Origin of the sequence: Hyphomicrobium sp. ghe19, from assembly GCF_902712875.1 — a bacterium.
Lineage (GTDB): Bacteria > Pseudomonadota > Alphaproteobacteria > Rhizobiales > Hyphomicrobiaceae > Hyphomicrobium_B.
Genome location: NZ_LR743509.1, coordinates 3583116 through 3640085, shown reverse-complemented (window position 1 = coordinate 3640085; position 56970 = coordinate 3583116). Strand labels below are relative to the sequence as shown.

The following is a 56970-nucleotide window of genomic DNA, read 5'->3' as shown; positions in this document are numbered from 1 at the left end:
GGACGAATATATTAAGGACGGCGTCACCTATGACGGTATCGCCAAGCTGCGTCCGGCCTTCGATCCGAAAGAGGGTACCGTTACGGCTGCAAACGCGTCGGGCATCAACGATGGCGCAGCCGTCGTCGTGCTGATGACGGCGGAAGAAGCCAAGAAGCGCGGCATCACTCCGCTCGCGCGCATCGTCTCGTGGGCGACCACGGGCGTCGATCCCTCGATCATGGGCACCGGTCCGATCTCGGCTTCGAAAAAGGCACTCGAGAAAGCGGGCTGGACGATCAACGATCTTGATCTGATCGAAGCCAACGAAGCTTTCGCGGCTCAGGCACTTGCAGTGAACAAGGGCCTCGGTTGGGATGCCGACAAGGTCAACGTCAACGGTGGGGCGATCGCGATCGGCCATCCGATTGGCGCATCCGGCGCACGTATCTTGAATACGCTTCTTTTCGAAATGCAGCGCCGCGACGCCAAGAAGGGGCTCGCGACATTGTGCATTGGCGGCGGTATGGGCGTCGCCATGTGCGTCGCGCGAGACTAAGCACCGTCGACTTCTAACGCAGCCGTTCCGAGTTGGACGGCTGCGTCTCTATATCCAACCAAAAGCCGCAACAAAAAAATTCAGGAGAGAATGATATGGCACGGGTTGCCCTCGTCACGGGAGGCACGCGCGGCATTGGCCACGCAATTTCGATCGCTCTTAAGAGCAACGGCTACCGTGTAGCTGCTAGCTACGCCGGCAACGACGCCGCCGCACAGGCATTCCAGATCGAGACGGGAATCCCCGTCTACAAGTTCGACGTCGGCAACTACGACGCGACCGAGAAGGCCGTCGCCCAGATCACCAAGGAAGTTGGCCCCATCGACGTACTGGTGAACAACGCCGGCATCACGCGGGACGTCATGTTCCATAAGATGACGAAGCAGCAGTGGGATGAAGTGATCGGAACGAACCTCAACGGCTTGTTCAACGTCACCCGCCAGGTTTGGGAAGGTATGCGCGCAAGGAAGTTCGGGCGCGTCATCAACATCTCTTCCATCAACGGCCAGAAAGGCCAGATGGGCCAAGTGAACTACTCGGCATCGAAAGCCGGCGACATCGGCTTCACGAAGGCGCTCGCACAGGAAGGCGCCCGCGCCGGTATCACGGTCAACGTCATCTGCCCGGGCTACATCGCAACGGAAATGGTCAAGGCTGTTCCCCAGGACGTTCTCGAGAAGAGCATTCTTCCGCAAATCCCGGTTGGCCGCCTCGGCGAACCGAACGAGATCGCACGCGCCGTCGTGTTTCTCGCATCCGACGATTCGGGCTTCATCACCGGTTCGACGCTGACAGCCAACGGCGGACAATACCTCGCGTAGGTCCAGCCCGCGAGATCGCCACAACGAATTGCGCAATTGAAAAAGGCTCTGCCGGAAATCTCCGGTAGAGCCTTTTACGTTTGACGGCGATGAAGCGATGGCCTCAGCCGCGGAAGCGCGATCTCACGATGCGGGGAAACTCATCCTCGCTCTCGCTTTGGTTCTGCGCATAGGCATTTGCCGTCCGCTGCTCGGCTTCCCGCTGCTGCTCCGCCATGTGCTGGCGTCCCTCTTCGATGCTCCACCAGCGCTCACCTGCGGGCGGCGCCACCGCTGGCATCGATCCCGGAGCCTGCTGCTGGGGCGCCGAGAACCAAGCTTCGATCAGATCGAGCTCATCCGCCGACAGGCTGAGGCCCTGGCTCCGGCAGCGCGCAACGACGAAATTGCGGAAGCGACCCGCGAAAAGGCTCGCCGACGTTCCCTGCTCGAACCACGGATCGCTCTCGCTCACCACGTCGTAGATGAAACGAAGATCGTCGCGCTTGATGTCGAGGCCGAATTCGCGCGCGCGCTGGGTGATGTTGACGAGCGTCTGCGCGCCCTGCAGCCCGTTCGCGGTGATTTCCTGCGACATCACATCGAACAGAACGCGATATTCAGCCGGTGCCAATGCAGGAGCCTGGCAGGCATCGTGAATCCGCGCGATCGATTGCTGGATCTGCGTCGCCTGATCGGCGCCCCGGGGCGCGGCGGCCATCGCCGTCCCGCCGCTCATGGGAGCACTCATCGGAGGAGGGGGCGTCTGCTGGCTTTGCGGCCGTGCCAGTTCGCGGCGCGGTTCGGGTTGATAGCTCGCCTGAGGCGGCGGAGCCACGGGTTGCCGTCGCGGCGGCAATGCCGCTGCCCCAGGAGCCTGAGCGCCGACTGACCGTGTGAGTGCCTGCGGAGCCGCAGGAGCGACTGCCGTCAGTTCCGGCATGCGCGACGTCGGCATTGGCGGCGCAGGAGGCGCTGCCGGCGTCACCCGGTCGATGTAGCGCGACTGGGGAACCGGGGACTGGTACGAGCTCTGAGGGACAGCAGCGGAAGCGGTCGGTTGTGCGACCCGCGCCGGAGCCGACAAAGGTGCCGACAAGGCAGCCTGCTGCGGTTCGACGCGAGCGGGTTCAGGCCGGCGCTGTTCGGTGATCGGCGGTGCCAGCTGCTGCGGGGCGATCAGCCCGGCTGCCGAGATGTGCCGGTTGCCGTCGAACACCGTATAAGGCGCCGTGTCGCTCAAGTGGATATCTTCCGGAAGATCGGCAAGCAGCAGATCCCGGAAAGATCCGTATCCGCCCCAATTCGTGCCGACCGTCTTATCGCGGCCGACGACGCGCACCGCGCGGTCAGCCAACGTCTCGAGAGGAACAGCCTGCGGAGCGACGCGGACGAATTCCACGACCTCGGAGAGAATGGCCTTGCGGGCCGCCTCGACGTCGATCGCCGGAGGTGGTGCCGCGATCTCGCGCGGGCTTTCACCCGAAATCGCCCGGTTGCCGCTGGTCAACAGCGTGATGAGGTTCGACTCGCGGATTTCGCCGTCGCTGATCGCCGTATAGGGCTGTGCGGTGTGGTCGTTCGCAAACACGACCGTGCGCCGTGCATGCGCGCGTAGCCGGTGAAGCAGCGGCGTGAAATCGGCATCGCCCGACAGAATGATGAATTCGTCGAAATACGTGTCGTGATTGAGGATATCGCGAACGTCCATCACAATACGGATGTCGGCGGAATTCTTCAGCTGCGCCGTCAAGGGCGGGCAATCGATCACTTCGAAGCCTGCACGCAAGAAATGGTGCCGAATGAACGGGAACGAGTTCATGTCCGTCGAATTGTCGTGCGCATTACGTCGAGGAACGGGATTGCCGTAGCACCGGTTCATCGCAATCCGGCGTTCGCCAGGCAATGAGTACGAGTTCGTAGACGTGATGAGTTCGCCGGACGCAATTCCTTGCAGCCACACAGCACTGTCTTTGGCGAAACGCTTCGCAGCGTCTTCGTTCTTACGCTTCAAAGATAGGTAGATGTTGTCGTAATCGACAAACACCGTAGATAGGACGGGTCCTGAGGACTCGCGTTTCATGGACTGCAACCCCCGTGAATCGGAACATGATTCGCAGTCACTGTTGACGAGTCGAACGCCTCCAGCAAGAAGCGCCACCATGCTGTTGAGCGAAAAAGGCAATTAACCCGTGGATGGAAGGCCAACACGCCACGCCGATAAAAAACGCAGTTGGGGACGGCGTGTGGATCACTGCCGAAAGGCTTTGATCTGTTGCAGCTTCGCCGCTTAGTCGACTTCCGGACGCGCGTCCGGCACGAAGTCCGGAGCGGTCAGCGTGAAGCCCTCGAACGTGAACCCCGGCGCGACCGTGCAGCCGACGAGGGTCCATTTTCCGAGGCTGCGCGCCTGTTGCCAATGCCCGGAGGGAACGACGGCCTGCGGCCGCTCCCCTGCCGCGAGATCGGAGCCGAGCCGAATGCGTTGAACCGGACCGCCTGTGGGTGAAACCTCCAGAAGGATCGGGTCGCCCGCATAGAAGTGCCACGCTTCGGCCGCGTCCACCGCATGCCAGTGCGAGCGCTCTCCGGCTTTCAGAAGAAAGTAGATCGCCGTCGATGCTGCGCGCTCGCCGGGTTTCGCTGCATCCCGGAAGGTCTCGCGGAAGTGCCCGCCCTCGGGATGAGGCGAAAGCCCGAGCATCTCGATCACGTCGTCGCCGGAGAGATCGCCTTTCATGGTGGACCCTCCGCCGGTGATCAGGCCTTGTTCTTCAATTGACGGAGGCGCGCGAACACTTCCCAGTCGGGCGCGCCAAGCATCCCGAGGCGCGCCTGGATCGCGCGGGACCGCGGCCGGAGAAACGGGTTCGTTGCGCGTTCGACGTCGAGTGTCGTCGGCAGCGTCGGCCGTCCTGCCGCGCGCAAACCTTCGACCTCGGCCACCCGCTTTTTCAGGGCATCGTTCTCCGGCTCGACGGACACCGCAAAACGGGCGTTGTTCAGCGTGTACTCATGACCGCAATAAATTTTCGTCGCGCCCGGCAAAGCTGCGATCTTCGAAACGGACTCCCACATCATCTGCGGATCGCCTTCGAAAACTTTTCCGCAGCCGAGCGAAAACAGCGTGTCTCCCGTGAAGGCCACGCCATCGTCCGGGAAGTAATACGTGATGTGCCCGAGCGTATGCCCGGGGGTTTCGAGAACCTCGATCGGGTGGCCCGCAAATTCGAGCTGGCTCCCGGCATTGACCACACGTGTCAAGCCGGCAATGCGGTCGGCCTCCGCTTCCGGACCCGTCACGCTCGCGCCGTAGTGCGCTTTAAGCTCGTTGATGCCACCCGTGTGATCGGTGTGGTGATGCGTGATGAAAATATGGTTCAGCCGCCAGCCGCGTTCGGCGAGCGCCGCCTTGATCGCAGAAGCGCATGGCGCGTCGATGACCGCCGTTTCGCCGGTTTCCGGCTCGTGCAGAAGAACGCAGTAATTGTCTGCCAGGCACGGCAGAAGAACGATATCGAGAACTCCCATGGCCGGGACTTTGGTTGGACGCGTCTGCCGTGTCAAACGGAACGAAACGACGCAGCGATAAGAGGGTTACCGCCAGCCGAGACTGTCTCTGGCGGTCCGGATCGTTTAGAGACAATGCCGGTAGAACAGTTTTTATCACGGCTGGTAAGCGCGAACGATGCCTCTCGACGCCAAGACATTGAGAGATTTCTACAGAACCCCGCTCGGCCGGGTCGTTCGGCGGCAACTCACGACTGCCATCCGGGAGCGCTGGAGCCGGGTTAGCGGGCTGACGGTCGCGGGCGCCGGGTTCGCGACACCGTTCCTCGGCACGTTCCGCACCGAAGCTCAGCGCCTCGCGTGCCTGATGCCCGCACGCCAGGGCGCAATCGTATGGCCGCACTCAGGGCATTGCCACTCGGTTCTCGTCACGGAAAACCAATGGCCCCTGCCTGACAACTCTGTTGATCGACTTCTGGTGGTCCACTGCCTCGAGCAGGCGGAGCGCCCGGGGCCATTGCTCCGGGAGGTATGGCGCGTCCTGAAGCCGGACGGCCGGGCGTTGTTCGTCGTGCCGAATCGCCGGGGGCTCTGGTCGCGCATGGACCGCACGCCATTCGGTCACGGACTGCCCTTCAGCCGCGGGCAGCTCGAAACGCAGCTTATCGATGCGCTCTTTACGCCCGTCGACTGGGGCGAAGCACTCTACTTTCCCCCGATCAACCAACGCCTGCTGTTGCGCGTCGCGACGCCAATCGAACGCTTCGGATCGAGCATGTCGATCGGCGTCGCCGGCGTCATACTGGTCGAGGCAAAGAAAGAAGTGATGGCGCCGGTCGGCAGCGGCAAGCGCGTCGCTCAACCCGCAATCCTGAAACCGGCCGACACACGAAGCACGTCCGGGGTCCGCCGCTTCTAGCGGCTGGCTTCTGGCCGCCCAGGGCCGCTTCTAGCGGCCGGCTGCTGGCCGCGCAGGAGAAACACCGCTTTTTCCCCGAACATGTTCTGCATCGACAGCGACCATTTGATCGGCAGACGCGCGCCGTAAGCGTTGAACGCCACCGCTTGCTCGACATCCGCATGAACGAGCTCGCACAAGTCTGCGAAATCACGGATCGTGCACAAGTGCGCGTTGGGCGTCAGATACCACTCATCCGGCAGATTATCGTTGATCGGCATGCGGCCTGAGAAAAGCAGCCTCGTACGCACCTGCCAGTGGCCGAAGTTCGGGAACGAGACGATGGCGCGCCGTCCGATCCTGAGCAAATTCTCGAGCACGGTTTTGGGCTGCCGCGTCGCCTGGATCGTCAGCGATAGAATGGCGTAGTCGAACGCCTGATCGGGGTAATTGTCGAGATCGCGGTCGGCGTCGCCCTGGATAACGGAAAGGCCGTGCGCCACACAGGCGTTGACCTTTTCACGCTGCAGTTCAACTCCGCGCCCGTCGACGCCCTTGCGCTCGGACAGAAGCTGCAAAAGCTCGCCATCCCCGCAGCCGACGTCGAGAACCCGCGAGCCCGCTTCCACCATCTCGGCGATGAGCTCATGGTCGACACGCGGGACTTTCGGCTGCCCGGCGATTTTTCCGATATCGGGAGCGTTCATTTTCGCGCCTCCGGTGAGCCGAGCCCGCGCTTCATCGCGGCGGCATTGAGAAAGCCGCGGATCGTCGCGAAAAACGTCGGCTCTTCGAGAAGAAACGCATCGTGGCCCTTGTCGCTCTCGATCTCGACGAACGAAACGTTGGCGGCAACCGCGTTGAGCGCCTGGACGATTTCGCGGCTCTCGCGCGTCGGATAAAGCCAATCGGAGGTAAACGACACCACGCAGAAGCGCGTCTTCGTGCCACGAAAAGCATTCGCGAGTACACCGCCGGCGCCGTCGCGCATGTCGAAATAATCGAGAGCCCGCGTGATGTAGAGATAGCTGTTGGCATCGAAGCGATCGACGAACGTCGACCCCTGATGCCGCAGATAACTCTCGACCTGGAATTCGGCGTTGAACGTGAACGACAATGACGATCGGTCCTGCAAGTTGCGGCCGAATTTCCGGTGCAGGGCTTCTTCCGAAAGATACGTGATGTGGGCCGCCATGCGCGCGACGGCGAGGCCGTTCTTCGGCACCGTGCCGGCCGCATAATAATTGCCGCCCGACCATTCGGGATCGGCCATGACGGCCTGACGGCCGACTTCGTGAAACGCGATGTTCTGCGAGGAATGCCAGGCAGCCGTCGCGATCGGCACGGCCGCGAACACGCGATCCTTGTAGCGCGACGACCACTCGAGAACCTGCATGCCGCCCATCGAGCCGCCGATCACCGCGAACAGCTGATCGATACCGAGATAATCGATGAGGCGCGCCTGCGCTTCGACCATGTCGCCAACGGTGATGACCGGAAAGGTAAGGCCGTAGGGAGCGCCGGTCTTCGGATCGATCGATGCCGGACCCGTGGATCCCATGCAGCCGCCCACGACGTTCGAGCAGATGACGAAGAACCGGCTCGTGTCGATCGGTTTGCCGGGTCCCACCATATTATCCCACCAACCCGGTTTGCCGGTGATGGGGTGACGGCTCGCGACGTACTGATCGGCGGTCAGCGCGTGACAGATCAGGATTGCGTTGGACTTCGCTGCGTTGAGTTCGCCATAGGTCTCGTAAGCTATGGAAAACGGCGCCAGATCCTGCTGGCAGGCAAGGTGCAGCGGCGTGCCGGCGTCGAAATGCACGACCGGGCTCGACGGCGTATCCACCTCGGGATGCCGCCGTGAAACCGAGGCAACAAGATTGGGCGATACGCCAGTCATCGTATTTGTTCGATATCCCAAAGGCTAAGCGGTAGGGCGGGCTTGCTAGGCTTGCCGCAGACAAAGTCAACTTTAAACTTTGATTTCAAGTGATGATGCCCCTATCAATGCGCGCGAAATCGGCAATACCGTTCAAGAATTCGAGACAATATATGGTGATTACTGCACCAATTGCACGTCCTGGCATCCTGGACATTGCGGCCTATGTGCCGGGCGAAAGCAAGGCTGGCGGCGGCTTGCCCCCTGTTAAGCTATCGTCGAACGAAACCCCGCTTGGACCGAGCCCTGCGGCAATCGCGGCATTCAAGGCGGCAGCGGGCGAACTAGAGCGCTACCCGGACGGCCAGGCGACACAGCTTCGCGAAGCCATCGCCCGACGTTACGGGCTTGATGCGCGCCGCATCGTCTGCGGATCGGGCTCCGACGAATTGCTGGGCCTCTTGGCCCGCGGCTACCTGGGCCCCGGAGACGAGGCGATCTACACCGCCCACGGCTTTCTCGTTTACCGGATCGCAATCCTGACGAACGGCGCGACGCCGGTCATCGCGCCGGAGCACGATCTGAAAACCGATGTCGATGCGATCCTCGCAGCCGTGACGCCGCGGACGCGCGTGGTTTTTATCGCCAACCCGAACAACCCGACAGGCACATACATCTCGATAGAGGAAGTGCGCCGCCTGCGCGCCGGTCTGCGCGGCGATATCCTGCTCGTGCTCGACGCCGCCTATTCGGAATACGTGAGCAAGAACGATTACGAAGCCGGGCTCGAACTCGTCGCCACGACCTCGAACACGGTCATGACGCGAACGTTCTCGAAAATTTACGGACTTGCCGCACTGCGCATCGGCTGGGCCTATTGCCCGCCGGAGATCGCCGATGTGCTCAATCGCATTCGCGGGCCCTTCAATCTGTCGGCGCCCGCAATCGCCAGCGGCGCCGCCGCGATCGAGGATATCGCGCACCTGGAGCGCGCCAAGCTTCACAACGACAAATGGCTGCCGTGGGTCGAGAGCGAGCTGAAGAAGCTCGGGCTCACCGTCACGCCGAGCGTCGCGAATTTCGTCCTCTTTCACTTCGACGGCCTCAAAGGCAAGACAGCGTCGGAAGCGGATGAATTCTTGAAATCGCAGGGCATCATTGTGCGCAAGGTCGGCGCATACGGATTTCCGAACGCGCTGCGCATGACGATCGGGTCCGAGACCGACAACAAGCGAGTCATCGATGCGCTCGCTCGTTACTTGAAGGGTACGGCCTGATGGCCCCAGCCGAAACCGCAACAAAGCCGATGTTCAAGCGCCTGTCTCTTATCGGAATTGGCCTCATCGGCTCTTCCATCAGCCACGCCGCGCGCCGCGCTGGGCTCGTCGGCGACATCGTCGGTTGCGCGGTCGCGCCCGAGACGCGGAGCCGGGCCGAAGAACTCGGATTGGTGAGGAAGGCCTATGCCGATCCCGCCGACGCCGTGAAAGGCGCCGATCTCGTCATCCTCTGCACGCCGGTGGGCGCATACAAGAAAATCGCCGAAGCCATCGGACCGCATCTCGAGCCGGGCGCCATCGTCTCTGACGTCGGCTCGGTGAAGGCCGCACCCGTCCAAGACATCGCACCGCATATGCCCGAGGGCGTCCACTTCATTGCCGGGCATCCGATCGCCGGAACCGAACAGTCGGGCCCCGACGCAGGCTTCGCCGAACTCTTCGATGGACGCTGGTGCATCCTGACGCCTGGCGATGGCGCAGATCCGTCAGCGCTTGCGAAACTGGAAGAATTTTGGCGCAAGCTCGGCTCCAACGTCGAGATCATGTCGCCCGAGCATCACGACATGGTGCTCGCGATCACGAGCCACGTCCCGCACTTGATCGCCTACAACATCGTCAACACGGCAGCCCATCTCGAGCGCGTGACCGATAGCGAAGTCATCAAGTTTTCGGCCGGCGGCTTCCGCGATTTCACGCGCATCGCGGCATCCGATCCGGTGATGTGGCGCGACGTCTTTCTGAACAACAAAGACGCCGTTCTCGAGATGCTCGGCCGTTTCTCGGAAGACCTCATCACGCTTCAACGCGCCATCCGCTTTGGAGACGGCGCGACGCTGGAGCGTCTCTTCACGGAAGCGCGCGCGATCCGCCGCGGCATCATCCAGGCTGGCCAGGATACGGCGCAGCCCGATTTCGGCCGAAGCCCGGCACGCGCAAAAGACGGCTCGAATTAATCCCGATGCGCTGCGCGTTTTAAGCCGAGTGCGGCTCCATCAGAAACTGCGCGGTGATGAGATCGGCTTCGACGGCTTCCGCTTCCTGCGATGACGATGCGAGCAAATGCACGTGAACTTCATCTGCTCCGAGCACCGCCGAGTGCTGGCGGATCTCCGCGAGATTCTGGGTCGGGCAGCGGTTGGCGAGCCGGCCGATGGCGAGCACCGTGCGTCGTGAACGATCAGCGCGGCGGACCAGAATGTAATTGGCGTCTTCCAGTGTCGGGCAGTCGAAGAGGCCGTAGACCGTGTGCACGTAGCGCTTGCCCGAAGCTCCGGTCCAGAAATGAAATCTCGGCGGCGCTTCCGGAACCATCGTCCCGACGCTTGCCTGCGGCGCAGCTTCGACTGTCTGCCGGCGATCCCGGAACGCGGAAAGCTGGATAATTTCGGCACTCATAACGCACACCCCTTATCGGCAAATACACACCGAATTCTTCGTTGAAACCGTGATACCCGCCGGACTGTGAGGAATGGTGAACTTTGGTTCGAAAATTTGACGCGATTGCCTCATCCGCGCCTCGATGGTCAACGAAGTGTTGAAAACGGCTTGGATTGAAAACACTCCGCGCGAGCCCGCGGGCGAAATTCCCGCAAACGTCAACGCGCGTTAGCATTCGAGGTCCGAAAGCCCCGCGCAGAGCCGCGAGGCGCGGCAACCGACATGGAGTAGTGTTAATCGCGGGGGCTTATCCGCAACGCGAATAATCGCAATTCGCGCATGTCCAGCAGCCTTCGATATGCCTCAGCGCCCGCTCTCCGCATTTCGGGCAAATGCGCGCCGAGGCAACGGGAAAGCCGTGGCCCTGAGCGTCGTCTCGACGGGGCTCCGCATTTCCATCCGCACCAATTCGCTGAACGGCCGCGATCGGTTGGCGTTTCGGAGTGATCTCCGGGAGGGCGTCGTCACGCACGAGAAACCCGATGTGGATCATATGCTGCTCGATGACGTCACCGATGGCAGCCAACAGGCTCGGAACATAACGCCCGCCCATCCACCGGCCACCCTCGGGATCGAAGACGGCCTTTAACTCTTCAGCAACGAACGTGACGTCGCCGCCGCGGCGGAAGACGGCGCTGATCATCCGCGTCAGTGCGACCGTCCAGGCATAATGTTCGAGGTTCTTCGTGTTGATGAAGATTTCGAACGGCCGCCGCCGCCCGTCGCGAACGATGTCGTTGATGGTCACGTAAAGCGCGTGCGCGCTTGCCGGCCATTTGATCTTGTACGTTACGCCTTCGAGCGCAGCGTCGCGCTCGAGCGGTTTCGTCATGTAAACGACGTCGCCCGCCTTCGCCGGATCTTCGATAGCTCTAAGCGCCGGCGCGCGCTGACCGGCAACGGCGGGAGCCGTAATCTCATCGAGCGGCTCCTCGTCTGTGCGGACAGGCGCGGCGCGCGAGAGGACAGCGCCCGTGATCGCGTTCGGCCGATAGGTCGTGCACCCCTTCAGTCCGAGATCGAAAGCCTCGGCATAGATATGTTCGAACTGCTCGAAGGAAATACCCTCAGGGCAATTGATCGTCTTCGAAATGGCGCTGTCGACAAAAGGCTGCAGCGCCGCTTGCATCGCGATGTGCTCGGCGGGTGATAGCGTGTCGGCGGTGACGAATGCTTCAGGCAGTGTCGCATCGTCTCCCGATGCGGCGCGGAACTTCCGGTAAGCGTAATCCTCGACGGTCTCTTCGGTGGCCGTCTGTCCGTCGCCGAGGACGCGACGCTGGTAGACGAAGTCGAACACCGGTTCGATGCCGCTCGACACGTTACCGGCCAGAAGAGAGATCGTGCCCGTCGGAGCGATCGATGTCAGGCAGCCGTTGCGAACGCCGCTTGCAGCAATCGCCTCGCGCACATCCGCGTCGAGCCGCAAAACGTTAGGACGCGACTGGAACGCCTTTGCATCGTAAAGCGGAAATGCGCCTTTCTCAGCCGCAAGAGCCGCGCTCGCCCGATAGGCAGCGTTCTGGATCGCGGCCATCCACTCGGCAGCCTTTTCCCGCGCCGCCGCGTTGCCGTAACGAAGCCCAAGAAAAATCAGCGCATCCGCGAGGCCTGTGATGCCCAGGCCGATGCGGCGCTTGGCACGGGCTTCCGCGGCCTGCGCTTCGAGCGGATAGCGCGAGATATCTATGACATTGTCGAGAAACCGAACCGCCATCGCGACGCGAGCTTCGAGCCTCGCGAGGTCGATATCTGCTGCGGGCGTGAACGGATGTTCGACGAGGCGCGCGAGATTGATCGATCCCAATAGGCAGGCGCCATAAGGAGGAAGCGGTTGCTCCCCGCACGGGTTCGTTGCGGAGATCGTTTCGCAATATTCGAGGTTGTTCGCGGCGTTCACCCGGTCGATGAAGATGACGCCGGGCTCCGCATAATCATACGTCGCACGCATGATCTTGTCCCATAACGCGCGTGCGTCGACCGTCTTGTAAATCTTGCCTTCGAAAACGAGGTCCCATGATGCGCGGCGCTTCACAGCATCCATGAACGCGTCGGTCACGAGAACCGAGAGGTTGAAATTCCGCAGCCGCTGCGAATCCGCCTTCGCCGCGATGAACGTCTCGATGTCCGGATGATCGCATCGAAGCGTCGCCATCATCGCCCCGCGGCGTTGACCGGCCGACATGATCGTCCGGCACATCGCGTCCCAGACATCCATGAAGCTCACAGGCCCCGATGCGTCCGCTCCGATGCTTTTGACCGGCGCGCCCTGCGGGCGAAGCGTCGAGAAATCGTGACCGATGCCGCCGCCCGCCTGCATCGTCAGCGCCGCATCTTTGACGTTGTCGAAAATGCTCGAAAGGTCGTCGCCGATTCGGCCCAGAACGAAGCAGTTGAAGAGCGTGACGTTCCGGTCGGTACCGGCCCCCACGATAATGCGCCCGGCCGGCTGAAAGCCGAAGTCCGACATCGAATCGTAAAAGGCGCTGGCCCACTTCTCTCGCGCTGCCGGCTTCTCGACCGACGCCGCAGCAGCCGCGATCCGCCGGAACGTGTCTTCGATCGTACAGTCCGCCGCGACGGTCGACGAACCGGCAAAGCGATATTTACGCCGCCAGATAGCGTCGGAAATGGCCGGAAGATCTGAAAAAATCGCGCTCATCGGGTGCCCTGAATATGGGTATTAAAGCCCCATCTTCAATCCGCGTTCACTATATGTTCTCAATCCTTCTCTGTCAAACGGTTTGAGGCGACCTCGTTCCACAAACAAAAAACCGCCAGCCCGGATCAACGGGCCGACGGCTTTGTAGATCAGTCGAAATCGCCGCTCTTAGAGCTTGCAGAGCGTCGCTTCGCCCTTGCACTGCCAGCCGATCGTTCCGGCGCTGCACTTATAGCGGCGCGGGCCGAACGAATAGCCGGGCGTGCCGTTGCCGGATACCCAGGTGAAATAGATGCTCCAGTCGGTCGCTTGCAATAGGGCCGCATCGACCTGGAAATGGGCGAGCTTCTCGGTGAGGGCGACGCCTTCGGCGGCTTTCTTGAAACAGTCTTTGGCTTCCGCCGGCGCAGCCGCCATGGCAGCGCCTGCGACGGCGATAACGGCCCACATCATTCGGGCGGCAGTGCGCATTGGAAGTCTCCATGATTGGAAAACGAGAAAAACGATGAGGGCTCGACCGTGCCATATCGAAGAGGCATCCGTGCATAACAAACCATGCGGGAACGACGATTTCCCCCGCATTGCGGCATCCGCACATCATGCGATTTAGACGGGCCCTGCTTGCTTCGCGGTGCTGTGGACAACGTCAGCTGGCGTGCGCGCGCCTGTAGGCCAGTGCGAGCGGCGGCGGCGAAGGGCTTCTTGCAGCTTCCTCGATGAGCCGCGTGCTCGCTGCTTCGATCGCCGATTCGACGCGCGAGCGGAATTCGGCGCGCGGCAATCCGGGCGGCAGCGCCGGCAGAAACTCGACGACGATCGTCCCTGGATAGCGCCAGAGACTGCGGCGCGGCCAGAACAGTCCGGAGTTGAGCGCTAGCGGCACTGTGGCGACACCGAGCGCTTCGTAGAGGGCGACGTAGCCGGGTTTATAATCGGGAGAGGAACCCGGTATCGTTCGGGTACCTTCCGGAAAAATGACGACCTCGCGGTTGATACTAATGCGTTGCCGGGCGTCTCGGATCATCGATTTGAGTGCCGCCGAAGCCTTCTCGCGTTTGACGAGAATGTGCTCGAACTTGACGCAGAACCAGCCGTAGAATGGGATCCACTTCAGCTCGTCCTTGAGCACGATCGCCGGATCGCGAAAGAGCGAAATGAGCCCGAAAGTGTCCCAGGCCGACTGATGCTTGGCGATGACGAGGCAGCCCGTCTTCGGCACATTTTCGCGCCCGCGAACCTCGAGCTTGGTTCCGCAAATCAGGCGGAGCAGCCAGACGCACGTCCGCCCGTGAACCTCGAGACCCTTCATCGCCCAGGATCGCGGCCCGATGAGCAGCCACGAGCCGAGCACCAGATAAAGCGCAGTGACGACGTAAAAGACGACGAAATAAATGAGCGAACGCACGACGACCAATGCGCCGGGTCCAGGCAGCGGTTGCTCAGCCATCGGCGCGCTTCTGTGGGACGATCGCGACCGATTGCCCGTCGCGCCAATCGATGACGCGCTGCGCGGTGAGGCGAGCGACGGCCGGGAGAAATTTCAGATATTCGGAAAGCAGCACCCTCGTCGTCGCGACGTGCAGCCACCAGGCCGTCTCAGGGAAGCGCTTCGGAGTGACCGCATATGGCAGGAGCGTGACTCCCGGCATGACGAGAGCCAGCTCTGCGAGACTGCGAGGCATGTGATAGCGCGAGGTCACGACGATCAGCTTCGAGTAGCCGTTCGTATTGGCCCACGTTCTCGTCTCGTCGGCATTGCCGACCGTGTCGAGCGCTTCGTATCCGAGGTCGACGCAGCAATTGAAAACGCGATTATCGATACGGACGATCCGCTGCATCTCTTCGCGGCTGACCTTGCGATTGACGCCCGAAATGAGCATGCGCTTGGCGCGCCCTTCGCTCATAAGCTTCGCACCCGCCTCGATCCGATTGTCGCCGCCGGTCAGCACGACGATGCCATCGGCCTTGTCCAAATCCGCGGCGTCATCCCGGGTGACCGAAACCGCAAACAGCACGAATCCAAATGCCAGCGCGGCCGCGCCGAGCGCCAGCAGGACAACGATTGCGTGTGAGAACATTTTCATTTGCGGGATGTGCTTGTTCGTGTCGCCAGTTCTTATCGCCTGTCTATCTGCCGTCGCCTCACCGTCGAAGTGTAACCGATTTGGACGGCTCACGCAGCCACCTCGCGGCGCCAGTCGGGCTTTGCCCTACACGAATTCGCGCGGCTTAGCACGTGGGCGAAGTCTAAGTTTTGCCTGCTTGCCGTTAGTGCTGTCCATTCAGGATGCGATAAACGCCAACGCGGGATGTCACCATGCAAAGGCCGGCTATGGTTACGACGACGAGTCCCAGAATGATGTAGCCGAGCGAATCGAGCGCCCCGGTACCGATCAGGCGTTGCATTTCCACGGCACTGACGGCGCCGCCCCCCAACATCTCGGTGATCGCCGGCATACAAATGAAAACGAGCATTGCGCAGCTCGCTCCGACGATCCCTGCCTTTATCCCGAGTCTCAAGAAATGTTTCTCGAATTCGCGGGAAATGAATTTGTCCGTGGCGCCGACGAAATGGAGCACCTCGACGATTTCTCGATTTGAAGCCATCGCACTGCGCGTCGCCGATACGATGATAGCTGTGGTTGCCGCTCCGACGAGCACAAGGATCGCGATGCCGCCCAATGCCAGCGACCGTGTGACGGCCCGGATCTGTTGCTGCCATCGGCGGTGATCGTCGAGCGAAGCGCCTTTGAAATCACGGCCGAGAGTAGTTCCGATCTCGGCGAGATCCGGCGGGTTGGTCCGGTTGACCTCGACGGCGATCAAGCGCGGCACGGGAAGTGACTTCAGCGCATCCGTCGAGCCGAGCCACGGCTGCAGAAGCTCCGCCGATTGCTCGAGGCTCAGCGCATTGACGTTGGCGATGCCCCGCTGCTTTTGCAGATAGCCGACGACGTCGGCAACGGCTTTGTCGATATTGCCATTCTCTTGCGGAATGACCTGCACGGTGACCTCGCTGGCGATGTCGTTCAGCCAGGCATCCGACGATTCCTTGATCATCCATACGGCGCCCGACGTCAGGCAGGCGAGAAAGCACATGATCCCGATGACGAGCGTCAGCGATCGGCCGGTGACCGAGCCCGGCGGAACGACCGGAGCCGTCACCTTCATTTTGCGCGCGCTATCGCGGTCACGTGCGGGAGGCTTGAGACTGCGTTGCGGATCTTCCGCTGTCACCGTCGGTTCGGTGTCCCCATATTGCGGAGGATAGCCTGCTGTGCGCGCGGTCACGCCCGTGGTCGGGTCGTCGTAAGGATCGTACGCCGGCAGCGGCATCGCTGGCTCGACGCGTCCGGGAAAGCGGCTAGATGATCCGGACATGGCCCTTGTGCACCTCAATGCGCGGCGCCTTGAACTGCCGCATCAGCTGATGATCGTGCGTCGCGATCACGACGGAGGTACCGAGTCTGTTCAACTCGACGAATAGTCGGAGCAGGCGTCGCGCCATTTGCGGATCGACGTTACCCGTCGGCTCGTCGGCGAGCAGCACTTCCGGCTTGCCGATGACCGCCCGTGCGATGGCCGCCCGTTGCTTCTCGCCACCCGAAAGAACGGATGGATTAACATACATCCGGTCGCCCAGACCAACCCATTGCAATAGATCCGTCACATCTTCCCGGTAGTCGGAAGGCTTCTTGCCGACGACCTGGAGCGGAAGTGCGACGTTCTCCCAAACGGTCAGATGGTCCAGCAGCCTGAAATCCTGGAACACGATGCCGATGCGCCGCCGCATCTGGGCGCGCTTTTGCGGGCTGACCTTCGTGACGTCCTCGCCGAACATGCGGATTTCCCCGCGGTTCGGGTGCAGCGACATGAACATCAGCCGGAGCAGCGATGATTTTCCCGCTCCGGATTCGCCATGCAAAAAGTGAAAGGAACCCGGCCGCAGATGGAATGTCACATCCTGCAGCACCTCGGGCCCTCTGTCGTATTTCAGTCCGACATTCGTCAAGCGAATCAAGAGGTATTTGCCTTGGCAGTGGATATTCGGAGCAGTTTGCAATGCCCGACGCGTATAGACACGTGGCGGACACAATGATCAATCGATTACGATTGTGGCGCAGTCGTGTACACAAGATCAGTCAGGGTCCCGGACACCCGGTCGCCCTGAACGACAGGAATAAATAGATGCCCGATTCAAACGCGAAACAAACCATCGAAACAATCTTTTCCGCTGAGGATATTCAGGCCCGGCTCCGGGTGCTTGCCGCGGAAATCAGCGCCAGAGCGCCTGAAAACCTTCTGGTTGTACCCGTTCTGAAGGGCAGCTTCGTCTTTGCGGCCGATTTGCTGAGGGCGCTCTATGCTGCGGGCCTCGCCCCGGAAGTCGATTTCCTAACACTTTCGAGCTATCGGAAAAGCCGCGAATCGTTGGGCCAGGTGTCTATCCTGCGCGACCTGGATCTCGACGTTGAGAATCGCCACGTCATCCTGATCGACGATGTCCTTGATTCGGGCCGCACACTGGCTTTCGCCAAGGACTTGATTTCGGCCCGCGGCGCGACCCGCATTGAAACGTGCGTATTGCTCGACAAGAAGGCCCCTCGCGCCGTATCGATTGAACCGGACTATTGTGCTTTCGAATGCCCGAACGTGTTTGTCGTCGGCTATGGCATGGACGTCGCGCACCGCTACAGGGAGCTGCCTTTCGTGGGCCGCCTCGTCGATTAGACTGGAATGAGTGGTTCTCTCCGCGCATGACGGCCGGCTTGCTGAACACGGGTCGTCATGCGCAAACGACGGGTTCTTTCCGCGCATGACGGCCGGCTCGCGGAACGCGAGTCGTCATGCGCAAACTAAAATGAGGGGGGCGGTAGATGGCGACGATCCTGCTCGCAGACGACGATGCCGCGATCCGCGACCTCGTGAGACGGGCGTTGAGTTCCGACGGCCACACGGTTCATGTCACACAGGACGGCATCGAGGCGCTCGAGTCTCTCAGCGCCAACGGCGCCGCCTACGACATCCTGATCACCGACGTGGATATGCCCCAGCTCGACGGCATATCGCTGGCCGAGAAGGCGCTCGCCATGAAGCCCGCGCTCGCGGTCGTATTGATGTCGGGCTTCACCGACCAGCTCGAGCGCGCGGCGCGCCTCCGGGTCCGGCGCCTCCTGTCGATCTCGAAACCGTTCACGCTCGATCAGATCAAGCAGGTCGTGAAAAGCGTTCTCGCCTGACGAGGCACGCGCGGGATCAGCCGCCGGTCACGCTCATGTGGCGGCGGACCGAAGGCTTCTTGGTGCGCCGGTCGATGATGAAGTCGTGGCCCTTGGGCTTGCGCGAGATGGCTTCGACGATAGCGGCGTCGAGAGCCGTGTCGTCGGCAGAAGCCCTGAGCGGCGCGCGCAAGTCCGCATCGTCTTCCTGGCCGAGGCACATGTAGAGCTGACCCGTGCACGTCACGCGTACGCGGTTGCAGCTTTCGCAGAAGTTATGCGTGAGCGGCGTAATGAAGCCGAGACGGCCGCCCGTCTCCCTAACGGTCACGTAGCGTGCAGGGCCGCCCGTTCGATAGGGATTGTCCTCGAGCGTCAGCCGATCCATGAGGCGCGCGCGTACGATCGACAGCGGCAGGTACTGATCCGTCCGGTCTTCGCCGATATCGCCGAGCGGCATCGTCTCGATGAGGGTCAAGTCGGCGCCGCGGCCATGCGCGAAGCGGACGAGACTCTCGATCTCGTCTTCGTTGATACCCTTCAGCGCCACGGCGTTGAATTTGACGCTTATGCCGGCAGCTTCCGCAGCGTCCACGCCGCGAAGCACGGTCCCGAGATCGCCCCAGCGGGTCACTGCCTTGAACTTGACCGGATCGAGCGTGTCGAGAGATACGTTGATCCGCCGCACGCCTGCGGAATAAAGCTCGCTCGCATATTTTTCGAGCTGGCTCGCGTTCGTCGTCAGCGTCAGCTCTTCGAGCGCACCCGTTTCGAGATGGCGGCCGAGAGCCCGGAACAACCAAAGTATGTTGCGGCGCACAAGCGGCTCTCCACCCGTGATGCGCAGCTTTTTGACGCCGCGCCGGATGAAGGCCGCGCACAACCGGTCGAGTTCCTCGAGCGACAGGAGATCCCGCTTCGGCAGGAACGTCATGTGCTCCGTCATGCAGTAGACGCAGCGAAAATCGCACCGGTCCGTCACGGACACGCGCAAATACTCGATACTCCTGCCGTAGGGATCGATCAGAGGCGTATCGGTCGTTTGGGCAACGTCGCCCAGCATCGAAGCATCTCCGGAAGAGGCCATGGTCGTTTCCATATCGTACCTTCGAGCGCCAAGGGCAAGCTCGGCACTCGCGTCAGGTTGTCTTAAACCGTATTAAGGTACCTGCGGGAGGAAAAAATATGAAAAGTCCGGCGGTTTACTTCGTGCTCGGTTTCATCACGGCATCCGTGATCTGGCTGCTCGTTTTGGCCTTTTTGAATGACGAGCTGCTCCGCACCTTTTCAAGCTTCAGCGGCCATGCGTGAGCGGGCCCACTTAGGCCCTTTGTTGGACGCGCTTGAACGGGCCGAGCGTCCTGACGATCAGCGCGGCGATGCCATCGATGTCGTTGAGATCGAACACCGGCTTCCCGTGCGCATCGACCTCGTAATCGGCCGCAATGGCGAGAACGAGTGGATCCGTCGGCGCCAACAGCTTTTCGGATGCGACGGCCGCACGCCGGACCTCGATCTTCGGGATGTTGGCCGACTTGTAACCCTCGACGAGAATGATGTCCGAAGGATTGAGCCGTGCCGCCACGGCTTCGAGTGCGGGCTCGCCGGCGGACTCGATTTCCTCGATCACCGCAACGCGAGAGCCCGAGACGATCGCCGTCTCAGCCGCGCCCGCGGCGCGATGCCGGGCCGTATCGCTTCCCGGCGCATCGATATCGAACTTATGATGCGTATGCTTGATCGTCGCGACGCGAAGTCCTTGGCCCGCAAAGTGCCTCGTCAGCTTTTCGATCAACGTCGTCTTGCCCGAGTTCGACCAGCCCGCGATGCCGAACAGCGGCGATGATTGAGAAAATCGAAATTCGTTGCCCAAGGCTTGTTATCCTTCTGTGGATCCGGCGAGTAGGGCGCGGGCTGTTGAAAGATCGTCAGGCGTATTGATGTTGAAAAAAGGGTCGACGTTTGCGCACTGAATGTTGCGCATCGGAAAGGCGACCGCAACAGCATTGAGATCGGCTGCGAGCCTATCAACGCTCAAAGCACGCTTATCCAAGGCCTCTGCAATGGTTCGCCTAAAGCTCGTCGGCCAAACGGCGATCGTCGGATGCCGGCGGTCCCCGGACCTCGCAATCGCGACGCCGTCACCCCGGCTTGCGTTGAGCCGCGCCACGAGATCTTCCGGCAGGAACGGAACGTCGGCGGAAACGGTAGCGATCGCAATATACCGAGGCGCATGTCGCGCCGCCCAATCCATAGCCGCGAGAAGTCCGCTGAGAGGACCAAGCTCCGGATTTTCTTCATCCGAGATCGTCTCGAGCCCATAAGCGCCAAACCGCATCGGGTCGCCGTTGACATTGAGGATAAGCCGGCCAACCTGAGGGCGAAATCGCGCGATGACGTGCGCGAGGATCGGCTGCCCCCCGAGATCGGCAAGCCCCTTGTCCCCGCCGCCAAAGCGCCGGGAGCGGCCTCCCGCGAGAATGACGCCGAGGATCTGATCGGAATTAGGCATGCGCAACGATTAGGGTTCCTGGCGAAAGGGTGCAAGTCGCGGGAATATTTGGGCTCCGGCGGTTTAGCCGCCACATTGTACCTTTCCACCGTCGCCGCCCGGACTTATATCGCGCGGATAGAAATTGGCGCTGCTTCGGCGCCCCGGGAGACGCTCATGCCAGTCGATAAGACACAGGTGCTTGCCGCCCTGCGTCGGGTCAAAGGTCCAGACCTCGAAAGCAACATCGTTGATCTTGGTCTCGTGTCCGAGATCTTCATCAAGGACGACCACCCCTATTTCTCGATCACGATTCCAGCGAGCCGCGCCGAAGAGCTTGAACAGCTGCGCCTCGCAGCCGAGAAAGTCGTGGCCGATATCGCGGGCGTCGCCGGAGTGACGGCGGTGCTGACCGCCGAAGCCCAAGGCGGACAATCGCGACAGGCTCCGCCGCCACCGCGAGCGCCGGCTGGCGGGATCAAAGCCATGTCGGGCCCACGTCCCGAGCACCCACGCGTGCAAGAGGCGCGCGCCAAGGGCGCGACCGGCGATGCGGCAGGTCCGCGCCAAGCTGCGGCCGGAGCAAGCGCCGCCGCGAAAACGCAAGCCATCCCCGGCGTCAAGCACGTCATCGCAGTCGCCTCCGGCAAAGGCGGCGTCGGCAAATCGACGGTCGCCGTCAATCTTGCGCTCGGCCTCCAGGCTATCGGGATGAAAGTCGGCATCGTCGATGCCGACATCTATGGACCCTCGCAGCCGCGGTTGCTCGGCATCACCGGGAAACCGACGGTCAGCAACGGCAAGGTCATCAAGCCTCTTGAAGGCTGGGGCCTGAAAGTCATGTCGATGGGATTCCTCGTCGACGAAGGAACGCCCGTCGTCTGGCGCGGACCGATGGTCGTGTCGGCGCTCGGACAGATGCTCCGCGATACCGATTGGGCAGGTACCACCGGCGATCTCGACGTGCTCGTCATCGACATGCCGCCCGGCACCGGCGACGTGCAGTTGACGATCTCGCAGAGCGTTCCGCTGTCCGGCGCCGTGATCGTATCGACGCCGCAAGACCTCGCACTGATTGACGCCCGCAAAGGCATTGCGATGTTCAAGCGCGTCGAGGTCCCGATCCTCGGCATCATCGAGAACATGAGCTATTTCCTTTGCCCGAAGTGCGGCGAGCGCTCGGACGTGTTCGGCCACGGCGGCGCGCGCGACGAAGCGGCGAAGTTCGGCGTGCCGTTCCTCGGCGAAGTACCGCTGCATATGGATATCCGCGAGACGTCCGATAGCGGCAAGCCCGTGACTGTTGCGGCACCCGATAGCGTGCACGCAGGAATTTTCCGCGAATTGGCGGCACGCACGTGGACGGAGGTCGAACGCGCCAAGGGCACACTGACGCCGCCGCCATTGCTCGAACTCATCGACGGCGGAAAAACTTTGAAGGCGGCATTTCCGGACGGCCGCACGTTCGAACTGCCGGCTGAATTCCTGCGCGTCGTCAGTCCTTCCGCAGAGGTCCAGGGGCACTCGCCGTCGCAGCGCATCACCGTGCCGAGGAAGAAGCACGTCAAGATCACGGGACTGAGCCCAGTCGGCAATTACGCGACGCGCATCGCCTTCGACGATGGCCACAACACCGGGCTCTTCACCTGGGGTTATCTCCACCTGATCGGCCGCGAGAAAGATGAGCGCTGGGGCCAATACCTCGAAGAACTCGCCGCCAAAGGCCTGACGCGCGAGTAGTGACGCGCGAGTAGCTATCCAAGCGCGCATCATCACAGATTGATTTATCGCGGCTCTCCAGCCGCAGAAAGCTTGTCACTTGACAGGCAACCAAAAGGTTGCATATTTAGGTCATGAGCGTGGATGCGGTTTTCAAGGCACTTGCCGATCCGGTCCGTCGAGAAATTCTCGACAGGCTTTATGCGCGCAACGGCCAGACGCTAAGCGAGCTTTGCGAAGGGCACGACATGTCGCGTCAAGCGGTCACGAAGCATCTTTCCATCCTGGAAGAGGCGAACCTGATCGCGACGCGCAAGGAAGGCCGCGAAAAGCTGCATTTTCTCAATCCCGTTCCGATCTTCGAAATCGCCGATCGCTGGATCGGAAAGTTCGAGCGCTCGCGTTTGCGGGCGCTGAATGAACTCAAGAAAAACCTGGAAGGAAAGCACGATGACAAATGATCGGTTTGTGTACGTCACGTACATCCGCACCACGCCCGAGAAATTGTGGGACGCGCTTCAAAAGCCGGAATTCACCCGAATCTATTGGTTCGGCGCGATACTCGAGAGTGAATGGACGAAGGGCGCTTCGTGGAAAATGGTCCTTCCCGACCAACGCATTGCCGACGAGGGCGAAATTATCGAAATCGAGAAGCCGAAGCGTATTGTGATCAAATGGCGAAGTGAATTCAGCCCTGAGCTCAAGGCGGAGGGTTATTCGGTTTGCACGATCGAACTCGAGCCGACCCCGGAATCAGTGAAGCTCACCGTCGTGCATGAGATCGACAAACCTGCTTCGAAACTCATTCAAAGCGTTTCGGGCGGTTGGCCGAAGATTCTGTCTAGCCTGAAGAGCATGCTCGAGACTGGCGAGGCGCTTGGCGGTCAAAGTCCGTGTTCGCATGAATAGGCCACAACAGCGCTAGCCCTCACGCACGGCGGCCGGCTCCGCGTAGCGGAGTCGCCGTGCGCCACCAAAGAAGTCTAACTCCGCTCTTCCGGAACGATCGAAAACTCGAGCTTTTCTCCAGCACGCAGGACCGTAAGGATCGCCTTCTGACCGATGCGGCCGGCATCGAGAACGCGAGCAACATCGTCGACACCGGCAATGGCGACGCCGTCGACCGCGATCAGAATATCGCCTGCCATCAGTCCCGCAGCCTCCGCCGGGCCATTGTTCTGCACGCTGCGAATACCGATCGCGCCCGCTTGCGTGAGCCCAAGCGCGTGCCGGATGCGCTGCGGCAGCACAACGTGTTCGGCAACGATGCCCATCACGCCACGGCGGACGCGGCCGTGGCTTAGGATCTGCGTCAGCACATATTCAGCCGTATTCGATGCGACAGCGAAGCAGAGCCCCTGCGCACCCATGATGGTCGCGGTGTTTATGCCGATGACGTGACCGGACGAATTGACGAGCGGACCTCCGGAGTTGCCGGGGTTGAGCGCGGCGTCCGTCTGGATGACGTCGTCGATGAGGCGACCGTTCTCGGCGCGCAACGACCGTCCGACCGCGCTGATGATGCCGGCCGTCACCGTTGACTGGAAGCCGAGCGGATTGCCGATCGCGATGGCGATCTGCCCAGGGCGAAGCTTCTTGGAATCGGCCAGCCGCGCAAACTTCAGCCGCTCCGTGGTCTCCGCGCGCAACACGGCGATATCAGTATCGGGATCGCGCCCGACGAGGCGCGCGCCGAATCGTTGGCCGTCGCCTTGCGCGAGCGTGATCGATTGCGCGCCGTCGATGACGTGATTGTTGGTCAGCACGAGACCGTCCGGGGAAACGATGACGCCGCTGCCAGAGCCTTGCCCCGTACGTCCGCCGCGCGAGCTGCGAACCTGGACATGCACGACGGTCGGAGACACCGTGTCGACGACATCGACGACGGCGTTGCTGTAGGCGTCCATGAGCGCGACGTCATTGCGCTGAACGCCGTCTTGGCGGCCGCCGTCGCGTTCGATGCCCGTATCGTCGAGAACCCAAAAAATGCTGTGTTCCATGATTGCACCCGAGGAATTGAGGTCGCGAACAAATGGCGACGAGCCTCACGTCCATCAAGTCCCGCACAGCACTGCGGCGCATTCCAGGCATGCGTCATCGTTCGGTCAAATCTACCGAACGATGATGATCCGCTGGCTGACGTCTATTCCGCCGCTTCGCGCTGAAGGAAGTCGTACGCTTCGGCCGCGTTCGCGAAGACGTGCGTATCGAGTCCGCGCCGTCTCAGTGCTTCCAGCAGTTTCTGCCGGGTAAGCGCGCTCGTCGCATAGCGGGCGGAGCGGCCATAGTGGTGCTTTGTAACGTATGCGACCATATCGGCGTATTCGTCGTAGAGATCCTCGGCGATCCGGCAGCTGGCCTGATTGATGACGACATTGACGCGGCCGCCGATTGCCTCGCAGGCTTCGACGATCACCTTCTTCAAGTCCGCGATATCGGCCTTCTTGCGGACGCTCCAGCCTTCGAGATTGAGGTTGAGGATCTTCTGCTTGGAGTCGAAGCTGACGCGGTCCTTGAGGTTCTTGTTCAAGAGATCGGCCAGCAGATCCATCGGCTGATCGAGGAAAAGACGCGGGTTCATCGTCACAGGCGAGTGGATGTGCGGCTTGAACGCCATGTGTGCAAGGATATCCCGATCGATATCGATGCCGGGCGCCACTTCGATCAGTTCGAGGCCGTGATCGGTCAGCTGGAAGACGCAACGCTCGGTGACATAGATAACGGGCTGCGCCTTCTGCGCGGCGTACTGGCCCGAGAACGTCACCTGCTCGACCTGCTTCACGAATTTGCGCGCGCGTCCTTCCTTGACGATGCGCAGCTTGCCGTCCTCGATCGCGACTTGAAGGCCGCCGGCGGTGAACGTCCCCGCGAAAACGACTGCGCGTGCGTTCTGCGAGATGTCGATAAACCCGCCGCAGCCGTTGAGCTTGCCGCCGAACTTGCTCGTGTTGACGTTGCCGAGGCTGTCGCATTCCGCCATGCCGAGGCAAGTGAGATCGAGGCCGCCGCCGTGATAGAAGTCGAACATCTGGTTCTGATCGAGGATCGAATGCGCATTGGCTGATGAGCCGAAGCTCGAACCGCCCGCAAGCACGCCGCCGACCGCGCCCGCTTCCGTCGTCATGACGAGGTAGGGCGTCACCTTCTCTTCGTTGGCGACGTTCGCAACGCCGTCCGGCGCCCCGACGCCGAGATTGATGACGCCGTTCGGCGGCAGCTCGAATGAGGCGCGGCGCGCGATGATCTTGCGTTCGTCGAGTTCCATCGTCGGCAGGCTGTCGACGGTGACGCGCACTTCGCCTGCAAGACCCGGGTCATACATGACGCCGTAGTTCATGCGATGCATCTCGGGCGGATCGGCAACAACGACGCAATCGACCAGGATGCCCGGAACCTTCACGTCCTTCGGCTTGATCGAGCCCTCGGCGACAATGCGCTCGACCTGAGCGATGACGATGCCGCCGTTGTTGTGCGCCGCCATGGCCTGCGCCAGAACGTCGAGCGTCAGCGCTTCCCTTTCCATGCTGAGATTGCCTTGCGGATCGGCGCTCGTCGCACGGATGAGAGCGACGTTGATCGGGGTCGCCTTATAGAACAGCCACTCCTTGCCATCGACCTCGACGAGCTTGACGAGATCCTCTTTGGTCCGCGTGTTCACTTTGCCGCCGCCCAGGCGCGGATCGACATAGGTATGGAGGCCGACGCGAGTGAAAAGACCAGGGCTGCCGGATGCACAGCTGCGATAGAGTTTGGAAATGACGCCTTGGGGAAGGTTGTAACCCTGGATTTTGTCTTCCTGGGCAGCCTGCGCAACCTTAGGCATGCGCCCGAAGTTCGCGGCGATGACACGTTTCAACAGGCCTTCGTGATGGAGCCGGCCGGTGCCGAGCCCTTTGCTGTCGCCGGCGCCTGCGCACATGATCAACGTGAGATCGCGCGGCGCTCCTGTCTCGACGAAGCGCTTCTCGAGGGCTGCGTGCAGCGCCTCCGGAATGCAGCTCTGGACAAAACCCGTTGTCGTAACCACAGCGCCTTCGCCAATGAGGGCGATAGCTTCGTCAGCCGAAATGACCTTATTGGTAGACATGCGATGCGTTTCCCCGAGTCACAGTCCAGGCTTCGATGAGACTTCGAGCGGTCTCTGTAGAGGCCGTGCTGTTGTTTTGTTTTATGTCGGACACCGGATTGTCGGCCGGACCGCCATTCGCGCATAGCTTAGCTCGAATGGGCATGCACCACTCAAGGGGGTAATAGGTACCTATCCGAGGGGTGGCGAGGGGCTTATGCCGCACCTTTCCGCATTCGAGACCTGCGTAAGCCGCACGCCGGAAAGGCTGGCCGGGAAGCGTTAGGATGCTAGACACCCGCGATGACCGAACTGATCCGACGCAACTTCATCCCCCTGATCGTGGCCACGGCTCTTTTCATGGAGAACCTGGACGCGACGGTGCTTGCGACCTCGCTCCCGGCGATCGCTAAGGATCTGAACGCCAATCCAATTCACCTTAAACTCGCCCTGACGACTTATCTCTTGGCGCTTGCTGTTTTCATCCCCGCGTCGGGCTGGATGGCGGACCGCTTCGGCGCCAAGAACATCTTTCGCGCTGCGATGGTGGTGTTCGCGGCCGGCTCCATTGCCTGCGGCCTTTCAACGGATCTCGGCACGCTCGTTGCTGCCCGCATCCTCCAGGGTATCGGCGGAGCAATGATGACCCCGGTCGGCCGCCTGATCGTGCTCCGCACGATCCCGAGGTCGGACATGATCAACGCCATCGCCTGGTTAACCGTACCGGCGCTTGTCGGACCGGTTCTCGGGCCCCCGCTCGGCGGCTTCATCACGACGTACTTCAATTGGCGCTGGATCTTCTGGATCAATATTCCGGTCGCGCTTCTCGGGCTCGTGCTGATCACCCGTTTCATTCCAGACGTGCGTGAAAAAACGTCGAACACCTTCGACTTGCGCGGCTTCCTGTTGATCGGCCCAGGTCTGTCGATGTTCTTGACCGGCATCACGCTGATGGGCCTCGGCATCGTCGGACCCGAAACGGTGTTCCTGATCACGGCTGCCGGTGCAGCACTGCTCGGCGCTTACGTCTGGCACGCCTTCAGCGTGCCCACGCCCATCATCGATTTCCGCTTGCTTGCGATCCCGACATATCGAGCGAGCGTCCTCGGCGGCTTTCTTTTCCGCACGGGTCTCGGAGCTGGTCCCTTCCTGCTGCCGCTGCTGTTCCAATCGGGTTTTGGAATGACGGCGTTTCAGTCGGGGCTGATGACGTTCGCAACCGGCATCGGCGCCATCTTCATGAAGACCCAGGCCGCCACGATCATCAAGCGCTACGGTTTCAGGCGCGTGCTGATGGTGAATGCCATCGTCGCGAGCTTGTTTACGGCTTTCCCGGCGATGTTTTCGCTCACGACCTCGCCGGTGCTGATCATCGCCCTGTTTCTAATGGGAGGGCTGTCGCGCTCGCTTCAGTTCACGAGCGTCAACACGCTGGCTTATGCCGACATACCGCCGGAGCGATTGAGCAATGCGACGAGCTTCGCAGTTGTCTGTCAGGAGCTGTCAGGCTCGGTCGGCGTCACGATCGCCGCAATGGGGCTGGAAGGTATGCAGCGCGTCGCCGGAGGCACTGCCATCGATGCGGTGCATTTCCCGCCGGTCTTCATCTTGATCGCGCTCGTGTCGGCGTCGTCGATCCTGTTCTTCAGGAAGCTATCGCCATCGGCCGGCGCTTCGATGTTGCCGACGGAAGCGCTGAAGGCGGCGGAGCCGGCCAAGGAAGTCGCTCGCCTGAGCGAGGGCCACGTTGGCTAAGCTGTCGCCAAGCCGAAACGCCTGAGTCCGGCTAAGGCTGAGGCGTGGCCAAGCCTGAAAACCGCGATCGGAGAGTTCCGATCGCGGCCACTATCGCTGGGATTGAAGAGAGCGAAGCGGCTTAAGCCGCTTTCTTCGCTTGAGCCTTCTGGCGCTGAGCCTTACGCGGTGCTCTGGGCACGACGCGAAGGGCAGGCACGGTCAGGTCGGACAGTGTCCGCTCCCGCCGGATGACAGCCTCGCGCGCGCCGAACGCTTCGGCGAGTGCGAGCAAAGCCGATGCCGGCTTCAGTCCCGTACAACCGCGCGCGTCGACGGCGGCAAAGCCGCTCCGCGAGCAAGCCTGCAAAGACAGGTGCCCGGAGCCCAAGACCGCGACACCCGATACGCCGCCGCCGGCGACGCGATCGAGGTGGAGGCTCTTGAGCTTGAGGCCCAAGCTCTCGACGGCACGCTTTGTCGCACGCTCGGCCGACTTGACGTCGTCGAGGCGCTTGGCGCCGTGGAGATCGATAAAGATCGTAGTCCCTGCACTATTTACGCTTTGTCCAGTAGGCGGACTCGTCGAGTCTTCTACTTCCGTGTTGAACGCAGCGCGCGAAAAATCTTCCTCTTGGGCGGTGCTTGAACGAGTCAAGTCCATCCCCAATTGGAAGAGGGTGTCATTAAAGGCCATGTGACCCTCCCCAACCAGCAGATAGGTTTGACTCGCCCGCTCCTTACCTCATTGGTTCTGGAAAACCTCGACCATGTTGGCAGGTGGACAGACGAGAGAGGGTGCATATGAGGCCAACGCCCCCCCTACGCAAGATCTTTTTGCCCCCTATGCGGATTTTTTTTCGTGCTGGTGTTCCATCGACTTAACCGAAGATAAAACAACACTCCGATCGAGCGATCGAAACGCGACAATCGTGCAGCTCACTGGTCCTGTTTGCCGAGGAACTTGTTGAGCAGATCTTTGGCTTTCTTCTTGTTGGTCGCAGCTGGGCTCGTCGGATCCTCGTCGGCCTTTTTGCCGAAGAGCTGATCGACGATCTCGTTCGGATTCTTGCCTTTGAACTTTTTGCCGATCTGCTTGATCGTCTCGACGGTCTTATCCTGATCCGACAGCACGGCCTTGAAATCGGGCCGGTAGGAAGGGTTGTCCCAGGAGCCAGTGATGTGGACCGGAATTTCAATTCCGGATGCCTCGGCGTTGCCTTTCTGGGGCTCCGCCGAAGCGATGAGCTTCGGCCTGACCGTATAATCGACCGTCCGCTCCGGCATGCGGACCGTGCCCGCGCCGGTCACCCTCAGCATCGGGCTGATGAGCTGCAGATCCTGGTTCTGCGCGACGCCGTTGGTAATCGTGAACGAGGCGCCGAGCGCGGTGAAGTCGGTCTTTTCCGACGGCGACGTTTTGAGCGCACCGAGGTTGCCTTGGGTGAGCCCGTGTATGGCGCCGGGCAGATTGAAGCCAACGACGGCGCCGTCCGCGAATTGGAAGCCGGCTGTTCCGTTGAGGCTTTCGATCAGCTGCAGTTGGTTCGCGCCGTCTGCAGAGAGCTGCAGGGCGACATTGGCGTTGCCCGAAACCCAGCCGAAATTTGCAGCATCCTTGAGGAACGGCAACGCCGAAACGTTATCGAGCTTGAAGTTCGCGGCCACGTTCGCGTTTCCGCCCGATCCGTTGACGGCGAGGACGCCGCTGCCATGCCCCTTGTAAAGCGCGACATCGTTGAATTTCGCCTGCATAGCGAGGTTTTTCACGGCAACGTCGACGGACGACTTGCCGATCGACATGTTCTTGAAATGGAGCTTCTCGACGCTCACGCGGGCATTGCCGTCGGCGACGCCGAGGAGCGTCAGGTTCAGCGGCTCGCTGGACCATCCCTCGCGCTGCGCGAAGCCATAAACTTTCGAGCCTTCCAGCAATTTCTGGATCTGATCCGGTGTCGCCGGTGTCGGCTGCTTCGGCGCAACCGGCGGCTCCGGCGTTGATGGCGTCGGCGCAGCCGCAGGAACGGCTTCGCCGCCGGCCGTCGGCGCGCTAGCCTCCCGGCCAATGACCGCGCCTGTCAGGTACTTGTTGAGATCCAGTTCCGAGACGGCGAGATCGGCCTCCACCAACGGCCGGACGCCGCCGGTCGTCACCTTGATCTGGCCCTTGGCATCCGCGCCGTCCAAACTGAATGCGGCATCCGAAAACACCGTCACGTTGAGAGCTGTCTTCAGCGTGCCCTGGATCGACATGGGTCCGAAGCCGCTGACGGGCGGCAGCTGCGTGCCGAACCACGTGGCAAGCTCGCGCGCCGAATTCGATTGCGCGGAAACCTTGCCGTCGAGGGTAGCCCCTTCCTTGATAAGGAGGCCGCCGTCATAGGACGCCGTAATCAATGGATTCCGGGCGTTGAAGGAGAGTCGCGTCGGCTTCTCGGCGGCGATCGCGCGGACGTCGGCGACTTTGCCGTCGAAGTCGAGCCGCTGTTCGCGCCAGACGAGATTGCCGTTAGCGACGAGCGGGCTTTGGAGAGACGGCAGCCCGAGCGTGACGTTGACTTGGGAGACTACCGAAATTTTCCCCGTTCGGTCGTCGGTAAAGCGGAACGTCCCATTCTCCACACTGACGTTTTCGATTTTCAAATCGGCCGCATCGGGTCCGGCGCCGGTTTCCGCCATCGCCATCTCTATCGGGGCAGTGTCGCGCTGAGTTCCGGGCATCTGCAACTCGGCGACCCGCGTCGGTGCGGAGCGGGCCGCGAACTTCCAGTTTCGGCGGCCCTCCTTATCGATGCGGAGATCCAGAACAGGGCTCTTGAGCGTCACCGCAGTGATCTTCGGCTGGCGCTCCAAAAGCGTCATCGGATCGAGGCTGGCCTCGAGCGCTTGAGCATTCAGGAACGCGCCGTCCATTCCGGGCGGGCCCGAGAGCGACACGTCTTTCAATGAGAGACCGAGTACCGGGAAAAATGTGAAGGACGCCCGCCCGGCGATGATGAGATCGCGGCCGGTCCGCGCCTTCACTTCTTCGGCGATCTTCTGGCGGATCAGGTCGCTCGGCGGATTGAGAAGAAGGTAGCCAACGCCGGCACCACCGACCGCAACGATGAAGAGCAGCACATAGAGGATGCCCGTCCAGAGGCCGCCCCGTCGTGCCGGCGGACTCCGATGCCCACCGCCGCCGCCCGGGGGCGGAGGCGTGCGGCGTGGACCCGATCCGAGAGGTGCGCGCTCGAAGCTCGGCCTTATCGGCGGCAGCGGAGGCGGCGCGGGAGTGTAGGGCATGCAGTCCTCTTAAGGGCGGCGAACGGGCCGCGTAATGCGGGCGGAAATATCGCTGCGAATTATGTCACTTACGGGCCGCTTACCCCTGCGGCGCAAGGTCAAAGCGCTCCGGGCGCCCGCTGTTCTGTGGGTGAACCAGTCAGTCGGTGAGTCAGGCGTCTCGCTCACGTTTTTCAGTTCGCCTCCTGACGTCCCGTTGCTTTTGGCGCCCGGGAGACGAATCCCTTATGGGTTGCATAATTATAACACGCTATCGCCAAGGTTGTGCAGCATCCCTCCTTCAGGATAGACCCATGCCAGAATTGTCTTTCCCGTCTCGACTATCGCGCACTTGCCTTCGGGCAGGTGCGCTTTTTCTCCTGGCAATTCCGCCAATTGCAGCCCTTGCAGTGAAGGTCCCGGAGAATGGCCAACCGGCAATCATCTCAGGCGCAGGCCGAGTCGTCGACGGCGATACTCTCGACGTCGGGCAGACACGCGTTCGTCTTGAAGGCATCGACGCGCCGGAGTTGACGCAGACATGTCAAACAGCGACCGGGGCGACGTGGGAATGCGGAAAGGCTGCCGCGGCGATGTTGCGGAAGTTGGTTGAACATAAAGAGATCGCCTGCGACCGCACCGGCACCGATCGCTATCACCGGACGCTCGCGACGTGCTTCGTGGATGGCATCGACATCGAAGAGGCGATGGTGCGCGCAGGGCTCGCCTGGGCCTTCGTCAAATATTCGACCACCTACGTCGGCATCGAAGCTGAAGCGCGCCGGGAAAAGATCGGCGTTTGGCAAGGACAGGCGCAAGCGCCTTGGGACTACCGCCGTAACGAATGGCAGGTCGCCGAAGTCGCAGCTCCGAAAGGTTGCGCGATCAAAGGCAACGTTTCGTCCCGCGGCCGCATCTATCACATGCCGTGGGGAACTTGGTACGACAAGGTCCGGATGGACGGAGGACACGGCAAGCGCTGGTTCTGCTCCGAGGCAGAAGCAACCGCAGCCGGCTGGCGGCCCGCATCCGCCAACTAGTCGGCGCATGAAGATGCGACCGGGCTCCGAGCGAGAGCGTAACCGGTCCTCGGCTCCAGCCAGCCGCGATAATGCGCCAAGAGCCCGACGACCGGCAGTCCGATTGCAACGTCGAAATGAAAGCGGCCATCCTCGCCCACAAATTCGCGTGTCTCGGATGTCGGCGCAAGCATGAGCGGAAGTCTGATCCGGCCAATGCGCCAGCCGGCAACTGGCATCCGAACCTCAACGCTGTCCGCCTCGATCGCCATCAGGATCTCGATCGGCCCGAAACGTTCTGAAACGACGTTCTTACCCTTGTACGCGAGACGAGAAGCAAAGCGTTGGCCATCGAAATTCCGTTGCCAGATTTCTTCGCCACCGGAACGATCAACTGTAACGGTTACGCCGACGCCTCGCGCCGGAGATGGCAAGCCGACGATCGCCCTCAGTAAACGTCTCGCGATCGAGTTCGAAGCGTCGATGTCGGCTTTGCCGGACCAGACAGGCGGCGCATTCTGATCGTGAAAAGCTCTAAGTGCGCTGGGCAACCGCCTATAGGCGTCTTCCCCACACGCCAACGCAAGAAGGCAGGTGTCGCCTTCGCTTTGTATGGTGCGCGTCGTCGTGAGTGACGGCCGCGTCATCTCGGCTTCGATTGCCGCGAGCGGCAAGGCCGCAATTCCCGCACCGGCTTCGCCCCCTCCGCGAAGCAGCGATCGCGTCAAAGCAACAGCCGGAAGAACCGGAACGTCGGGACCTGCATCCTTCTCCGCATGAAGAAACCAGCGAGCGCAAATCTGCCGGCCGTTCGCGTCGAGCCCGGCGCACGTGATTGTCATGCCGCCGCGATCGGTAGCAAACAGGCGCGTTACCCGCCGCGCCTTCCCAAGAAGAGGCGCCAAGGTTTCCGGCCGTGAAATCAACCCGCGCCGTCTCATCTGCGAGAGAGCAACAAGCCCGAATTGTTCGACGCGGGACATAAGGCCCGCGCTGAACGACACGCGCGACGCGACGTTGAAGCGGCGCTGCATCAGCGTTGCGTCCGCCGTCTCGACCGGCGACAGGTAGCGAGTTCCGAGCCGCGCGATCTTTGCGCGGGTGACGCTGCCCCATCCGGATATCTCTCTTTCTGCACCCTCTTCGTAGACCGTGATCTTTGCGCCCGCATACGAAAGAATTGCGCGAATGACGGCTTCGCCGACGTCACCGGCGCCGCCGGGCAAAATTGCGATGTCGACGCTGTCGACGCGCTGCCAGCCATCGGTCACGTCCGCGACGACAGCCATCGACAAGGCGGGTGTCGAGCTCGCGCCCGCACGCGCAACGACCCCCTTCTTCCGGGCCCCTGCGTCCAGCGCAGCGCCGAAACCAAGAAGGTAGTCGCGAGCATCGGCGAGATCGATCCAATGCGCGCCGAACCCAATCGCTGCACGTGCAAGATCGTAGCTGGCTGACTGGAACGGTCCCGAAGCGTCGATGACGAGCCACGGAGATAGAGACCCGAGCCGCGCGACGCTCGACGCATCGTCGCGCTCAAAAGAAAAGGGGGTGATGTGCTCACCCCCTTCTAGTGTTTTTGCGAAGTCTCGAGCTCGCTCTTCACTGCGAGATGTCAACACGAGCGCGACATCCGGAATGGTGGCGAGGCGCCGTGCAAGCCGCCGTCCGAAGAAGCCAGTCGCTCCTATCAGCACGATCCGGCGAAGCACGGCTCCCATCCCGAGCTAGTCCGGATAGCGGCGCGGCGGAGGGGGCGGTCCACCGTCACGCGCCAGCAGCGGCGTGATGCGCCGGACAGCAACGCGGCGGTTGAGCCGTTCGGGAGCCTGGGTCGGCACCTTCAAGTATTGCTCGCCATAGCCCTGCGTGACCAGGTTTTCGAAGGGCACATTGAACTGCTCGGTCAACACCTCCGCAACGGACTCGGCGCGCCGGTCCGACAGCGAGAGATTGTCTTCCTCCGATCCGACGGCATCGGTGTAGCCTTCGATCATGAAGACCTCGTTGGGATTGCGGTCGATGACGCGGTTCATCCCACGCGCAATACGTTCGAGCTTGCGGTATTGGCTCGGATCGACGTCCCACGAGCCGAATTCGAAGGTGATGTCGTCGAGATCGATACGGCGCATGCGGTCGCGAAGGCCGGCCGTCGCCCGAATCTCATCGAGCGAGTAGCGGTCGTCGTAGTCGTCGACCGGGGGCGCGCTGAGGGCTTCATACACGTCATCATCGTTCGCACGACCGTAGTCGACGATATACTTATCGCGCGGAATTCTGACGCGCGGCGGCGGCACATCGAGGATGGAATTCAAGATCGCAGCTCCGGCCACGACGCCGATGCCGATCCCGACGCCCGTCGCGACGCCTTTACCGAAGCCATTTCCGTGGCGGCGGCGGTTGTCGATGATGATGACATCGCGTCCATCCGGCCCGCGGCGATACCGCCGGAGCAACTGACCATTCGAGTCGGTCTCCGAATAGACCCGGTATCCGCCGGGCCGTTCGATGATCGAGACGTTCGAGCCGCCCTGCCCCTTCTCGAAGCGGGCGTTCGGTGCCACGCGCCGCAAACGCTCGGTCTCATCGTGCTGGATGACCATGCGATTGTTTTCTTTGAAGATCCGGCGTTTGCCCGGTTCTTCGATGACAACGCCTTTGCCGCCGTCGATCTTCACCTCTTTGCGCTCACCGCGCATGGTGTCGAACCGGCGTTTGGCGTCAGCTGCAGAAAGCGGCTTGCGCGTCTGACCGAAGTTCTGCTCGCCGTTCGGATTGTCGACGACAGGCCGATTGTTGGGCTGATTGCCTCCCGGATTTTGTCCCTGATTGGGATTCTGATCCCGGCCGCCGAACTGCTTCTGCTGGTCCCACTTGCGATTGTCTTTGTCCTTGCCGGGGCGGCCGAACTGGTTGTCGAAGTTTTGCGGCTTGCCGTTGGGAAACTGCTGCTGTTGCTGCTGCTGCGTGTTGTCCACGACAGGCGGCTTCTGTGGGTTCATCGGCTGCGGTTTGACGAACGCGTTGGGATTGCCGTTAGGCTGGTCGCCGCCGCCAAACTGCTTGCTCGGCCCGTTCGAGGACGGTTCCTTTTTTCCGAACGCCCGGTCCTGCTTCTGCTGCCACTGCTGCTGGCCACGGTCTTGCTGGCCTTGCTGCTGCTTCTGTTGCCACTGCTGGCCCTGGTCGCGGTCTTGCTGACCTTGCTTTTGCTGCTTCTGCTGCCACTGCTGGCCCTGCTCACGGCGGTCCTGCTGGCCCATCTGGCCGCGGTCCTGCTGGCCCCGCGGGCCGCGGTCCTGACCGCCACGATCCTGGCCTCCACGATCCTGACCACCACGATCTTCCTTGCCTTGGCGCTTTGATTTGTCTTCCTTGCCCTGGCCGTTGTTTCCCGGCTGTTGATCGTCGGCTCGAACGAGCGTCGGCGTTGCGGCCACCGCTACCAGGAGCGAGGCGCCGGCCAAGATCGCTTGTCGGGTAGATTTCATGTTGTTCCCTCGGATTATTGCAGCGTCCCCGTATGACGCCGCGAATCGATTTAGCTTCGACGCTCTTCTTAGTTGGAAATCCGGCAATTGCCGTGGTTCGCCAACGCCGAAGCTATCCCTTCGACAATGAGGGATAAAGGCAGCCATATGAAGCCCGCGTGAATAGGTTGCGGCGAAATAATGGCGCGCGATGTATGTTCAAGGTCCGAGCTGCCCGATCAGCTCGCCAGAAAATCGCCTCTCCGCGCGCGAAGCAGCGACGTATCGAGCCGCGCGCTGGCCCGCTGGATTTCCGCGACGGTGTCGAACACGAAGCCGATATGATCGCCGGCCGCAGTCTCCGCGCGCTCAGGATCTCCTGAGAGGACGGCCTCGCCGATCGCGAGGTGCTGCGCCAGAAGTTTCTCGCGGACGCCAGCTTTCAGATACAGGTTCTTCCGGTTGAAGAAGATATTGTTCCGAAGAAGTTCGCTAAGAGCACGCATCACGTGCAGAACGACGAAGTTGTGTCCCGCTTCGTAGACGAGCATGTGCAGCGTCACGTCGGCTTCGGCCTCCTGCGCGGGATCCTCAAGCTTATGAGCTTTGCGCATGTCGTCCAGGCAGGTTCGAATGGCCGCCCTTTCGACATCTGTCGCCCGCAGCGCCGCATCACGCGCAGCCCGTGCTTCGACGCACTGGCGAAACTCGAAATAATCGGCGAACGCCTGTTGATTGCCGCGATAGAGGTTCGCCAGCGGCGCCATGATCGGCGACAGGAACTGCGCCACGAACGTTCCGTTCTTCGAAGATTTCAGCAGTCCGCGCCGCACGAGCTTGTCGATGCCTTCTCTGAGCGACGGCCGTGACACGTCGAGCTTTTGCGCGAGCTCGCGCTCCGGCGCAAGTTTCTCGCCGGGACGAAGTGCGCCCTCGAGGATGAGCTTCTCGATCTTCGATGCGATTGCGTCCGCGATTTTTGGCGTACGTACGGCAAGCATTTTGCCTGATCCCTGTGGTGTTGCGCGCAATTTCTAAACCGGCGCAGCCGCGGATGTCATTGTCTATTTCCGTCGGGCTATATGGCTCGTCGATTTGACCATTCGCCATCCCTGGTATAAAAAATTTACCAGAAACACCGCTGCAGTCCAGCACCGCGATGTCGAGGGACACGGGTCGTATGTGGTCGCAAATATATGACCCTTTTGCCAATATGGCGTTGTCCGCAGTCGTGGCGATCATTCCAGTGGTCGTCCTGCTCGGAAGTATCGGGCTCTTCGAAGTGCGCGCGCACGTCGCCGCTCTACTTGGTCTTGGCGCGGCCCTGCTGGTCGCTATCCTCGCCTATGGAATGCCCGCGAAAATGGCTGGCATGGCCGCTGTCTATGGCGCGGCTTTCGGCCTTCTGCCGATCGGCTGGATTATCCTAAATGTTATTTTTCTTTATCGCCTCGCGAGCGAAAAAGGCGAGTTCGATGTCCTGCAAAAATCGATCGGCGCAATAAGCAACGATCGCCGGCTGCAACTTCTGTTCGTCGCGTTTTCATTCGGCGCGTTCTTCGAAGGCGCCGCCGGCTTTGGAACGCCCGTTGCGGTGACGGCCGCGATGCTGATCGGCTTGGGCTTTCCGCCGCTCGCCGCGTCGGGCCTGTCGCTGATCGCCAATACCGCACCCGTCGCATTCGGCGCGCTCGGAACGCCGCTCGTGGCGCTGGCAGCCGTCACGGGACTCGATCTCTACGAATTGAGCGCCACCGTTGGCCGCCAGCTCGCGCCCTTTGCGATCATCGTTCCGTTCTGGTTGATCTGGGCCTTCGTCGGTTTTCGCAAAATGATCGAAGTCTGGCCCCCGATCCTCGTCGCAGGCGTTTCCTTCGCGATACCGCAGTATCTCGTATCGAATTTTCACGGGCCCTGGCTGGTCAACGTCGTAGCCTCGCTCGTTTCGATGGCGGCCCTCGCGCTATTTTTGCGGGTCTGGAGCCCGGCCGTTCCGATGACGAAGATTCCGAATGCGCCGGTTCCGGAAAAAGCGACAGCGCCGGTGGCCGTCTCTCATTCGCTCGCCGTCATGCGGCGCGCATGGACGCCGTGGCTCATTCTCGCGGCCTTCGTCTTTCTTTGGGGAACGCCGCAAGTCCGCGCCGCGCTCGATGGACTTTGGATACAGAAGATTCCGGTCATGGGTCTGCATGAACTCGTGCAGAAAATGCCGCCCGTCGTTCAATCGCCGCACGCCGAAGCCGCGATCTTCAACCTCAACATCTTGTCCGCCACGGGAACGGGTATTCTGATTTCGGCGATCATCTCCGGCATCTTCCTGGGATACAATCTCGGCCAACTTGTGCGGATGTACGCGAAGACCATCTACGTGGTCCGCTACTCGCTTCTGACGATCTCCTGCATGATGGCGATCGGCTTCATCACGCGTTACTCCGGCAGCGACGCAACGCTCGGGCTGATGCTCGCCCACACAGGATGGGCGTATCCGTTCTTCGGCACGCTCATCGGCTGGCTCGGTGTGGCGCTGACAGGGTCGGACACATCGTCGAACGTATTGTTCGGCGGCCTGCAGCGGATCACGGCTGAACAGCTCGGCATCAATCCGGTCCTTATGGCAGCGGCAAATAGCGCGGGCGGCGTCATGGGCAAGATGATTGATGCGCAATCTATTGTAGTCGCCTCGACGGCTACCAAATGGTACGGGCACGAAGGATCGATACTTCGCTTTGTGTTTTTCCATTCACTCGCGCTTGCGACGCTCGTCGGACTGCTTGTCATGGCGCAGGTTTACCTCTGGCCATTCACGCTTCTCGCGCCGTGAAGAAACATTGAATGCAAGTCGCGCTCGCGTTCGTCGCGAGCTGGAACCAATTGAAGTCTGAAATTCGAACACACGAACTGGAAGGAGAGCATGGACATGTCATCCATCACAATAAACGGCGAAGCTCACGAGTTTAGCGGCGATCCCAACATGCCGCTGCTCTGGTATGTCCGCGACATGCTCAATCTGACGGGCACGAAATTCGGATGCGGCGCCGGCGTCTGCGGCGCATGCACGGTTCATCTCGATGGCGTTGCTGTCCGCTCGTGCCAGACGACGCTCGGCGAAGCGGCCGGCAAATCTGTCACGACGATCGAGGGCTTGAGCCCTGACGGGGAGCACGCCGTCCAGCAGGCTTGGCGGAAAGTCAGCGTCCCGCAGTGCGGCTTCTGCCAGGCAGGCCAGATCATGCAGGCAGCTTCGTTGCTCGCCAAAAATCGCGCGCCCTCTGACGCCGAAATCGTCGAGGCCATGGCGGGGAACATCTGCCGGTGCGGATGCTATCAGCGCATTCACGAAGCCGTTCGTCTTGCTGCGGGAGGGGTCTGATCATGCTGCATTACCTTAAAGCCGAAGCAGAGACGGATAATGTCCAGAGCTTCGACGCCGAGATATCGAACGTCAGCCGCCGCGGCGTGCTCGGCGGGTTGTTGACGGCGACGGGACTGGTGCTTGCTGTTCGCATAACACCGGCGAGCGCCAGGGAAGCTTTGAAACCCTATCCCACTGGTGGTCTCACAATGCCGGACGGCGTCGTCGCCGATCCGCATGTGTTCATCGCCATTGCGCCCGATGGCGCCCTGACGATCGTCACGCATAGAAGCGAGATGGGCACCGGCATCAGAACGAGCCTACCAATGGTCGTTGCCGACGAGATGGGCGCCGACTGGTCGCGCGTGACGCTCGTGCAGGCGCCGGGCGATGAGCCGAAATACGGCAACCAGGACACCGACGGTTCCCGAAGTATGCGCCATTTCATCCAGCCCATGCGTCAATGCGGGGCCGCGATGCGCCAAATGCTGGAGACCGCGGCCGCAGCCAAGTGGAACGTCGACCCCGCGCTCTGCCGCGCGCGCAATCATCAGGTGGCGCTGCTCGACAAGGAAGGAAAAGAAACAGGCAAGGTCCTGGGCTTTGGCGAACTCGCCGTGGCCGCGATGGCGCTCCCGGTGCCGGCTCCCGAAACGATCCTCTACAAGTCGCCGAACGAATTCACGTTGATGGGGAAGGGCGAAGTGCAGATCGCGGATCTGCGCGACATCACCATCGGTAAGGCGGGCTACGGAGCCGACACGCGTTTGCCCGGTATGAAGTTCGCCGTCATCGCACGTCCCGCCGTCCTCGGCGGCAAGGTGAAATCATACGACGCCTCGGCAACGCTCAAGGTACCGGGCGTTGAGGCCGTGCACGAGATCGAAGGCGTGTTCACGGTCCCGCGCAAGTTCGGACAGCTGGGCGGCATCGCCGTCGTCGCCAACAGCACGTATGCCGCCATGCAAGGCCGCGACGCACTGACGGTCGAATGGGAAGACGGCCCTAACACGGCTTACAATAGCGATGCTTACGCGGCGGAAATGTCGGCGACGGCCGCAAAGCCCGGCAAGGTTCTGCGCAACCAAGGCGATCCCGACGCGGCGTTTGCGAACGCCAAGGACGTCGTTACGGCCGAATATCACGGCCGCCATCTCGTCCAGGCGCCGATGGAGCCGCTTGTCGCTATCGCTCGCATCGTCGACGGCAAAGCTGAAATCTGGGCACCGGTACAGAGTCCGTACGGTGCGCGGAAAGACGTAGCCGCAGCGCTCAAAATGCCGATCGAGAATGTGACGGTGCACGTCTCGCTGCTTGGCGGCGGTTTCGGACGCAAGTCGAAGTGGGACTTCATGATCGAGGCCGCGCTTCTTTCGCAGAAAATGGGCGGCCAGCCCGTGCTCGTGCAGTGGACGCGTGAGGACGACATTCAGCACTCGTTCTATCACACGACGTCCGTCGAACGCATCGAGGTCGCGCTCAATGATGCCGGCAAGGTCACCGGCTGGCGTCACCGGACCGTGGCGCCGTCCATCGTCTCGACGTTCAAGCAGGATGACGGCTACCAGTTCCCGATCGAATACGGCATGGGCTTTGTCGATATGCCATTCGATATTCCGAACATCCGCTGCGAGAACGGCCAAGCGATGGCCCACACGCGCATCGGCTGGTTCCGCTCGGTCTCCAACATTCAGCGAGCGTTCGCCGTGCAGTCGGCGGTCTGCGAAGTCGCCCACAAACTCGGCCGCGATCCGAAGGATTTCCTGCTCGAAATGCTTGGGCCGGACCGCGAAATTGATCCGAAGACGGCGGGCTTCCCCGACGACTTCTGGAACTATGGCGAGCCCTATAAGGAATTTCCGATCAACACGGCGCGCCTGAAGAACGTCGTCCGCGTCGCGGCGGAGAATGCAGGCTGGGGCAAGACCTTGCCTCCGCGCCAGGGCCTCGGCATCGCCGTTCATCGCGCGTTCGCGAGCTATGTCGCGAGCGTCGTCCATGTCGCGATCGATGACGACGGAACGATCCGTGTACCGGAGGTGACGTCGGCGATCGATTGCGGCTTCCACGTCAATCCCGAGCGCATCCGTTCGCAGATGGAGGGCGCCGCCGTTATGGGCATGTCGAACGCGCTCTACAGCGGCATCACGTTCAAGAACGGCGCCGTCGAGCAGTCGAATTTCACCGACTACGACGTGACGCGGATGAGCAATTATCCCCAGAAAGTCTCGGTGCACATCATCGATGCGCCGTGGGGCGTCCACGCCGGTGGTGTGGGTGAACCCGGCGTGCCGCCGTTTGCGCCGGCGCTTGCCAATGCCATCTTCGCGGCGACCGGCAAGCGGCTGCGAAATTTGCCGATGGGCGACAAGATCGCCTGATAGAATCAGAGGCCCGGCGGCGAGGAGCTGCCGGGCCTCTGCAATTCGGACGCATATGGCAAATGCCGGAAATCCATCCGTTAGCGTTCAAAGTCGTCGCGCTTAGCTTCGTTGAAGGGTAAGGCGGATTGCAACGACAACTTATTTAAGCTCACGACCGACGATTAGGTGAGCGCTTTGCCGGCCAGCCGATCTTCGGCGAAATTTCCCTCCTCTAGTCATAACAAATTCACGACGTGTCGGCTCTTAGAGCGCGACAACGGATTTTGTCGTATTGTCTGCATTGATTTCTCACTCCAACACTGGGGAGTTCGACAAATGACATTCAATCAATCCGAAGCTCGCAATTTTAGATTTCAATTTGCGTCGGCGCTGCATGAGCACTGGAAGCTCTATCTGTTCGAAGGCATCGTACTGATCATCCTCGGCGCGGCCGCGATCATCATTCCGCAAATAGCGACCTTGACCGTTGAGCTTTTCATCGGCTGGCTTTTGTTGTTCAGCGGCATCGCCGGCCTTTTCACGACCTTTTCCGTCCGTCCGATGCCCGGCTTTTGGTGGTCGCTCATTTCAGCGCTGATCGCCATTGCGGCGGGCCTTGTCCTTCTCTTCTGGCCAATATCGGGAATGGTATCTCTCACCCTCGTCCTGATCGCCTTCTTCATTATTGAAGGCATTTCCTCGATCATGTTCGCTGCCGAACATCGCAACGAATTGCCGGGAAGCTGGTGGGTCATGCTCTTGAGCGGGATCGTCGATCTGGTGCTCGCCGGCTTGATCTTCTTTGCCCTGCCGTCATCCGCGGCTTGGGCGATCGGCCTGCTTGTCGGCATCAATCTCGTATTTGGCGGATGCGCGTTGTGCGCGATGGCGTTGCAGGCTCGTAACATCACGCCGACCTCCGCATAGAAAGGAAGTCGGCGTCGACGATTCGGCATAACTTCTTAAAGGCGGCCACGAGGGCGGCACGGCCAAGCCGGCTCTAAGGCCAAGCCGTCTCTAAGGAACGAGCACGGCCGCCCCGGAAAAGCGTCCCGCCTTGAGATCCGCCAATGCTTCGTTCGCGCGCTCCAAAGGGTAGACTGTCGTCGTGGTGCGGACCGCGGCTTTCGGAGCGATCGCGAGAAACTCCTTGCCGTCCTGGCGCGTGAGGTTAGCGACCGATCGAATGTCCCGCTCTTCCCAGAGCAAGTAGTAAGGGAACGTCGGGATGTCGCTCATATGTATGCCCCCGCATACGACGCGACCGCCTTTGCGAACGGTCTTGAGTGCCGTCGGCACGAGTGCCCCGACCGGCGCGAAGATGATCGCGGCATCAAGTGGGTCCGGCGGCGTTGCGTCCGACCCGCCGCTCCAGCGCGCACCAACCGAGAGAGCGAACTTTTGCGCCGCTTCGTCGCCGGGCCGGGTGAACGCGTAGACTTCGCGGCCCTGCCAATTGCAAACCTGCGTGATGATGTGCGCCGCCGCTCCGTATCCGAAGAGGCCGATCCGCGCTCCCTCCCCTGCGAAGCGCAAGGAGCGCCAGCCGATGAGCCCCGCGCACAGCAAGGGTGCGGCCGCGACGGGATCGTCGAAATTCGCCATCGGAAATGCAAAATCGGAATCTGCGATCGTATGCGTCGCGAAACCACCGTCGCGCGTATAGCCCGTGAAGAGCGGGAAATCGCACAGGTTCTCCTGTCCGCTTGCACAATAGTGGCAGTGTCCGCAGACGTGGCCAAGCCAAGGCACCCCGACCCGATCGCCGACCCGATGATCCGTCGTGTTCGGGCCGACGGCGTCGACAATGCCGACGATCTGATGTCCAGGAATGATGGGTAGCTTCGGAAACGGCAGATCGCCGTCGATAACGTGAAGGTCTGTCCGGCAAACCGCGCATGCTTCGATACGAATACGAATCTGACCGCTTTGCGGAACAGGATCGGGCCGCTCCTCAAGATCCAGCGGCTGACCGACGGCGCGGAAGACCATGGCTTTCATCGGTCAAATCTTTCGAAGCAGAATTTGGCGCCTTCTGAAGGCGATGGCTAATTGACGCCACAAAACGCCCGCGCGCTATGGGCATTTCAGACAACTCCCCTGACGGTTTCGACAGTTGATTTGGCCACCCGATATGAGATCCTGAGCGAGCCAGCGACGCCTCCGTCCGCGCGTTGGCGCCAGATAGCGGGCGCCTCGATGCTCTCCCAAACCGAGGCGCCCGCATGTGCGTCTTAGCCTGACGCCGATGATCGCTTGACGGAAGATTTGGTCCAAACCTCAAATAGCTTTTTCCGGCAGAACGTATGTCGACGCATTTTCTGAAGGATCGGCGGCACATGCTTGCCGGTTTATTTCGAAATTGATCAGCATTTTCGCATCGTCACTGTCGTTCCGATCAGGTTCTTAAACGATCCTTCTTCGCCATTGTCCCTGAGCAGCAAAAACAAGCCGAGCAAATTGCCTTGCTTTGATCGGAGAGGCAGAATGAAAGACCTGACTGCGTGGAGACCTCGGAGTGGAGCCCATCGGCTCCATCGCCATCTCGTCCATCGTCTCCGCCGGAACATAATCAGTCAGAGGATGGGGAGGTGCCCCCGCCGCGCCCGTTTGATCCATTTCGAAGGCGTAGGCGCCGCGCCGCATGCCCTGCCCGCCCACCATCTGGCGGCATCGAACCTCGATCTCGATGATCTGACCAGTACGCTCAACTTATTCGATGCCGGTCATGTCAACGGTTGAAAGACGCAGTCTACACTTGGTCGCGAATAGTGCGCCGGGCGCGCTTGAGGGCCTCGGCAAATCCATCCCCCCGCATCCGGCTCTCGTCAGACTCGCGAACATTCACCGCAATGTCGAGCAGTCCTTGAAGAGCCTTGCAGCCGGCAACGCCCCGTCTGAACGGCGGGATCGCGCCGTTAATGCATTAACGCTGTGGAGATTGGCGGCAAGAAGAACGCTTGCCGAAGTTGCGGTATTCTCGATTTTTGCCAACCTGCTGATGCTGGCGATGCCGATCTATTCCTTCCGAATGGCCGACCATACCCTATCCGGCGGCGGCATCGATCCGCTGGTGATGCTGCCCGGCGTCACGCTGGGTATTCTCGCCATGATGTCAGTGCTGGACATCCTTCGAAGGCGACCTCTGAGCCAGCTCGGCGCTGCGATGGAGACGGTCCTCGGCAGCACCATACTGTCCGCCCTGCTGATGTCCGCGCCGGAACGCGACGGTGGCCAGATGCAAGGGCTACGTACGCTGCATAAGCTGCGCGCCGTCTTGTCGAGCCCGACGATGCTCCTTCTGTTCGATGCACCGCTGACGCCACTCTTCTTCGCCGTCCTCTTCCTGATCAATCCCGGCCTCGGCGCAATCGCGTCGTTCGCCGGTCTCGCTGTCCTGAGCGCGGCGCTTTTCAAAAACCCGCTCGGCTCACGGGGCGTTCGCATCGCTGCGTCACTTGCTGTCATTGGCTGGGGCGTGCATCTGATGCTCGCGGGCTCTCTCACCGCGGGATTGATGATCGCAGCATACATCATCGCGGACCGCGCGCTTCGGACACTCGCAGACGCGAGCGAAGGCAGAGCATTTGTCGTGCAAGCATGGGAAGGATACGTGCGTATTTGCGCAGATTTCGAAAGCGGTCGGCTGTCGAATGCGGAAGAAGTCTTGCATCCGGCGCCAGACGCCGAGCCGCCCGCGGCGAACGTCCATGCGTTCCGAAAATCAACGGCGAAACGGCGTCATATCGCGATCAGTTGTTGAGCGACAACTTTCGCGACCGCTTGCGTGGTTGTCGTACAGTTGAGCTTTTCCCGCGCGGAATTGAGATGAAAGCGAACTGTGCGCTCACTGATTCCGAGGATCACGCTCGCTTCCCAAGCTGATTTTCCCGCTGCGACCCATCTCAGGCAATCGAGTTCTCTTGCAGATATGACCAGCGCATCGGACGAATCGATGCCGTTCCGTCTGAGCATATGACTGTGGAAATAATCGCCGAGCGTTTTCAATTCGGCAGAGGAGGGAGGGCCTTCGGCATCCGCGTCGGTTGCGGGCGTTGGGCTGGAGGAGAAACCCAAGATCGCAAGCTCACGTCCTCGCGTCGTCAGCTCGATCGCGGATTCTGAAGCATCGCCGCTATCGCACCCCTTCCATCGTTTCGAGAGCTTGGTGATTTTCAGGCTCGCCAATTGCTCGGCGGAAATCGGATGAGACGTAATCGCTTGGGCAGCGAAATCACTGCTGAAAGCACAATGCACGAAAGCGCGGCTCGAATGCCTTGGGATGTTCGCACAGAAATAGAATAGCTCATCGAGCTGATAAATGGACCGCGTGGCAGATAGAAACGCGATGCCCTTGTCCCGCTCAACGATCGCCGCCCGATCAGGCACGATCTGCGCTAACACGCCCTTCAGCACGATAAAAAAATCCAGAGTATAAAAATATGACGCGAAATATATCTGATCGTACCGCTGTGGCGTGGAGTTTGCGTAAAGTCGCGCCGTATCTTTTTAAATGAAATCACGAAATGACAGAGGAACAAGCAGTGGCGAGCTCGCCGAAAGGCGGCATGCGTGTAAGTTGAGCAACGCCTCTCTGCAATGAGAGACAAACCGCAGCACGCCGCTCGACGACACCCTGCGAATCACATCCCCTGCCTGTGAAGCTCAAGCGCTCATCGCGGTTCGGATTTTCGGGCCGCCGCTTTCCGATTTCAAAATTCCGGTTTCAGATTTTTCAGACTTCAGAAGTTTTCGACTCCGAACGTCAGATTTTTCAAAATTGAATTTTAGACGGGTGTCCATATTATGAAGATCATTCAGATAGTTATAGCGCTGATATTTTGCCTCGCTGGAGCCTCCGCAGCGCGCGCTGATGGCCCGAATATCCTTTGGGGCGGGCCGCCTGGAACGCCATGCGGCGGCATATACTCAGGCCTTTATACAGGCGGCGAGCTCGGCGGCGGCAGCATGCGATCCAAGGTGTCCGGCGATATAGGCACGATCAGCGGCAACGATAAGGGTTTCACCCTCGGTTCGTACACCGGTTACAATATCCAATGCGGAAATGCGCTGATCGGCATTGAATCGGCGTTCAACTATTTCGGCGCCGATAACCGCTTAGGAAACGAAAGGTTTGGCCCATCCTTCAACTCATCGATGAATTGGTTCGGCTCACTGAATGGCCGGGTAGGCGTCATAGCCGATGACAACATACTGTTGTTCGCGACCGGCGGGTTCGCCTACGCGGCCGTCGACCACAAATTCTCCGATCCATTTGCGCTTGATGGGCCCGTTACGCGGCACAATGACGAAACAAAGGTGGGCTGGACAGTCGGCGGCGGCTTCGAAATTTTTCTGAGGGATCATTGGACGTTTCGTGGCGACGCAGCCTACGTCGATCTAGGAACCGACCACGACTCGGTTAGCTTCGATTCCTGCGGCGGTCCTGGCGGTTCGTGCCAAGTGCAAACGAAATTTGAGGATAGTTTTTGGGTAACCCGTATCGGCCTGACCTACCTTTTCAGTGCCGTAGCGGAACCGTTGCCGCCGGAATATGCCCCAGAATACGGCCCCGTGAAATGAGGCCACGCCGTGACAAGAGGCAGGGCTCGTGTTCAGAGATGAGCTGAGCAAAAAAATGAGCGGGCGAAATCGCATCCGCTCATTCGTTGACCTTGGCCCGCGTGCCGAAGTGCGAATTAGGCCGCCGAGGCTTCGGGCTCCGGCTGCCATTCGGACGACGTATCAGCAGCTGCCACCAAGCCGGTAAGGTATAACGTCGAAATTCGTCCAGACTGGAAAAGAAGATCGACCATGGCAGCCTCTGCCATCATCTCCGCGATCTCGTCGTCGGAAAGCCTCTCCGAATAGGCCTCAGAAAGCACGATCTTTGAATTGCATTCATCCATGACGCCACTCAATCCCGTTGGAATTTTTTCGCGCTTGTCCGGCAATCCCGATCTTCTCAAGCCAACCGGCGCGCATGCAATCGATATCCATGATATTCCCTAAGACTTTCAGAGCTTTCGCCCTTCGGCTGCCGGATTGCTTAAAATCCGGTTAGCGTGGTTTTCGTATTGGTTCGAATTGCGCGGCCGCTTCCATGAGATGAGGTTCACTCCCGAAACGTCGCCCTCACTTGGCGTTCCGCAAAAGCTCAAGGCGGTTGAGCAATTCGGCTTGCCCCTTCAGTATTTTGCGATGCGCCGTGGTGAGATCGAACCATTCGGCGCGATCGATCTCGGGAAACGTCTGCGTCTGGCGAGACCGCGGCGGCCATTCCATGCTGAACGTATTGCTAACGAGCGTCTCAGGGTTCCAATCGTCCTCTACCGCCCATACATGAACGCGCTTTCCGCCGGCCTGCCGGACGGACCCGAGCGGAGTGACAGTGCCTCGGGGATGAAATCCGGTCTCTTCAACAAATTCGCGAAACGCTGCTTTATATAAGTCTTCTCCGGCTAGAACTTCACCCTTCGGTACCGTCCACGAACCTTCGTCCTTCTTGCGCCAGTATGGCCCACCAGGGTGAGCGAGCAAGACTTCAAGCCCGTTTCTATCGCGATACAGCAGCAATCCGGCGCTCGTCGCGGTTTTCACGTTGTCGCTTTCGCCGTAAATAGGATCGCCATGCCGCTTCCTCGAACGCCCGCTCTTACCGCCGACTGCGTTGTTGTCGATCGGGACCGCAGGGTGCTTATGGTCCGGCGTAAAAACCCGCCGTTCAAGCATTATCTGGCGCTTCCCGGGGGATTTGTCGAAATCGGTGAGGCGGTCGAAGATGCGGCGCGGCGCGAACTGGCGGAGGAGACGGGACTTGACGCGATGAACCTCGCACTCGTCGGCGTTTATTCACGGCCCGATCGCGATCCTCGCGGTCACGTCTGCTCAGTCGCATTCCTGACGAATGATGCGCGCGGCGACGCGAGAGCCGCCGACGATGCGGCAGCTGTGGTCTGGATAAAAGACTTCGATGGTGTTGAAATCGCCTTCGATCACCGGGAAATTATCACTGATGCGCTGAACCTCATCCGATGATGTGAGCCCAAATGGAATTCAAGGACTATTACAAAATCCTCGGCGTGGAACGAAATGCAACCGAGGACGACATCAAGCGCGCATACCGTAAGCTCGCGCGAAAATTCCATCCCGACGTCAACAAGGAAGATGGCGCCGAAGCAAAGTTCAAAGAGATCGGCGAAGCCAATGATGTCTTGAGCGATCCCGAGAAGCGCGCGGCCTATGATCAGCTCGGCAAAGATTATAAATCCGGGCAGGACTTCAGGCCGCCTCCGGACTGGGACGCCGGATTCGAGTTTTCAGGCAGATCCGGAGCCGGTGACTTCAGCGACTTCTTTGAATCGATTTTCGGCGGAGCTCGCGCCGAACGTCATCACGGCCGGACTCACACGACGTTTCGCGCGCGAGGCGAAGACCATCACGCGAAAATCCTCATCGATCTCCAAGACGCGCTGGAAGGCGCCACGCGCACGATTACACTTCGCGTGCCGGAACTCGATGAAGGCGGCCACGTTCTGGTGCGCGATAAAAGTCTGACAGTGCAGATCCCGAAAGGCGTCACCGAGGGACAAAGCATCCGCTTGAAAGGCCAGGGCTCACCCGGAATGGGTGGCGGCCCGGCAGGCGATCTCTATCTCGAAATCCGCTTCAAGCCGGATCAGCGTTATCGCGTCGTCGGCAAGGATCTTTATCTCGATCTTCCCGTTGCCCCCTGGGAAGCGGCGTTGGGCGCAAGCGTGAAGATGCCGACACCCGGAGGAGCGATCATGTTGAAAGTCCCGCCCGGCTCCGCGCATGGGCGCGAACTGAGGGTCAGAGGCCGCGGAATTCCGGCGACGCCGCCCGGCGATCTCTATGCGGTTCTGAAGATTGTTTGGCCGCCCGCAACCAACGAAAAGGCCCGTCAGATTTACGAGGAAATGGCGAAGGAATTGGCGTTCGATCCACGCGCCAGCCTTGAAGTTTGAGCCTGGGAGTTTGAGATATGGCAAATGGAGAGCGCGAGCCCATGCCCGCTGAAATGATTGGTTCGGCATCCGTCTATTCACTCGAAGAACTCTGCCAAAGCTGCCAGGGCGATGTGGCGTGGATTTCTGAGCTTGTAGAGCAGGGGATCATCGAGCCGCAGGGACGCAGTCCATCGGAATGGAGATTTTCGAGCGTGAGCGTCGTCCTTGCCGCAAAGGCGAAACGCTTCAATCGGGACCTCGGCCTAAATCCCGCAGGTATTGCGCTCGTCTTCGACCTCCTGAACGAGATCGAGCGGCTGCACGCCCGTCTGAACGTTCTCGCGAGCGCGCGAAGCTCTCTTGCAGAACAGCCGGACGAGCGCCCTCCGCTACCCTGAAGTCATCCACACGCGCGAAAGCTTCATGCCCCCAAAGCACGTCATCGCGGTCGGCCACGCCGCACTCGATTACGTATATCGGATCGAGGCGTTTCCATCATCGCCGACGAAAATTCGCGCACTTGCTCACGTCGCGAGCGGAGGCGGCATGGCTGCGAACGCTGCAGCCGCGATCGCGCGTCTCGGCGGTGGCGTCTCGCTCTGGGCGCGCATCGGCGACGATCCTTCGGGCGCGATAATTCGCCAGCAGCTCGATGCCGTGGGTGTCGACACGACACACGTTCGCACGTGCGCCGGCGTTTCATCGGCGACAGCTGCCGTCATCGTTGATCGTAACGGAGAACGCCTCGTCGTCAGCGAGGACGATCATGAATTCCCTCTCGCCGCCGATTGGCTTCCCATCGCCGATATCGCGAATGCGGGTGCCGTCTCGAGCGATTTGACCTGGCTTGAAGGAACTGTCGCCGCGTTCGCAGCCGCCCGCGCTCACAACGTGCCAACCGTCCTCGATATTGATTTGAACAGCGGGCAGCTGCTTGCGAAAGTCCTCGGGCTCGCCGACTACGCGATCTTCTCCGCGCCGGCCTTCAGGCAGTTCGTGAGCGGCGCCAGCGACGAGGAGCGCCTGGCAACGTTGGTTCAATCCGGCATTTGCCATGCGGGCGTAACGTTGGGCGTCAACGGATACCTTTGGATGACCGTCAACGGAAAGCTTTGCCGCCAAGCCGCGTTCCCGGTCGAAGTCGTCGACACGACAGGCGCAGGCGATGCCTTTCACGGCGCGTTTGCATGGGCGATCTCGGAAGGCCTGAAGGACGCTGAGTGCGCACGCATCGCATCCGCCGTCGCCGCGATCAGTTGCACGGGGCTTGGCGCGCGAGCTGGACTCCCAACACGAACCGCACTCGAGCAGTTCCTCGAAGCTCGTTAGTGCAATCGGGATATTTGCCCAAAACGGCTTAGCGGCCGGTTGCGTCGCGGGAAGATCGTTTCACAATGCCCCCTTAGTCTGCGTGCGTAATGACGACGACAAGCACATGCGATCGTTCGACAAAATAACATCCAGCCATCGCTTGCGGCTGGGAGATGGCTTTGTGCAGTGCAGCGCACATCCGAAAAAGAAATGCCAATTTGCGCAGACTTCGGTAGCTTTTTGCGAGGGAACATCGTTTCATAAGCGGATAAAAATAAAGAGGAAGCGCAATGCCCGATTCAGCCTACACGATGATTTTCGCAGTTGAGGCTCTTCTTGTATTCGGAGCTCTCGGTACCGGTTTGGTGGTCTTCGTCACGAACCGCAATCATCGCGCTGATCGGAAGGTCCTAAGCGGCTCCGACTAAACGTCACGGAAATCAGCGTCCTTTTTTGCGCCGGCTCGCCAGCGCGAGGGCCGTTTCATGCCTCACGATCCTTAGTCCTCATGCCGTTGAGCGTGACATGGGAAGTTGACGGGCTGGGGGCTCGTCGAGTGATCGTCACCATGCGCATCCATCTCTCCAATCTTCGCGACGTTCAGCGAAGCTCTGCAAGCACCGGAGTGAGGCGCGATGTCCGCCGAGCGATAATGCGATCCCGTTATCGCCAATATTGTCCTAATGCATGTTTCTGCGGACGGATCAATTCCGGTTGAAAACCTTCGCCCAGTTGGCCTAGGCCATAAATAATTTTTGGGCTTTTTCCACTTTTGTGGATATCGCGACGACGGATATATCTGCCGAGTTATTGTGCTGTATTTCCCAGTACATCATTCCGGATCTTCGCAAAGATGTGCAGCAACTGCGCGGATTTTGATGGCGAAAGTCCTCAGCAACCACGGCGCGTTTTCGCGTTTTGCGGCCTAGCAAAAAGCGCGTTTATTCAGTACACTGCGTAGCATGTTGCAGAAATCATTTTTTCTTACGTATTAATTTTATCAATCTTCAACTGACCCCGTCGACACGGCAATAATGCCGTTAAGCCGTCGGGGTCTTTTCATGTATTCGGCACGTAATCCGCAAAAATTTCGTATCATCTGCCGTCTAATAGCTGAGAAGGTTCGGCTACTCGCGCGCGGGGCGGCGGCGGTCATGAAACCACGCGCGATACTCCGCCATTTTGCTCCGCTGCGCCGAGGATGCGCGACGCTTGCAAGTAGAAGCCTCGTCGCTTTGCTGCGGCGCGCCCCATCTGAGCTCGACGCAATCATTGACGTTGTAGGCCATCTCGAGATCGGCGGCGCGGTCGATAACGTCCTTCATGGCAAGTGTCCAAGTCGAGCCGTCACTACGCGGATAGGAGAACTTGCGTGCTGCCAGCTCGGCTGCGAGCAGGCTATCCAGTTCGCCTTTAACCTCGGAGGGGCTCTTATCCTTGGGCATCGCATACCGGTCCGCCCGCCGCGCGACGCGGTCAGGAAAGCCGCACACGACGTCGATTGCGATGAGCAACCTGAGATCTCGGGATGGGGTCGAGTAATCCTCCCATGCTCCGGTCGTCTCGAAGATCGACGAGCCGGACGGAATTGCGACCTCCGCGCCCCCACCGTTCTGATACTTCCGGCCGTTCTCGACGGAAGTGACGCGGGTCTTGATCTGCTCTTCGAGCGCCGTGATCGTCTCCTTCATCGCGCGCAACGGATCGAGCGGCTCCGGCGACATCACATCGTCCATCCGATCGTAAAAGTCTTCGACCCCGAGCTTCGACTGTTCGAGGGAGAAGTCGCCGTATTGGGGATCTTTTGAAATCTCAGCGTTCGCCAGCCGCCTCAGGCCGCCGTTTGCATCGGCGACGACAGGCCGGAAGCGCTTGAAGCCGGGGCTCCCGAGCGAAGGATTTTGTGCAAAGAGGAAATTTCCGCGCCAGAACCGCTTGCGCGCGACAGTCCCGTCGGGCTGGCCATCGACGGCCAGAAAAACCCCTGCGGAATCACTCGTCTGCGCGATCCGCTTCACGAGCACCAATACGTGGCCGTAGGGATCGGCATAGATCGTCCCTGGACGAAGCGCGTCCGCCGTGAGCGGGACGGGATAATAATCGGTGTTGTCGTCGTCCGCAGCCGTGCGGCCGGAACCCGAATGAACCCCATTGGCGACCGTCGTTCGCAAATAGTAGCCAAATCCGGGCACAAGGCCTGGGGGCCGCGATGAAGCCCGGGAAGGGGTCGTTTGCGCGGCCGCATTACCGAAAACTCCGAAGAGTGAACCTGAGCCCGCCTGGGCGTCATTTTGATCGGTCGCCGGGGCGGATTCTTCCCGCTGAATGTTGAACCACTGCGGACACCGGGGGGCCTTGCCGCCGCCGCCGCGCGTGCACTTCGAGTATCCGAACGGCAAACCGGTCTTGAATGCAAAGTATGCGCGCAGGAAGTAGGGGAGGTCGGCGCAGTCCGGCTTCAAGACGAGCTTTTTAGAGTCTTCGTCGAGCCCCAGATGGTTGAACAGGAAATTGCGCGATTTATCGCGCAGCACTTCATGCAACGCCGGCCATGACAGTTCCTGCTCGATCGGCGCATCGAACAGCTTCTCGATCCAGGCCGAATAGAGGTTTTCGGTCGACCGGTTCCAGGCACCCCTGACTGGCCAGACACTTTTGCTCGTAGCCTTGATGGGCGCCGATGCGGTTCGGCCGACGGTGATCTCGCGGGTGATCGTCGCGCAGTCCGCGTCACCGCCGTCGCGCGTGAGCTTCGCGTGCCACGTTCCGGCAGCGGGCGATGCCACTTCGGCGAACCAGAAATACGGCGGCCCGCCGTGACGCTCGTTGGACTTGACCGCGACCGCGCCATCGGGACCCGCGAGCGAGAACTCAGCCGTGATCGGTTTCTCCGACGAGAAGATCACCCGCAAAGGCGCGCCGTTCCACGGAGCGACTGGCGAAGCGAGCACCGACAGGCCGATGACGCCTTCACAATCGTCCGCAGCGTCCTTTGCCTGCGCATTGGATGCCGGCACGACAAGGGAGAGAAACGCAATCGCTATCGGCAAAATTGCCGGCGCGATGCCGAAAAAACGTCGATGGGGAAACAATCGACCCCCCCTTTTTTAATTGCCCCGCAATAAGATTCGACTTTAGCGCGAATGCTCCGCCGAAACGATGGCAGAAGTTATGCCCCCGTGTGGGGTCGCGAGCGAAACGCCTTCGCGTTCGCGCATCGGGCCATAAGTGCAATTCATCCCCTGGATGTTAACCAATTGAGCCGCCTGAAGCCGGTGCCTCAATCGTCGGAATAGCGCTGTTCCAGCCACGGGTCGGCGCGGTTGTGATAACCGTTGACCTCCCAGAAGCCGGGCGCGTCCTCAGCCGTGAACTCGATCCGCTTCAGCCACTTCGCACTTTTCCAGAAATAAAGATGTGGTACGACGAGGCGGACGGGCCCGCCATGTTCCCGTGTCAGCGGCTTTCCTTCCCAGGTATGCGCTACGACCGCATCGTCGGACGCGAAGTCTTCGATCGTAATATTGGTCGTGTAGCGATCGTAGCTATGCAGAATGACGAACCGGGCGGTGGCATTCGGCATGACGAGGTCGAGCAGATCTCGTGTCGCGACGCCGGTCCAGCGGTTGTCGTACCGCGACCAAGTCGTCACGCAATGAATATCCGAGGTCTTGGCTGTTTGTGGCTCGCTTTGAAATGCGGCCCAATCGAGCGTCACCGGATGGTCGACAGCGCCGTCGATCACGAGGTTCCAGGCGTCGAGAGCAATCGCGGGTTGCTCGCCGAGATCGAGCACTGGCCAATCGCGAACCACATGCTGGCCCGGGGGCAGCCGCTCCGAATCTGCACGCGCGGTCCTTCCAGTGAGGAAGCGGCCTTCCCGCGCCCAGCGTTGCTTGCTTCGCGTAAGCTTGCTGGCGCTCGGAGGCGGTTCGCTCTCGTCATTACTCAAGGACAGGTCTCCGTCGACGTTTTCTCTTTGCCGCTGGCTTGGTGCACGGCCGCGATGAGCTCGAACGAGCGTAACCGCGCACTATGATCATAAACATCCGATACGATCATAATCTCGTCGGCAGCGGTTTCGTCAATCAGCGCGTCGATTCCGGCGCGGACCGTTTCCGGCGAGCCGACGATGGAACGCTGAAGCATCTGCAAAACTTGCGCCTTTTCGCGCGGCGTCCAATAGGTCTCAATGTCGTCGATCGGCGGCTGGCTGAGCCCCCGCGCCCCGCGAAAAATGTTTGCAAACGACATCTGCTGCGTCGTCGCCAGACGCCGCGCTTCCCTGCCGGTTTCGGCGGCGATGATATTGACACCGACCATCGCGTGCGGCGTCGCGAGCTGCTCCGACGGCTTGAAGCGGCTGCGGTAAACGTCGAGCGCGGCCAGCAATTGGTCGGGCGCGAAGTGCGAAGCGAACGCGTACGGAAGCCCAAGCTCCGCCGCGAGATGCGCCCCGTACGTGCTCGATCCCAGGATCCAGATGGGTACTTTCGTTCCTGCCGCCGGCACAGCCTGCACACGCTGGTGAGGCGCAGCTGGTTCGAAGTAGGCCTGCAACTCGAGCACGTCGCGCGGGAACGTATCGGCGGCCGTCGGTTGCCGTCTCAAAGCCTGCACCGTCAGCTGGTCCGTGCCGGGCGCGCGGCCGACGCCCAGATCGATGCGCCCGGGAAAAAGCCGTGCGAGGGTGCCGAACTGCTCGGCGATAATGAGCGGCGCATGATTGGGCAGCATGATGCCGCCCGCACCGACGCGAATGGAATTCGATCCGGCGGCAATGTGCGCGATAGCGATCGATGTCGCGGCGCTGGCGATCCCCGGCATGTTGTGATGCTCGGCAACCCAGAAGCGGCGATAGCCCCAGCGTTCGGCATGCGCGGCGAGGTCGCGGGCGTTATCGAGAGCGCCGCGCGCATCGGTGTCTTCGGTAACGTGAACGAGATCGAGTATGGAAAGTGGAGCCATTGGAACCTCCGGCATCCCGCATCATGTAGGTGCGGAGAGCTCCAATGTCAGCTCGCCCATCGACGGGCGAACTTTCAATCGGCCCGCTGTCCACCGTGATCCCGCCAGCCCTTGGCCCGTGATACGGCCTCGCTGAAACGTGCGCGTATCTTGCCATTATCGCCGCCCCGCGGCGAAAACGTCCGCGAGACGGTTTCGGGGGCAGGCAATGCGAACCCGCCGCCAAGCGCGGCTAGCGACGCCGTGCCGAACGCCGTGCGCTCATCGAAACTTGTCGCGAGCACGTCGCGGCCGATCATGTCTGCCAGGAATTGCGCGAAGTACCGGCTGCGGGCGAGGCCCCCGTCGATGGCAATCGAACGGCCAATCGCAACATGTGCGTCCATGGCCCCGACGACATCGGCGGCGCTGAGCGCAATCCCTTCCAGCAACGCCTGACAGAGGTCGGCCCGCGTCGTCGCAGCCGTCATGCCGAGGAAAAGCGACGCCGCCGTCCGGTCCCAATGCGGACAGGCAAGACCCGAAAGCGCCGGCACGAAGACGACGCCGCGTTCGATAGCGGGCGTACAGTCGAACCAATCGAGATCCGCTGTCAGATCAGTCACCAGACCGATGCGCCGCGCCCATTCGATTGCCGAACCCGCGTCATAGACCCCGCCGTCGACTGCGTAAGTCATGCGGCCGTCAATCGACCAGGCGACCGTCGGCAGCAAACCTTTTTCCGGCGCACGTGCGATCTTGTCGCCCGTGACCGTCAACGCGAATGCGCCGGTACCGAAGGTGATCTTGGCGTCGCCGGGGTTACGGCATCCATGACCGAAGAGGGCCGCCTGCTGATCGACGACAGCCGCGGTAATCGGCACACCGTCAACGCGCCCGTAATCCGCAACGGTTGGCATGATTTTCGGCAGGCACGACATCGGGACGCCGAAGAGCTGGCAGAGCCGCTCGTCCCATTGTCCCGTCTCGAGATCCATCAGTGACGTGCGTGAGGCTGTCGTAACGTCGGTC

Annotated in this window: 54 protein-coding genes and 1 pseudogene (2 of these 55 running past the window's edge); 25 read left to right on the top strand and 30 right to left on the bottom strand. The window is 60.9% G+C overall.

Annotated elements, in window-relative coordinates; genetic code table 11:
* Positions 1-538 carry the 3' portion of an acetyl-CoA C-acetyltransferase gene (locus tag AACL53_RS17230; RefSeq protein ID WP_339085777.1) on the top strand. The gene continues 653 nt to the left of window position 1, outside the view, so only the last 538 of its 1191 coding nucleotides appear in the window; its start codon lies beyond the left edge, outside the window; its stop codon occupies positions 536-538.
* 95 nt (positions 539-633) lie between these two features.
* The gene (gene phbB, locus AACL53_RS17225; protein WP_339085776.1) at positions 634-1359 is read left to right on the top strand and encodes an acetoacetyl-CoA reductase; all 726 of its coding nucleotides are present in this window, start codon (positions 634-636) and stop codon (positions 1357-1359) included.
* Positions 1360-1462: 103 nt separating this feature from the next.
* On the opposite strand, the gene AACL53_RS17220 is transcribed toward phbB, so the two are convergent.
* From AACL53_RS17220 to gloB, 3 genes are all read right to left on the bottom strand, one after another.
* A complete protein-coding gene (locus tag AACL53_RS17220; RefSeq protein WP_339085775.1) occupies positions 1463-3421 on the bottom strand; it encodes an NYN domain-containing protein in 1959 nt (652 codons plus the stop codon).
* 207 nt (positions 3422-3628) lie between these two features.
* Positions 3629-4078 (bottom strand): cupin domain-containing protein, encoded by a 450-nt coding sequence (locus AACL53_RS17215; protein WP_339085774.1) that lies wholly within the window; start codon positions 4076-4078, stop codon positions 3629-3631.
* Between the two features lie 20 nt (positions 4079-4098).
* Positions 4099-4869 (bottom strand): hydroxyacylglutathione hydrolase, encoded by a 771-nt coding sequence (gene gloB, locus AACL53_RS17210; RefSeq protein WP_339085773.1) that lies wholly within the window; start codon positions 4867-4869, stop codon positions 4099-4101.
* Positions 4870-5026: 157 nt separating this feature from the next.
* On the opposite strand from gloB, the gene AACL53_RS17205 reads away from it, so the two are divergent.
* Positions 5027-5767, top strand: coding sequence for a class I SAM-dependent methyltransferase (locus tag AACL53_RS17205; RefSeq protein WP_339085772.1), 741 nt, complete (start codon positions 5027-5029; stop codon positions 5765-5767).
* Here the strand turns inward: AACL53_RS17205 and metW are convergent.
* Positions 5764-6453: a methionine biosynthesis protein MetW gene (metW, locus tag AACL53_RS17200; protein ID WP_339085771.1), complete on the bottom strand. Its 690-nt coding sequence runs from the start codon at positions 6451-6453 to the stop codon at positions 5764-5766. The genes AACL53_RS17205 and metW overlap by 4 nt on opposite strands.
* On the bottom strand, positions 6450-7652 hold the full coding sequence (locus AACL53_RS17195; RefSeq protein WP_339085770.1) for a homoserine O-acetyltransferase: 1203 nt from the start codon (positions 7650-7652) through the stop codon (positions 6450-6452). Before AACL53_RS17195 ends, metW begins: the two co-directional genes overlap by 4 nt.
* Positions 7653-7804: 152 nt before the next feature.
* Between AACL53_RS17195 and hisC the strand changes: the two genes are divergently transcribed.
* Together hisC and AACL53_RS17185 are read left to right on the top strand one after the other, a co-directional pair.
* Complete coding sequence (gene hisC, locus AACL53_RS17190) at positions 7805-8908, top strand: histidinol-phosphate transaminase (protein WP_339085769.1); 1104 nt, start codon at positions 7805-7807, stop codon at positions 8906-8908.
* Positions 8908-9864 carry a prephenate/arogenate dehydrogenase family protein gene (locus AACL53_RS17185; protein WP_339085768.1) on the top strand — a complete coding sequence of 319 codons (957 nt, stop codon included), beginning with the start codon at positions 8908-8910 and terminating at the stop codon, positions 9862-9864. Before hisC ends, AACL53_RS17185 begins: the two co-directional genes overlap by 1 nt.
* Before the next feature lie 19 nt (positions 9865-9883).
* Here AACL53_RS17185 and AACL53_RS17180 read toward each other — a convergent pair whose 3' ends face one another.
* The 7 genes from AACL53_RS17180 to ftsE form a co-directional block, all read right to left on the bottom strand.
* Positions 9884-10306: a hypothetical protein gene (locus AACL53_RS17180; RefSeq protein WP_339085767.1), complete on the bottom strand. Its 423-nt coding sequence runs from the start codon at positions 10304-10306 to the stop codon at positions 9884-9886.
* A 289-nt stretch (positions 10307-10595) separates the two neighbouring features.
* Positions 10596-13010: an adenosylcobalamin-dependent ribonucleoside-diphosphate reductase gene (locus AACL53_RS17175; protein WP_339085766.1), complete on the bottom strand. Its 2415-nt coding sequence runs from the start codon at positions 13008-13010 to the stop codon at positions 10596-10598.
* Positions 13011-13178: 168 nt separating this feature from the next.
* Positions 13179-13481: a hypothetical protein gene (locus tag AACL53_RS17170; protein WP_339085765.1), complete on the bottom strand. Its 303-nt coding sequence runs from the start codon at positions 13479-13481 to the stop codon at positions 13179-13181.
* 175 nt (positions 13482-13656) lie between these two features.
* The gene (locus tag AACL53_RS17165; protein WP_339085764.1) at positions 13657-14457 is read right to left on the bottom strand and encodes a 1-acyl-sn-glycerol-3-phosphate acyltransferase; all 801 of its coding nucleotides are present in this window, start codon (positions 14455-14457) and stop codon (positions 13657-13659) included.
* Positions 14450-15094: a YdcF family protein gene (locus tag AACL53_RS17160; protein WP_339085763.1), complete on the bottom strand. Its 645-nt coding sequence runs from the start codon at positions 15092-15094 to the stop codon at positions 14450-14452. Before AACL53_RS17160 ends, AACL53_RS17165 begins: the two co-directional genes overlap by 8 nt.
* A gap of 184 nt (positions 15095-15278) precedes the next feature.
* Complete coding sequence (locus AACL53_RS17155) at positions 15279-16391, bottom strand: ABC transporter permease (protein ID WP_339085762.1); 1113 nt, start codon at positions 16389-16391, stop codon at positions 15279-15281.
* Positions 16375-17031, bottom strand: a complete 657-nt coding sequence (gene ftsE, locus AACL53_RS17150) for a cell division ATP-binding protein FtsE (RefSeq protein ID WP_339085761.1) — start codon at positions 17029-17031, stop codon at positions 16375-16377. Before ftsE ends, AACL53_RS17155 begins: the two co-directional genes overlap by 17 nt.
* 167 nt (positions 17032-17198) lie before the next feature.
* Here ftsE and hpt point away from each other — a divergent pair, with 167 nt between their 5' ends.
* Positions 17199-17741: a hypoxanthine phosphoribosyltransferase gene (gene hpt, locus AACL53_RS17145; RefSeq protein WP_339085760.1), complete on the top strand. Its 543-nt coding sequence runs from the start codon at positions 17199-17201 to the stop codon at positions 17739-17741.
* Positions 17742-17887: 146 nt separating this feature from the next.
* Positions 17888-18250 carry a response regulator gene (locus tag AACL53_RS17140; protein WP_339085759.1) on the top strand — a complete coding sequence of 121 codons (363 nt, stop codon included), beginning with the start codon at positions 17888-17890 and terminating at the stop codon, positions 18248-18250.
* 16 nt (positions 18251-18266) lie between these two features.
* On the opposite strand, the gene moaA is transcribed toward AACL53_RS17140, so the two are convergent.
* Entirely contained in the window at positions 18267-19316 is a 1050-nt protein-coding gene (gene moaA / locus AACL53_RS17135) for a GTP 3',8-cyclase MoaA (RefSeq protein ID WP_339085758.1), read from the bottom strand.
* 98 nt (positions 19317-19414) lie between these two features.
* Between moaA and AACL53_RS17130 the strand changes: the two genes are divergently transcribed.
* Positions 19415-19540 carry a hypothetical protein gene (locus AACL53_RS17130; RefSeq protein ID WP_339085757.1) on the top strand — a complete coding sequence of 42 codons (126 nt, stop codon included), beginning with the start codon at positions 19415-19417 and terminating at the stop codon, positions 19538-19540.
* Positions 19541-19550: 10 nt separating this feature from the next.
* Here the strand turns inward: AACL53_RS17130 and mobB are convergent, their stop codons facing one another.
* Both mobB and mobA read right to left on the bottom strand, forming a co-directional pair.
* Positions 19551-20102 carry a molybdopterin-guanine dinucleotide biosynthesis protein B gene (gene mobB / locus AACL53_RS17125; RefSeq protein WP_339085756.1) on the bottom strand — a complete coding sequence of 184 codons (552 nt, stop codon included), beginning with the start codon at positions 20100-20102 and terminating at the stop codon, positions 19551-19553.
* Positions 20103-20108: 6 nt separating this feature from the next.
* The gene (gene mobA / locus AACL53_RS17120; RefSeq protein WP_339085755.1) at positions 20109-20741 is read right to left on the bottom strand and encodes a molybdenum cofactor guanylyltransferase MobA; all 633 of its coding nucleotides are present in this window, start codon (positions 20739-20741) and stop codon (positions 20109-20111) included.
* Positions 20742-20897: 156 nt separating this feature from the next.
* On the opposite strand from mobA, the pseudogene AACL53_RS17115 reads away from it, so the two are divergent.
* The 4 genes and pseudogenes from AACL53_RS17115 to AACL53_RS17100 form a co-directional block, all read left to right on the top strand.
* Positions 20898-22106, top strand: a pseudogene (locus AACL53_RS17115) (Mrp/NBP35 family ATP-binding protein); the annotation flags it as partial.
* 18 nt (positions 22107-22124) lie between these two features.
* On the top strand, positions 22125-22460 hold the full coding sequence (locus tag AACL53_RS17110; protein WP_339086971.1) for a DUF971 domain-containing protein: 336 nt from the start codon (positions 22125-22127) through the stop codon (positions 22458-22460).
* Positions 22461-22573: 113 nt separating this feature from the next.
* The gene (locus AACL53_RS17105; RefSeq protein WP_339085754.1) at positions 22574-22900 is read left to right on the top strand and encodes a helix-turn-helix transcriptional regulator; all 327 of its coding nucleotides are present in this window, start codon (positions 22574-22576) and stop codon (positions 22898-22900) included.
* Positions 22890-23348 (top strand): SRPBCC family protein, encoded by a 459-nt coding sequence (locus AACL53_RS17100; RefSeq protein ID WP_339085753.1) that lies wholly within the window; start codon positions 22890-22892, stop codon positions 23346-23348. Before AACL53_RS17105 ends, AACL53_RS17100 begins: the two co-directional genes overlap by 11 nt.
* A 74-nt stretch (positions 23349-23422) precedes the next feature.
* On the opposite strand, the gene AACL53_RS17095 is transcribed toward AACL53_RS17100, so the two are convergent.
* Positions 23423-24439 (bottom strand): S1C family serine protease, encoded by a 1017-nt coding sequence (locus AACL53_RS17095; protein WP_339085752.1) that lies wholly within the window; start codon positions 24437-24439, stop codon positions 23423-23425.
* A gap of 143 nt (positions 24440-24582) precedes the next feature.
* A complete protein-coding gene (locus AACL53_RS17090; protein WP_339085751.1) occupies positions 24583-26526 on the bottom strand; it encodes an acyl CoA:acetate/3-ketoacid CoA transferase in 1944 nt (647 codons plus the stop codon).
* A 282-nt stretch (positions 26527-26808) separates the two neighbouring features.
* Here AACL53_RS17090 and AACL53_RS17085 point away from each other — a divergent pair, with 282 nt between their 5' ends.
* A complete protein-coding gene (locus AACL53_RS17085) occupies positions 26809-28260 on the top strand; it encodes an MFS transporter (RefSeq protein ID WP_339085750.1) in 1452 nt (483 codons plus the stop codon).
* 121 nt (positions 28261-28381) lie between these two features.
* On the opposite strand, the gene AACL53_RS17080 is transcribed toward AACL53_RS17085, so the two are convergent.
* Positions 28382-28903 (bottom strand): S-adenosylmethionine decarboxylase, encoded by a 522-nt coding sequence (locus tag AACL53_RS17080; RefSeq protein WP_339086970.1) that lies wholly within the window; start codon positions 28901-28903, stop codon positions 28382-28384.
* Between the two features lie 275 nt (positions 28904-29178).
* Complete coding sequence (locus tag AACL53_RS17075) at positions 29179-31524, bottom strand: AsmA family protein (RefSeq protein WP_339085749.1); 2346 nt, start codon at positions 31522-31524, stop codon at positions 29179-29181.
* A gap of 293 nt (positions 31525-31817) precedes the next feature.
* On the opposite strand from AACL53_RS17075, the gene AACL53_RS17070 reads away from it, so the two are divergent.
* Positions 31818-32543 carry a thermonuclease family protein gene (locus AACL53_RS17070; RefSeq protein WP_339085748.1) on the top strand — a complete coding sequence of 242 codons (726 nt, stop codon included), beginning with the start codon at positions 31818-31820 and terminating at the stop codon, positions 32541-32543.
* On the opposite strand, the gene AACL53_RS17065 is transcribed toward AACL53_RS17070, so the two are convergent.
* The 3 genes from AACL53_RS17065 to AACL53_RS17055 all read right to left on the bottom strand — a co-directional run bounded on the left by AACL53_RS17065 (position 32540) and on the right by AACL53_RS17055 (position 36993).
* On the bottom strand, positions 32540-34234 hold the full coding sequence (locus AACL53_RS17065) for a DUF4166 domain-containing protein (RefSeq protein ID WP_339085747.1): 1695 nt from the start codon (positions 34232-34234) through the stop codon (positions 32540-32542). The two genes, AACL53_RS17070 and AACL53_RS17065, sit on opposite strands and share 4 nt — an antisense overlap.
* Positions 34235-34249: 15 nt before the next feature.
* Positions 34250-36013, bottom strand: a complete 1764-nt coding sequence (locus tag AACL53_RS17060) for an OmpA family protein (RefSeq protein WP_339085746.1) — start codon at positions 36011-36013, stop codon at positions 34250-34252.
* Between the two features lie 218 nt (positions 36014-36231).
* Complete coding sequence (locus tag AACL53_RS17055; RefSeq protein WP_339085745.1) at positions 36232-36993, bottom strand: FCD domain-containing protein; 762 nt, start codon at positions 36991-36993, stop codon at positions 36232-36234.
* A gap of 179 nt (positions 36994-37172) precedes the next feature.
* Between AACL53_RS17055 and AACL53_RS17050 the strand changes: the two genes are divergently transcribed.
* The 4 genes from AACL53_RS17050 to AACL53_RS17035 all read left to right on the top strand — a co-directional run bounded on the left by AACL53_RS17050 (position 37173) and on the right by AACL53_RS17035 (position 42637).
* Positions 37173-38816 carry an L-lactate permease gene (locus AACL53_RS17050; protein WP_339085744.1) on the top strand — a complete coding sequence of 548 codons (1644 nt, stop codon included), beginning with the start codon at positions 37173-37175 and terminating at the stop codon, positions 38814-38816.
* A gap of 96 nt (positions 38817-38912) precedes the next feature.
* Positions 38913-39365, top strand: coding sequence for a (2Fe-2S)-binding protein (locus tag AACL53_RS17045; protein WP_339085743.1), 453 nt, complete (start codon positions 38913-38915; stop codon positions 39363-39365).
* A gap of 2 nt (positions 39366-39367) precedes the next feature.
* A complete protein-coding gene (locus tag AACL53_RS17040) occupies positions 39368-41728 on the top strand; it encodes a molybdopterin cofactor-binding domain-containing protein (RefSeq protein WP_339085742.1) in 2361 nt (786 codons plus the stop codon).
* Between the two features lie 318 nt (positions 41729-42046).
* A complete protein-coding gene (locus AACL53_RS17035; RefSeq protein ID WP_339085741.1) occupies positions 42047-42637 on the top strand; it encodes an HdeD family acid-resistance protein in 591 nt (196 codons plus the stop codon).
* Positions 42638-42727: 90 nt separating this feature from the next.
* Here AACL53_RS17035 and AACL53_RS17030 read toward each other — a convergent pair whose 3' ends face one another.
* Positions 42728-43711: a zinc-dependent alcohol dehydrogenase family protein gene (locus tag AACL53_RS17030; protein WP_339085740.1), complete on the bottom strand. Its 984-nt coding sequence runs from the start codon at positions 43709-43711 to the stop codon at positions 42728-42730.
* A gap of 727 nt (positions 43712-44438) precedes the next feature.
* On the opposite strand from AACL53_RS17030, the gene AACL53_RS17025 reads away from it, so the two are divergent.
* Complete coding sequence (locus AACL53_RS17025) at positions 44439-45473, top strand: hypothetical protein (RefSeq protein WP_339085739.1); 1035 nt, start codon at positions 44439-44441, stop codon at positions 45471-45473.
* Here AACL53_RS17025 and AACL53_RS17020 read toward each other — a convergent pair.
* On the bottom strand, positions 45452-46126 hold the full coding sequence (locus AACL53_RS17020) for a response regulator transcription factor (protein WP_339085738.1): 675 nt from the start codon (positions 46124-46126) through the stop codon (positions 45452-45454). The genes AACL53_RS17025 and AACL53_RS17020 overlap by 22 nt on opposite strands.
* A gap of 390 nt (positions 46127-46516) precedes the next feature.
* On the opposite strand from AACL53_RS17020, the gene AACL53_RS17015 reads away from it, so the two are divergent.
* On the top strand, positions 46517-47293 hold the full coding sequence (locus AACL53_RS17015; RefSeq protein ID WP_339085737.1) for an outer membrane protein: 777 nt from the start codon (positions 46517-46519) through the stop codon (positions 47291-47293).
* A 116-nt stretch (positions 47294-47409) separates the two neighbouring features.
* Here the strand turns inward: AACL53_RS17015 and AACL53_RS17010 are convergent, their stop codons facing one another.
* Both AACL53_RS17010 and AACL53_RS17005 read right to left on the bottom strand, forming a co-directional pair.
* The gene (locus AACL53_RS17010) at positions 47410-47664 is read right to left on the bottom strand and encodes a hypothetical protein (RefSeq protein ID WP_339085736.1); all 255 of its coding nucleotides are present in this window, start codon (positions 47662-47664) and stop codon (positions 47410-47412) included.
* A gap of 181 nt (positions 47665-47845) precedes the next feature.
* Positions 47846-48310: an NUDIX domain-containing protein gene (locus tag AACL53_RS17005; RefSeq protein WP_339085735.1), complete on the bottom strand. Its 465-nt coding sequence runs from the start codon at positions 48308-48310 to the stop codon at positions 47846-47848.
* A 30-nt stretch (positions 48311-48340) separates the two neighbouring features.
* On the opposite strand from AACL53_RS17005, the gene AACL53_RS17000 reads away from it, so the two are divergent.
* The 5 genes from AACL53_RS17000 (at position 48341) to AACL53_RS16980 (ending at position 51419) form a co-directional block, all read left to right on the top strand.
* Positions 48341-48748, top strand: a complete 408-nt coding sequence (locus tag AACL53_RS17000; RefSeq protein ID WP_339085734.1) for an NUDIX hydrolase — start codon at positions 48341-48343, stop codon at positions 48746-48748.
* A gap of 11 nt (positions 48749-48759) precedes the next feature.
* Positions 48760-49698, top strand: coding sequence for a DnaJ C-terminal domain-containing protein (locus AACL53_RS16995; RefSeq protein WP_339085733.1), 939 nt, complete (start codon positions 48760-48762; stop codon positions 49696-49698).
* A 41-nt stretch (positions 49699-49739) separates the two neighbouring features.
* On the top strand, positions 49740-50078 hold the full coding sequence (locus AACL53_RS16990) for a chaperone modulator CbpM (RefSeq protein WP_339085732.1): 339 nt from the start codon (positions 49740-49742) through the stop codon (positions 50076-50078).
* Positions 50079-50103: 25 nt separating this feature from the next.
* Positions 50104-51009 carry a PfkB family carbohydrate kinase gene (locus tag AACL53_RS16985; protein WP_339085731.1) on the top strand — a complete coding sequence of 302 codons (906 nt, stop codon included), beginning with the start codon at positions 50104-50106 and terminating at the stop codon, positions 51007-51009.
* 272 nt (positions 51010-51281) lie between these two features.
* On the top strand, positions 51282-51419 hold the full coding sequence (locus tag AACL53_RS16980; RefSeq protein ID WP_339085730.1) for a hypothetical protein: 138 nt from the start codon (positions 51282-51284) through the stop codon (positions 51417-51419).
* Between the two features lie 699 nt (positions 51420-52118).
* Here AACL53_RS16980 and AACL53_RS16975 read toward each other — a convergent pair.
* The 4 genes from AACL53_RS16975 to AACL53_RS16960 form a co-directional block, all read right to left on the bottom strand.
* Positions 52119-54083, bottom strand: a complete 1965-nt coding sequence (locus AACL53_RS16975; protein WP_339085729.1) for a hypothetical protein — start codon at positions 54081-54083, stop codon at positions 52119-52121.
* 188 nt (positions 54084-54271) lie between these two features.
* Positions 54272-54943, bottom strand: a complete 672-nt coding sequence (locus AACL53_RS16970; RefSeq protein WP_339085728.1) for a sulfite oxidase-like oxidoreductase — start codon at positions 54941-54943, stop codon at positions 54272-54274.
* On the bottom strand, positions 54940-55959 hold the full coding sequence (locus tag AACL53_RS16965; protein ID WP_339085727.1) for an LLM class flavin-dependent oxidoreductase: 1020 nt from the start codon (positions 55957-55959) through the stop codon (positions 54940-54942). The genes AACL53_RS16970 and AACL53_RS16965 overlap by 4 nt, the downstream gene beginning before the upstream one ends.
* Before the next feature lie 74 nt (positions 55960-56033).
* A protein-coding gene (locus tag AACL53_RS16960) for a glycerol kinase (RefSeq protein WP_339085726.1) crosses the window boundary here: on the bottom strand, positions 56034-56970 show its 3' portion. It continues 500 nt past the right edge of the window; only the last 937 of its 1437 coding nucleotides appear in the window; its start codon lies off the right edge, out of view; the stop codon is at positions 56034-56036.

Bases quoted from the DNA above. Each gene is read 5' to 3' on its own strand.
- phbB (WP_339085776.1), top strand. From the start codon at position 634: ATGGCACGGGTTGCCCTCGTCACGGGAGGCACGCGCGGCATTGGCCAC.
- AACL53_RS17220 (WP_339085775.1), bottom strand. From the start codon at position 3,421: ATGAAACGCGAGTCCTCAGGACCCGTCCTATCTACGGTGTTTGTCGAT.
- AACL53_RS17215 (WP_339085774.1), bottom strand. From the start codon at position 4,078: ATGAAAGGCGATCTCTCCGGCGACGACGTGATCGAGATGCTCGGGCTT.
- gloB (WP_339085773.1), bottom strand. From the start codon at position 4,869: ATGGGAGTTCTCGATATCGTTCTTCTGCCGTGCCTGGCAGACAATTAC.
- AACL53_RS17205 (WP_339085772.1), top strand. From the start codon at position 5,027: ATGCCTCTCGACGCCAAGACATTGAGAGATTTCTACAGAACCCCGCTC.
- metW (WP_339085771.1), bottom strand. From the start codon at position 6,453: ATGAACGCTCCCGATATCGGAAAAATCGCCGGGCAGCCGAAAGTCCCG.
- AACL53_RS17195 (WP_339085770.1), bottom strand. From the start codon at position 7,652: ATGACTGGCGTATCGCCCAATCTTGTTGCCTCGGTTTCACGGCGGCAT.
- hisC (WP_339085769.1), top strand. From the start codon at position 7,805: ATGGTGATTACTGCACCAATTGCACGTCCTGGCATCCTGGACATTGCG.
- AACL53_RS17185 (WP_339085768.1), top strand. From the start codon at position 8,908: ATGGCCCCAGCCGAAACCGCAACAAAGCCGATGTTCAAGCGCCTGTCT.
- AACL53_RS17180 (WP_339085767.1), bottom strand. From the start codon at position 10,306: ATGAGTGCCGAAATTATCCAGCTTTCCGCGTTCCGGGATCGCCGGCAG.
- AACL53_RS17175 (WP_339085766.1), bottom strand. From the start codon at position 13,010: ATGAGCGCGATTTTTTCAGATCTTCCGGCCATTTCCGACGCTATCTGG.
- AACL53_RS17170 (WP_339085765.1), bottom strand. From the start codon at position 13,481: ATGCGCACTGCCGCCCGAATGATGTGGGCCGTTATCGCCGTCGCAGGC.
- AACL53_RS17165 (WP_339085764.1), bottom strand. From the start codon at position 14,457: ATGGCTGAGCAACCGCTGCCTGGACCCGGCGCATTGGTCGTCGTGCGT.
- AACL53_RS17160 (WP_339085763.1), bottom strand. From the start codon at position 15,094: ATGAAAATGTTCTCACACGCAATCGTTGTCCTGCTGGCGCTCGGCGCG.
- AACL53_RS17155 (WP_339085762.1), bottom strand. From the start codon at position 16,391: ATGTCCGGATCATCTAGCCGCTTTCCCGGACGCGTCGAGCCAGCGATG.
- hpt (WP_339085760.1), top strand. From the start codon at position 17,199: ATGCCCGATTCAAACGCGAAACAAACCATCGAAACAATCTTTTCCGCT.
- AACL53_RS17140 (WP_339085759.1), top strand. From the start codon at position 17,888: ATGGCGACGATCCTGCTCGCAGACGACGATGCCGCGATCCGCGACCTC.
- moaA (WP_339085758.1), bottom strand. From the start codon at position 19,316: ATGGCCTCTTCCGGAGATGCTTCGATGCTGGGCGACGTTGCCCAAACG.
- AACL53_RS17130 (WP_339085757.1), top strand. From the start codon at position 19,415: ATGAAAAGTCCGGCGGTTTACTTCGTGCTCGGTTTCATCACGGCATCC.
- mobA (WP_339085755.1), bottom strand. From the start codon at position 20,741: ATGCCTAATTCCGATCAGATCCTCGGCGTCATTCTCGCGGGAGGCCGC.
- AACL53_RS17105 (WP_339085754.1), top strand. From the start codon at position 22,574: ATGAGCGTGGATGCGGTTTTCAAGGCACTTGCCGATCCGGTCCGTCGA.
- AACL53_RS17100 (WP_339085753.1), top strand. From the start codon at position 22,890: ATGACAAATGATCGGTTTGTGTACGTCACGTACATCCGCACCACGCCC.
- AACL53_RS17095 (WP_339085752.1), bottom strand. From the start codon at position 24,439: ATGGAACACAGCATTTTTTGGGTTCTCGACGATACGGGCATCGAACGC.
- AACL53_RS17090 (WP_339085751.1), bottom strand. From the start codon at position 26,526: ATGTCTACCAATAAGGTCATTTCGGCTGACGAAGCTATCGCCCTCATT.
- AACL53_RS17085 (WP_339085750.1), top strand. From the start codon at position 26,809: ATGACCGAACTGATCCGACGCAACTTCATCCCCCTGATCGTGGCCACG.
- AACL53_RS17080 (WP_339086970.1), bottom strand. From the start codon at position 28,903: ATGGACTTGACTCGTTCAAGCACCGCCCAAGAGGAAGATTTTTCGCGC.
- AACL53_RS17075 (WP_339085749.1), bottom strand. From the start codon at position 31,524: ATGCCCTACACTCCCGCGCCGCCTCCGCTGCCGCCGATAAGGCCGAGC.
- AACL53_RS17070 (WP_339085748.1), top strand. From the start codon at position 31,818: ATGCCAGAATTGTCTTTCCCGTCTCGACTATCGCGCACTTGCCTTCGG.
- AACL53_RS17060 (WP_339085746.1), bottom strand. From the start codon at position 36,013: ATGAAATCTACCCGACAAGCGATCTTGGCCGGCGCCTCGCTCCTGGTA.
- AACL53_RS17055 (WP_339085745.1), bottom strand. From the start codon at position 36,993: ATGCTTGCCGTACGTACGCCAAAAATCGCGGACGCAATCGCATCGAAG.
- AACL53_RS17050 (WP_339085744.1), top strand. From the start codon at position 37,173: ATGTGGTCGCAAATATATGACCCTTTTGCCAATATGGCGTTGTCCGCA.
- AACL53_RS17045 (WP_339085743.1), top strand. From the start codon at position 38,913: ATGTCATCCATCACAATAAACGGCGAAGCTCACGAGTTTAGCGGCGAT.
- AACL53_RS17040 (WP_339085742.1), top strand. From the start codon at position 39,368: ATGCTGCATTACCTTAAAGCCGAAGCAGAGACGGATAATGTCCAGAGC.
- AACL53_RS17035 (WP_339085741.1), top strand. From the start codon at position 42,047: ATGACATTCAATCAATCCGAAGCTCGCAATTTTAGATTTCAATTTGCG.
- AACL53_RS17030 (WP_339085740.1), bottom strand. From the start codon at position 43,711: ATGAAAGCCATGGTCTTCCGCGCCGTCGGTCAGCCGCTGGATCTTGAG.
- AACL53_RS17025 (WP_339085739.1), top strand. From the start codon at position 44,439: ATGTCAACGGTTGAAAGACGCAGTCTACACTTGGTCGCGAATAGTGCG.
- AACL53_RS17015 (WP_339085737.1), top strand. From the start codon at position 46,517: ATGAAGATCATTCAGATAGTTATAGCGCTGATATTTTGCCTCGCTGGA.
- AACL53_RS17000 (WP_339085734.1), top strand. From the start codon at position 48,341: ATGCCGCTTCCTCGAACGCCCGCTCTTACCGCCGACTGCGTTGTTGTC.
- AACL53_RS16995 (WP_339085733.1), top strand. From the start codon at position 48,760: ATGGAATTCAAGGACTATTACAAAATCCTCGGCGTGGAACGAAATGCA.
- AACL53_RS16990 (WP_339085732.1), top strand. From the start codon at position 49,740: ATGCCCGCTGAAATGATTGGTTCGGCATCCGTCTATTCACTCGAAGAA.
- AACL53_RS16985 (WP_339085731.1), top strand. From the start codon at position 50,104: ATGCCCCCAAAGCACGTCATCGCGGTCGGCCACGCCGCACTCGATTAC.
- AACL53_RS16980 (WP_339085730.1), top strand. From the start codon at position 51,282: ATGCCCGATTCAGCCTACACGATGATTTTCGCAGTTGAGGCTCTTCTT.
- AACL53_RS16965 (WP_339085727.1), bottom strand. From the start codon at position 55,959: ATGGCTCCACTTTCCATACTCGATCTCGTTCACGTTACCGAAGACACC.